General features: G+C 66.4%; 40 protein-coding genes and 5 pseudogenes (2 of these 45 running past the window's edge). 8 read left to right on the top strand and 37 right to left on the bottom strand.

Annotation, left to right across the window (positions count from 1 at the left end):
- A protein-coding gene (locus MRBLWS13_RS14835) for a LysR family transcriptional regulator (protein WP_349426103.1) crosses the window boundary here: on the top strand, positions 1–710 show its 3' portion. Its footprint begins 187 nt before the window's first position; only the last 710 of its 897 coding nucleotides appear in the window; its start codon lies off the left edge, out of view; the stop codon is at positions 708–710.
- 89 nt (positions 711–799) lie between these two features.
- On the opposite strand, the gene MRBLWS13_RS14830 is transcribed toward MRBLWS13_RS14835, so the two are convergent.
- From MRBLWS13_RS14830 to MRBLWS13_RS14815, 4 genes are all read right to left on the bottom strand, one after another.
- Complete coding sequence (locus tag MRBLWS13_RS14830) at positions 800–2,902, bottom strand: glycoside hydrolase family 36 protein (RefSeq protein WP_349426102.1); 2,103 nt, start codon at positions 2,900–2,902, stop codon at positions 800–802.
- 79 nt (positions 2,903–2,981) lie between these two features.
- A complete protein-coding gene (locus tag MRBLWS13_RS14825; RefSeq protein WP_349426101.1) occupies positions 2,982–4,586 on the bottom strand; it encodes an ABC transporter substrate-binding protein in 1,605 nt (534 codons plus the stop codon).
- Between the two features lie 134 nt (positions 4,587–4,720).
- Positions 4,721–5,680, bottom strand: a complete 960-nt coding sequence (locus MRBLWS13_RS14820) for a carbohydrate ABC transporter permease (protein WP_349426100.1) — start codon at positions 5,678–5,680, stop codon at positions 4,721–4,723.
- Positions 5,677–6,663, bottom strand: coding sequence for an ABC transporter permease subunit (locus MRBLWS13_RS14815; RefSeq protein WP_349426098.1), 987 nt, complete (start codon positions 6,661–6,663; stop codon positions 5,677–5,679). The genes MRBLWS13_RS14820 and MRBLWS13_RS14815 overlap by 4 nt, the downstream gene beginning before the upstream one ends.
- A gap of 269 nt (positions 6,664–6,932) precedes the next feature.
- On the opposite strand from MRBLWS13_RS14815, the gene MRBLWS13_RS14810 reads away from it, so the two are divergent.
- Entirely contained in the window at positions 6,933–7,691 is a 759-nt protein-coding gene (locus tag MRBLWS13_RS14810) for a FadR/GntR family transcriptional regulator (protein ID WP_349426097.1), read from the top strand.
- Here MRBLWS13_RS14810 and MRBLWS13_RS14805 read toward each other — a convergent pair.
- Positions 7,681–9,009, bottom strand: a complete 1,329-nt coding sequence (locus tag MRBLWS13_RS14805; RefSeq protein ID WP_349426096.1) for an enolase C-terminal domain-like protein — start codon at positions 9,007–9,009, stop codon at positions 7,681–7,683. The two genes, MRBLWS13_RS14810 and MRBLWS13_RS14805, sit on opposite strands and share 11 nt — an antisense overlap.
- A 281-nt stretch (positions 9,010–9,290) precedes the next feature.
- On the opposite strand from MRBLWS13_RS14805, the gene MRBLWS13_RS14800 reads away from it, so the two are divergent.
- A complete protein-coding gene (locus MRBLWS13_RS14800) occupies positions 9,291–11,384 on the top strand; it encodes a glycoside hydrolase family 2 TIM barrel-domain containing protein (RefSeq protein ID WP_349426095.1) in 2,094 nt (697 codons plus the stop codon).
- Between the two features lie 43 nt (positions 11,385–11,427).
- On the opposite strand, the gene MRBLWS13_RS14795 is transcribed toward MRBLWS13_RS14800, so the two are convergent.
- Positions 11,428–13,797: a glycoside hydrolase family 95-like protein gene (locus tag MRBLWS13_RS14795; RefSeq protein ID WP_349426094.1), complete on the bottom strand. Its 2,370-nt coding sequence runs from the start codon at positions 13,795–13,797 to the stop codon at positions 11,428–11,430.
- 1,104 nt (positions 13,798–14,901) lie between these two features.
- On the opposite strand from MRBLWS13_RS14795, the pseudogene MRBLWS13_RS14790 reads away from it, so the two are divergent.
- Positions 14,902–15,342, top strand: a pseudogene (locus MRBLWS13_RS14790) (hypothetical protein); the annotation flags it as partial.
- Between the two features lie 75 nt (positions 15,343–15,417).
- Here MRBLWS13_RS14790 and MRBLWS13_RS14785 read toward each other — a convergent pair.
- From MRBLWS13_RS14785 to MRBLWS13_RS14740, 10 genes are all read right to left on the bottom strand, one after another.
- Positions 15,418–16,695, bottom strand: a complete 1,278-nt coding sequence (locus MRBLWS13_RS14785; protein ID WP_349426093.1) for a D-arabinono-1,4-lactone oxidase — start codon at positions 16,693–16,695, stop codon at positions 15,418–15,420.
- Positions 16,692–17,708, bottom strand: a complete 1,017-nt coding sequence (locus tag MRBLWS13_RS14780) for a 3-hydroxyacyl-CoA dehydrogenase family protein (protein ID WP_349426092.1) — start codon at positions 17,706–17,708, stop codon at positions 16,692–16,694. The genes MRBLWS13_RS14785 and MRBLWS13_RS14780 overlap by 4 nt, the downstream gene beginning before the upstream one ends.
- A complete protein-coding gene (locus tag MRBLWS13_RS14775) occupies positions 17,705–18,226 on the bottom strand; it encodes a ribose-5-phosphate isomerase (protein WP_349426091.1) in 522 nt (173 codons plus the stop codon). Before MRBLWS13_RS14775 ends, MRBLWS13_RS14780 begins: the two co-directional genes overlap by 4 nt.
- A complete protein-coding gene (locus tag MRBLWS13_RS14770; protein ID WP_349426090.1) occupies positions 18,223–19,935 on the bottom strand; it encodes a dihydroxyacetone kinase family protein in 1,713 nt (570 codons plus the stop codon). Before MRBLWS13_RS14770 ends, MRBLWS13_RS14775 begins: the two co-directional genes overlap by 4 nt.
- Positions 19,932–20,918 (bottom strand): sugar phosphate isomerase/epimerase family protein, encoded by a 987-nt coding sequence (locus MRBLWS13_RS14765; protein WP_349426089.1) that lies wholly within the window; start codon positions 20,916–20,918, stop codon positions 19,932–19,934. The genes MRBLWS13_RS14770 and MRBLWS13_RS14765 overlap by 4 nt, the downstream gene beginning before the upstream one ends.
- The gene (locus MRBLWS13_RS14760; protein WP_349426088.1) at positions 20,915–23,254 is read right to left on the bottom strand and encodes a glycoside hydrolase family 3 N-terminal domain-containing protein; all 2,340 of its coding nucleotides are present in this window, start codon (positions 23,252–23,254) and stop codon (positions 20,915–20,917) included. Before MRBLWS13_RS14760 ends, MRBLWS13_RS14765 begins: the two co-directional genes overlap by 4 nt.
- Before the next feature lie 165 nt (positions 23,255–23,419).
- A complete protein-coding gene (locus tag MRBLWS13_RS14755) occupies positions 23,420–24,976 on the bottom strand; it encodes an alpha-L-arabinofuranosidase C-terminal domain-containing protein (RefSeq protein WP_349426086.1) in 1,557 nt (518 codons plus the stop codon).
- A 68-nt stretch (positions 24,977–25,044) separates the two neighbouring features.
- Positions 25,045–25,869, bottom strand: coding sequence for a carbohydrate ABC transporter permease (locus tag MRBLWS13_RS14750; protein WP_349426085.1), 825 nt, complete (start codon positions 25,867–25,869; stop codon positions 25,045–25,047).
- Positions 25,866–26,702, bottom strand: coding sequence for a sugar ABC transporter permease (locus MRBLWS13_RS14745; RefSeq protein WP_349426084.1), 837 nt, complete (start codon positions 26,700–26,702; stop codon positions 25,866–25,868). The genes MRBLWS13_RS14750 and MRBLWS13_RS14745 overlap by 4 nt, the downstream gene beginning before the upstream one ends.
- 169 nt (positions 26,703–26,871) lie before the next feature.
- On the bottom strand, positions 26,872–28,116 hold the full coding sequence (locus MRBLWS13_RS14740) for an ABC transporter substrate-binding protein (protein WP_349426083.1): 1,245 nt from the start codon (positions 28,114–28,116) through the stop codon (positions 26,872–26,874).
- 213 nt (positions 28,117–28,329) lie between these two features.
- On the opposite strand from MRBLWS13_RS14740, the gene MRBLWS13_RS14735 reads away from it, so the two are divergent.
- Positions 28,330–29,373, top strand: coding sequence for a LacI family DNA-binding transcriptional regulator (locus MRBLWS13_RS14735; RefSeq protein ID WP_349426082.1), 1,044 nt, complete (start codon positions 28,330–28,332; stop codon positions 29,371–29,373).
- A gap of 235 nt (positions 29,374–29,608) precedes the next feature.
- On the opposite strand, the pseudogene MRBLWS13_RS14730 reads toward MRBLWS13_RS14735, so the two are convergent.
- From MRBLWS13_RS14730 to MRBLWS13_RS14670, 13 genes and pseudogenes are all read right to left on the bottom strand, one after another.
- Positions 29,609–30,829 (bottom strand): annotated as a pseudogene (locus tag MRBLWS13_RS14730) (integrase core domain-containing protein).
- Positions 30,830–31,097: 268 nt separating this feature from the next.
- The gene (locus MRBLWS13_RS14725) at positions 31,098–32,168 is read right to left on the bottom strand and encodes a LacI family DNA-binding transcriptional regulator (protein ID WP_349426081.1); all 1,071 of its coding nucleotides are present in this window, start codon (positions 32,166–32,168) and stop codon (positions 31,098–31,100) included.
- Positions 32,158–32,706: a gluconokinase gene (locus MRBLWS13_RS14720; RefSeq protein WP_349426080.1), complete on the bottom strand. Its 549-nt coding sequence runs from the start codon at positions 32,704–32,706 to the stop codon at positions 32,158–32,160. Before MRBLWS13_RS14720 ends, MRBLWS13_RS14725 begins: the two co-directional genes overlap by 11 nt.
- Positions 32,703–33,941 carry a D-mannonate dehydratase ManD gene (manD, locus tag MRBLWS13_RS14715; RefSeq protein ID WP_349426079.1) on the bottom strand — a complete coding sequence of 413 codons (1,239 nt, stop codon included), beginning with the start codon at positions 33,939–33,941 and terminating at the stop codon, positions 32,703–32,705. The genes MRBLWS13_RS14720 and manD overlap by 4 nt, the downstream gene beginning before the upstream one ends.
- A gap of 9 nt (positions 33,942–33,950) precedes the next feature.
- On the bottom strand, positions 33,951–34,268 hold the full coding sequence (locus MRBLWS13_RS14710; protein WP_349429075.1) for a glycoside hydrolase family 2 TIM barrel-domain containing protein: 318 nt from the start codon (positions 34,266–34,268) through the stop codon (positions 33,951–33,953).
- Between the two features lie 160 nt (positions 34,269–34,428).
- A pseudogene (locus MRBLWS13_RS14705) lies at positions 34,429–35,200 on the bottom strand (glycoside hydrolase family 2 TIM barrel-domain containing protein); the annotation flags it as partial.
- 333 nt (positions 35,201–35,533) lie between these two features.
- Positions 35,534–36,928: an MFS transporter gene (locus MRBLWS13_RS14700; RefSeq protein ID WP_349426078.1), complete on the bottom strand. Its 1,395-nt coding sequence runs from the start codon at positions 36,926–36,928 to the stop codon at positions 35,534–35,536.
- Between the two features lie 48 nt (positions 36,929–36,976).
- A complete protein-coding gene (locus tag MRBLWS13_RS14695; RefSeq protein ID WP_349426077.1) occupies positions 36,977–38,389 on the bottom strand; it encodes a mannitol dehydrogenase family protein in 1,413 nt (470 codons plus the stop codon).
- Entirely contained in the window at positions 38,386–39,789 is a 1,404-nt protein-coding gene (gene uxaC / locus MRBLWS13_RS14690) for a glucuronate isomerase (RefSeq protein ID WP_349426076.1), read from the bottom strand. The genes MRBLWS13_RS14695 and uxaC overlap by 4 nt, the downstream gene beginning before the upstream one ends.
- Before the next feature lie 142 nt (positions 39,790–39,931).
- A complete protein-coding gene (locus MRBLWS13_RS14685) occupies positions 39,932–40,789 on the bottom strand; it encodes a sugar phosphate isomerase/epimerase (RefSeq protein ID WP_349426075.1) in 858 nt (285 codons plus the stop codon).
- On the bottom strand, positions 40,777–41,922 hold the full coding sequence (locus tag MRBLWS13_RS14680) for a Gfo/Idh/MocA family oxidoreductase (RefSeq protein WP_349426074.1): 1,146 nt from the start codon (positions 41,920–41,922) through the stop codon (positions 40,777–40,779). The genes MRBLWS13_RS14685 and MRBLWS13_RS14680 overlap by 13 nt, the downstream gene beginning before the upstream one ends.
- Positions 41,919–43,094, bottom strand: coding sequence for a Gfo/Idh/MocA family oxidoreductase (locus MRBLWS13_RS14675; RefSeq protein ID WP_349426073.1), 1,176 nt, complete (start codon positions 43,092–43,094; stop codon positions 41,919–41,921). The genes MRBLWS13_RS14680 and MRBLWS13_RS14675 overlap by 4 nt, the downstream gene beginning before the upstream one ends.
- Positions 43,095–43,156: 62 nt before the next feature.
- On the bottom strand, positions 43,157–44,005 hold the full coding sequence (locus MRBLWS13_RS14670) for a sugar phosphate isomerase/epimerase family protein (protein WP_349426072.1): 849 nt from the start codon (positions 44,003–44,005) through the stop codon (positions 43,157–43,159).
- 394 nt (positions 44,006–44,399) lie between these two features.
- Between MRBLWS13_RS14670 and MRBLWS13_RS14665 the strand changes: the two are divergent.
- Positions 44,400–45,055: pseudogene (locus tag MRBLWS13_RS14665) on the top strand (NAD(P)-binding domain-containing protein); the annotation flags it as partial.
- 189 nt (positions 45,056–45,244) lie between these two features.
- Here MRBLWS13_RS14665 and MRBLWS13_RS14660 read toward each other — a convergent pair.
- From MRBLWS13_RS14660 to MRBLWS13_RS14635, 6 genes are all read right to left on the bottom strand, one after another.
- The gene (locus tag MRBLWS13_RS14660; protein WP_349426071.1) at positions 45,245–48,424 is read right to left on the bottom strand and encodes a hypothetical protein; all 3,180 of its coding nucleotides are present in this window, start codon (positions 48,422–48,424) and stop codon (positions 45,245–45,247) included.
- A gap of 164 nt (positions 48,425–48,588) precedes the next feature.
- Positions 48,589–49,953: a sugar ABC transporter substrate-binding protein gene (locus MRBLWS13_RS14655; RefSeq protein WP_349426070.1), complete on the bottom strand. Its 1,365-nt coding sequence runs from the start codon at positions 49,951–49,953 to the stop codon at positions 48,589–48,591.
- A gap of 63 nt (positions 49,954–50,016) precedes the next feature.
- Complete coding sequence (locus MRBLWS13_RS14650) at positions 50,017–50,967, bottom strand: carbohydrate ABC transporter permease (RefSeq protein ID WP_349426069.1); 951 nt, start codon at positions 50,965–50,967, stop codon at positions 50,017–50,019.
- Between the two features lie 10 nt (positions 50,968–50,977).
- Complete coding sequence (locus MRBLWS13_RS14645; protein WP_349426068.1) at positions 50,978–51,883, bottom strand: sugar ABC transporter permease; 906 nt, start codon at positions 51,881–51,883, stop codon at positions 50,978–50,980.
- On the bottom strand, positions 51,880–54,156 hold the full coding sequence (locus MRBLWS13_RS14640) for an alpha-galactosidase (protein ID WP_349426067.1): 2,277 nt from the start codon (positions 54,154–54,156) through the stop codon (positions 51,880–51,882). The genes MRBLWS13_RS14645 and MRBLWS13_RS14640 overlap by 4 nt, the downstream gene beginning before the upstream one ends.
- Positions 54,157–54,208: 52 nt before the next feature.
- On the bottom strand, positions 54,209–55,249 hold the full coding sequence (locus MRBLWS13_RS14635) for a LacI family DNA-binding transcriptional regulator (protein WP_349426066.1): 1,041 nt from the start codon (positions 55,247–55,249) through the stop codon (positions 54,209–54,211).
- A gap of 282 nt (positions 55,250–55,531) precedes the next feature.
- Between MRBLWS13_RS14635 and MRBLWS13_RS14630 the strand changes: the two genes are divergently transcribed.
- Together MRBLWS13_RS14630 and MRBLWS13_RS14625 are read left to right on the top strand one after the other, a co-directional pair.
- Positions 55,532–55,960, top strand: a complete 429-nt coding sequence (locus tag MRBLWS13_RS14630; protein WP_349426065.1) for a sulfatase-like hydrolase/transferase — start codon at positions 55,532–55,534, stop codon at positions 55,958–55,960.
- A 267-nt stretch (positions 55,961–56,227) separates the two neighbouring features.
- Positions 56,228–56,400 (top strand): annotated as a pseudogene (locus MRBLWS13_RS14625) (SUMF1/EgtB/PvdO family nonheme iron enzyme); the annotation flags it as partial.
- Between the two features lie 200 nt (positions 56,401–56,600).
- On the opposite strand, the gene MRBLWS13_RS14620 reads toward MRBLWS13_RS14625, so the two are convergent.
- Together MRBLWS13_RS14620 and MRBLWS13_RS14615 are read right to left on the bottom strand one after the other, a co-directional pair.
- On the bottom strand, positions 56,601–57,434 hold the full coding sequence (locus tag MRBLWS13_RS14620; RefSeq protein ID WP_349426064.1) for a phosphosulfolactate synthase: 834 nt from the start codon (positions 57,432–57,434) through the stop codon (positions 56,601–56,603).
- 27 nt (positions 57,435–57,461) lie between these two features.
- A protein-coding gene (locus MRBLWS13_RS14615; protein ID WP_349426063.1) for a sulfatase-like hydrolase/transferase crosses the window boundary here: on the bottom strand, positions 57,462–57,671 show its end. 1,236 nt of this gene lie beyond the right edge of the window; only the last 210 of its 1,446 coding nucleotides appear in the window; its start codon lies beyond the right edge, outside the window — the gene reads right to left on this strand; its stop codon occupies positions 57,462–57,464.

Below are 57,671 nucleotides of genomic sequence, written 5' to 3'. Positions count from 1 at the left end.
CGCTGTTCCCTCATGCCCGCAATCTCCTCGCGGAGGCCAACGCCGGCCGGGACGCCGTCGCCGCGACGACGGCGGAATTCGCCGGCGCGTTGCGCGTCGGCGCCGAGCAGTGCCTCGGGTCGGTCAATGTGCCTGAGATCGTCGAGCGATTCCACCGCAGGCACCGTGAGGTGGAGATCAGCTTCACGCAGGCGGGCAGCGGCGATCTTCTCAAGCGGATGCGAAGCGGCGACATCGATCTCGCCTTCGTGGCGGGCACCTCCGAGACGACCGCCCCGCAACTTCGGCTCACGGGGCTGGACCATGTCACGCTCGCAACGGAGCCACTCGTACTGCTCACACCACCGGAGCATCCGCTCGCGTCACAGAAGTCCGTCGCGTGGAACGACCTCCAGGACCGCACCTTCATCGACCTCGACAGCACCTGGGCCATCAGGGTCGTCACCGACGAGATCTTCGCCAAACGAAGAATCCCGAGGCGAGTGGCCTTCACGGTCGGCGACATCCACGCTCTGGTCGACATGATCAACCGAGGCCTCGGTGTGGCGGTCGTTCCGCAGTCGGTGTCACGGAAGACGATCGCGGCGGACCTCCACACGCTGAGTCTTGAGCAGCGTGACCCCGTCTGGACGGTGAGCGCCGCCTACGCCCACTCCGAGAGGACGTCTCACCTCACCACCGAGTTCCTCGGCCTCCTCGAGCCGCGCTAGCAAGGCGTCCTGATCCAGCCGCCCATCGTGAGCGCGAGATCGATCGTGCGGTCCACCTGCATTGGACGACCGGCACGGAATCACTGACATCAGCTTTCTCCTCGCAGCCGCAGCGTGTGCGCCGCTGGCTCGTCGGGCAGTTCGAGCACGATCTCGCCGGCATCCGCATCCCATCGCACTCTCGTCGGGAGGCTGGTCGGGAAGACCGCTTCGACAACGAGCGGGCGCCCGGAGTGCCGGGCGAGGGGCACACGCACGGTGGTGGAGCCAGCCCGGCGCCAGACCGTGATCAGTTCGCCGTCGTCGTCGCGCACGCCCAGCGCCACGACGGGGTCATGCCACCCGGGCAATCCGAGAGGCCAGAAGGGCAGCGCGGTGCGAATACGGGTCCGCGTGGTGCGATAGGCGTCGATCGCCTCCTGCACGAGCCGCATCTGCGCCTCAGACAGCAGGTCTATCCGGCCTGCGAGATGCACCCGGCCGAGCAGCGCGCTCGCGAGCGAGAAGACGATCCGCTCGTCGGACCAGGAGGGATCGGGATACGCCCACACCGCACCCTGCTCAGGTGTGACGGCGGTCGGCGCGGCTGCGGCGATCGCGGCCGTGAGCAGCGGGTCCTGATTGTCGCTCGTGGACTGCACGGGATGCACTCGCAGCGTCGCGCCGTCCATCCGCTGTCCACCGCTCGCGCAGCTTTCGATCACCAGGCCGGGATGCCGGTCCATGAGCTCGCTCACCCACTCGAGCAGCGCGCGCTGGTGACCGAATGCTCCGTCACCGGGACTGTCGGCGTCGAGGTCAGTGCCCTGCGTGACGTCCATGTTGTAGTCGAACTTCAGATACCCCAGTCCGAGTTCGACGATCAGTCGCTCGACCGCCGCGTCGATGTGTGCGAGTGCGGCCGGATGGCGGAAGTCCAGCTGCAGTCGCCCCGATTCCACGACGCGCTGCCCATCGCGTTGGAAGAACGCCTCGGCCGGCAGCTGCTCGGCGATCGGGCTCGCGACCGACACGGCTTCCGGCTCGAGCCAGAGGCCGGCTACCATGCCCGCGTCGCGGATCCGGCGCGTCATCTGATCGAGGCCGCGGGGGAATCGTCGGGAGGATGGCTGCCACGAGCCGAGGTCGTTCCACCACGCCGGGCCGTCGGTGTACCAGCCTGAGTCGATGCAGTAGACCTCGGCTCCCGCGCGGGCCGCTGCGTCGATGTAGGGCGGCAGGTTCTCGGCATTCGGGTCGCCCATGAGCGCGTTCATGAAGTCGTTGACGATCACCGGCAGGTTCTCGTGGTCCACATGCGGGCGCCGCACCCGCCGCCGAGCCTCGGTCAGGGCACCGAAGATCTCGTCGTCGTCACCGCCCAGTACAAGCGTCGCGGGCACGGAGCTGAACCGCTCGCCTGGACCGAGCCGATGCGACCAAGCCGCGCCCTGGTCCGTCGGTCCGCTCGCCACCATATAGAGCGCGTCGTCCTGATCGCCGAGCTCCCACCGCCATGCACCGTTGTGCTCGATCTGCCATAGCAGCGACCGCCGTTCCACGCGGGATCTCAGGATGCCCATCGGCAGATGTCCGCCGGTCGACCAGCTGCCCCGCTGCCCCAGGGCGAACGACGCCCGCGAGCTGGGGATGCCCCATGTGCGCAGCCCGGTGTCGTCGAGCCCCAGTTCGGCGGGCGTCCGCCGCTGCCACATCAGCTCGCGGAACCATGTGTTGTGCGCGAAGCCGACTTCGTGATCGTGCCACCAGTGCGAGCCATCCGCTGAGATGCCGCCGATGGCGACGGACGAGACCGCGCGCAGGTGGACGGCCTCGTCGCCCGCGACGACTTCGGTCGCGCAGCGCACGACCCGAAGGTCGCGCCAGCTCGACCATCGTGCGATCACCAGGATGCCTGACATCGCGTCCCGCGCCGTCACCTCGAGGTGTGCCATGTCACCGTCGGTCCAGGTGCGGTGATCCACCGTGCGGAGACGGAGCCCGACTGCGCTCCCCATCAGCCGCTCGGAGGACGACGTGCCCGAGCCCTCGCCGCCGAGGTGAACCTCCGCGATGGGAATCGCAGCCGAAGGCGCGGCGGTGCGGCCGCCGCCGACCGCGGCGAGCCGCCGCACTTTCGGGGGGCCGTCGACGCCGAGGTCGAGGTCCAACTCCAACGCGCCCGGGCGCCATCTGATCGTCTGCGTATGCATGGCGGTGTTCCTCCGATGACCTGTGCGGCGTCGAGGCCCAGGGCGAGGCATCCGCCCCGCCCCGGGTCGATGTCGTCGGTCAGCTGGCGTCGTTCGCCGCCTGCCATATTTCGAGGTAGCGGTCGACGCCCAGGCCCTGGAGGCCGTCCAGGTAGCCGTTCCAATCACCGTCGTTGTTCGGGTCACGCACTCCGGTGACGAACTCCGCAGTCGCGGTGGCCACGTTGCTCTCGATGTTGGTCGTGAGCGTGGCCAGTTCGCTCGCCTCTTCCGCCGGCACCCAAAGGTTCCAGTACGGGAAATTGGCGTCGGACTCCTTGCCCTCATAGAGCTCGGTCGCCTGGAAGAGTCGGCGCTCGGCTCCTTCCTCCGTGTAGATGTCCAGCGGCTGCACCTGGCAATTGCGCCACTCGACGGTGTCGAACACCTGCGCCATCGGGCCCCAGTTGCCGTTGTAGTCCGCCTCGTTCTCCTCATCCAGCGGCAGGTCGACGAAGCAAGGCTCGAGCTCGGGATCAAGGGCGATGTCGCCTTCCTCAGGAGCCCGCCAGCCGATGTTCTCTTCGCCCATCTCGCCGAGAAGGTGACCCTCGGGGGTGAAGATGTAGTCCATCATCTCCATGATCACCTGCTGTTCCACCTCGTCGGCAGCCTTCGTGATGGCGAAGGTCGCACCGGGCACGCTCGGCAACTGATAGGTGGTGATCGGTCCCTCTACACCCTCGAGCGGCGGCAGCGGGTCGTATTGGGTGTCCCGCGCATCCTCCTGACCGATGCTCACGCCGATCCAGGGGTGGATGGCGGTGAAGCCGCCGACGAGGACGCCCTCGGCCGAGTTGCCGGTGGCCTGCATGGTGTCGCCGCCCTGCGAGAACGCCGCGGGGTCGATCAGTCCTGCCGCCCACAGCCTGTTCAGGAACTTCAGACCTTCTCGCCAACCGTCCTGCATGGTCTGCATCTGCACGGTGTCACCCTCGAGCCCCAGCGAGATGGGCTGACTGGCCGCGCCGGCGCCGGTGTTGAAGGAGTTCGCGATGAACGCGTTCATGATGTACGGCACGATCGACCACTGCGCGCTTCCCGTGATGGGGATCTCGTCCGCGACGCCGTTCCCGTTCGGGTCCTGCGTCTTGAAAGCTGTCATGACGTCGAAGAACTCGTCGGGTGTCGTCGGCATCGCGAGTCCGAGGTTCTCGAGCCAGACGGTGTTGATCCAGAACTTGTACGGGTAGGAGCAGTGGTAGCAGTCGTTCCACTGCGGGAGCCCCCAGATCGTCCCGTCGGGCGCGGTCGCAAGGGTCTCGAAGCCCTTTTCAGCGGCAAGGGCGTCGGCGATGTTGGGCGCGTGCTCTTCGATGAGGTCGTTCAGGGGCAGGACGACGCCTTGGTCTCCGTAGCGCTGCAGCTCGGCCTGCGTGAACTGCGATGCCCACGGAACGAGCATGTACGCCTCGGGCAGTTCGCCGCCGGCGAGGGAGATCTGCCGGGCCTCGGTCGCTGCGCCCGAGTCGTATCCCGTGGTCTGGAAGTCGATGTCGACGTCGAACTTGTCCTCCAGCAGCCTCGTGAAGGAGTTGGTGTTGAGGTCCATCTGGCCGCCCTGTTCGCCGAAGATGGTGATGACCTTCTGATCGTCTCCGGCGCTTGGGGTGCACCCGACGACTGCGGCGGTCAAAGCCGCCACTCCCGCGATGGCTGCGAGTGAGCGACGGCTGGGTCGCATCTTGTCCGACATATGTTGTCTCAACAAAGTCCTGCCTCTCTGTGATTGGGACGGGTGTGGTGCTGGATTCATGACGCGGTGCGACGTGCGGCGCGTCAGCCCTTGACGGCGCCTACGAGGATCCCCTTGTTGAAGAATCGGGCGACGAAGGGGTACACGAGCATCACCGGCACCGTGGAGATGACGATGAGCGAGTACTTGAGCAGGTCGGCGAGCTGCTGGCGTTCCAGCGCAGCGGCGGCGTCGAGACCGGGAGCGGCCTGGTTGAGGATCAGTACGTTGCGGAGCACAAGCTGCAGGGGGTACAGACTCGGGTCCCGCAGATAGAGCAGCGCGTCGAAGTACGAGTTCCATTGGAAGATCGCGTACATGAGCGCGATCACGGCGAGGAGCGGCTTGGAGAGCGGCAGGACCACTGTCCGGAGGAATCGAAGATCGCTGGCGCCGTCCAGCTGGGCCGCTTCGTAGAGCTCCTCGGGGATCGATGTGCGGAAGAACGCGACGGCGATGATGACCTGCCAGACGCCGATGGCCTGGGGGAGGATGAGCGCCCATCGCGTGTCGAGCAACCCGAGGTTCTGGACGACCAGGTAGGTCGGGATGATGCCGCCGGCGAAGAGCATCGTGAAGACCACGAAGAGCGTGATCCCGCGGCGACCCCACAGGTCGCTGCGGGAGAGCGGATACGCGATGGCGACCGTCAGGACAAGGCTGATCGCCGTGCCGGCCAGCGTGTAGATGAGCGAGTTGGTGAAGCCGGTGAGGATCGAGTTGTCGCTCAGCGCCCGCTGGTAGCCCTCGAGTGTGAAGTCGACGGGCCAGAACGTGACACGGCCCGATGACACCGCCAAGGGATCGCTGAAGGAGCTAGCGACGATGTACAGCAGCGGCAGCAGGACGCACAGCAGGAACGTCGTCAGCAGGATGTACACCCCGACCATGAAGATCCGGTCGGTCGGCGACTCTTTGATGCGCCGCGGGGCCTTGACCGGTCTCGGCTTGCGCACCGGCGGCTCGGCGTCGCTGCTTCGGCGTTCGTCCAGAGTCGTGGTCACCACAGTCCGTTTCCTGTCAGTCGTTTGACGAGAGCGTTCACGGCGAGGAGCAGCACGAGGTTGATGGCCCCGTTGAACAGGCCGATCGCTGCTGCCTGGCTGAAGTCGGCGCTCAGCAAGCCGACCTTGTAGGTGTAAGTCGGGATGATTTCGGACTGAGAGATGTTCAGGCTGTTCTGGAAGAGGAACGCCTTCTCGAATCCGATCGCCATGACGTTGCCGACACCGAGCACGAGGACGATCATCGCCGTGGGCATGAGACCCGGGATGTCCACGTGGCGGATCTTCTGCCAGCGGCTGGCCCCGTCCACCCTTGCCGCCTCGTACAGGGTCGGGTCGATCCCGGCGAGCGCGGCGAGGTAGATCACGGCGGAATAGCCCATCGTCTGCCAGATGTCGCTGAGCACGTAAATGTGACGGAAGTAGTCGGGATCACTCAGGAAGTCGATGGTGCCGAGGCCGAAGAACTGCGTGACGTGGGCCGCGAGGCCGACGCGGGGCGACAGGAACAGGATCGTCATCGATACGACCACGACCGTCGAGATGAAGTACGGCGCGTAGGTCACCATCTGCACGGTGTTCTTGAAGAACCTCAGACGCACTTCATTCAGCGCCAGGGCCAGGATGATCGGAATCGGGAAGCTTGCGAGCACCACGTACGCCGAGAGCACGAAAGTGTTGCGCAGCACAGGCCAGAAGATCGGGTTCGAGAAGAAGCGCTCGAAGTGCTTCACCCCGGCCCAGTCGCTGCCCCAAACACCGTCCACAACGTTGTAATCCTTGAACGCGATGATCGTGTTCGCCATCGGGATGTACTTGAACACGACGAAGTACGCGATCGGGATCAGGATGAGCAGGTACAGCTGCCAGTGACGCCGGAAACTGCGCCTCAGCCCGCGGAAGCCGCGTCCGCTCTCTCGGTCGCGGAGATCGCGGGTCACATCGCCGACATCGAGTCCGATGCCGCCGACCGGGGTCACCATGCGTGCTCCACCGGGCCCGCGTCACGCGGCACCTCACGATGGAACGTGCAGCGCGGTGGTCTGGGGGACATCATCAGGGTGTTCCTTTCTGCAACGTTGCAGTCACCGGACTCTCACGATAAACGTCTGATCATTGAGTGTCAATCAGCACCCTGGATAGGGCAATACGTGAGTGTCCTGGGTAATTGATTGAACCTTTACCGTCGGCGTTCGGCGCGTTCGCGTCGTGCGAGGCGTCGGTCGGGTCCTCGCATCGGTAGACTGCGTGCGTGGCAACCGGCGCCGATGACACCGCAACGGGCTCGGGCTCCCGTTCCGACCGCGTGATCGCGATCGTCAAGGAGATGATCGCGTCGGGTGAACTGCAGGCCGGCGACCGACTCCCGATCGAGAAGGAGCTCGCCGCACGGTGGGGAGTCTCGAGAGGATCTCTGCGGGAAGCCGTCCGTTCGCTCGCGGCGCTCGGTGTGCTCGAGACGAAGCAGGGTGACGGCACCTACGTCACGCAGCTCGACCCAGGTTCGCTGTTGCGCCCGCTGGAGTTCTGGGCGGGACTGCAGGAGGCGACGCAGTCTGTCGACCTGCTGGGCGTGCGCAGGGTGCTCGAGACCGAGTCCGCTGGACTCGCCGCCGTACGGCTCACCGACCGCGATCTCGACGAGCTCGAGCTGATCCTCACGGACATCGACGTCGGGTTGGCCTCCGGCGAACTCGGCCCCGAGTCATTCATCGATGCGGATGCGGCATTCCATCAGCGGATCGCTGCCGCCAGCGGCAACGCCGCCCTCGCCGCTCTGATCGATAGCCTCATGACCCGGACGCTCCGCGGCCGCTTATGGCGGGCGATCACCGAACGCGACTCGCTCGGTGCGGCACACGCGGAGCACCGGGCGATCCTCGCGGCGCTTCGCACGCGCGACGCCGAGCGGGCTCGCATCCGGATGGCGGCGCATCTCCTCGGCGTCGAGGTCTTCGCGGCCGAGCATCCCGTCGCTGGTGACTCGCGGGTCGAGCCGCTCAGCGAGTAGTCACCAGCAGGTCCTGCGCCTTTCGCTCGAGCCAGTACTGGCCGTCTGGGAATCGGTAGCGTTGCACACTCTCGTCGCGGAGCTCGGCGCTGTATCCCGGTCGCGAGGGCAGTGCGTAGTGGCCGTTGGAGACGATCACCGGGTCGACGAAGTGTTCGTGGAGGTGATCGACGTACTCGGTGAGGCGCTTGTCGAGTGATCCCGACACGGCGACGTAGTCGAAGATCGAAAGGTGCTGGACGAGCTCACACAGCCCGACTCCGCCGGCGTGCGGGCAGACCGGCACGCCGAACTTGTGTGCCATGAGGTACACCGACAGGATCTCGTTGACACTGGCAAGCCGGGCGGAGTCGAGCTGGCAGAAGTCGAGAGCCCCTGCCTGGAACATCTGCTTGAAGAGCACGCGGTTCATGCCGTGCTCGCCTGTGGCGACACCGATGGGCGCGACAGCCCTGCGTATCGCCGCGTGCCCCAACACGTCGTCGGGACTCGTGGGCTCCTCGATCCACATCGGCCGGAACTCGGCGAGTGCGTTGATCCATTCGATCGCCTGCGGCACATCCCACACCTGGTTGGCGTCGATCATGAGCTCGGCATCCCAGCCGATCTCTTCGCGGGCAATACGAAGCCGCCGGCGGTCGTCGTCCAGGTCTGCGCCGACCTTGAGCTTGAAGTGACGGTACCCGTCGGTCACCGCATCGCGAAGCAGTGTTCGAAGCTTTTCATCTGAGTAGCCGAGCCAGCCCGCACTGGTTGTGTAACAGGGAAATCCGCCGCGCGCCTTCAACTCCTCCAGGCGCTGGTGCCGGCCCGGGGCCGCCGAACGCAGCATCGCGATGGCTTCGTCGCGGGTCAGCGCATCGGATAGGTATCGCAGATCGGCGGCATCGACCAACTGCTCGGGACTCATCTCCACCAGGAGACGCCAGAGCGGAACGCCCGCTCGTCGCGCTGCCATGTCCCAGAGCGCGTTCATCACCGCCGCCATCGCGAGGTGGACCACGCCCTTCTCCGGACCGAGCCACCGCAGCTGAGTATCAGAAGCCAGCTCTCGGTAGGTTGCGCCCAGGTCGTCGAGCAATGTGTCGACATCCCGCCCGACCAGCGGCAGCGCTCGCTGCCGTGCAGCCTCGGCACAGAGATCGTTGCCGCGACCGATCGTGAATGTGAACCCATACCCGGACAACTCGGAGTCGGTCTCCAACGCCACATAGGCCGCCGAGTAGTCGCCGTCCTTGTTCATGGCGTCGGAACCGTCAGCGTCGAGCGAGGTGGGAAAGCGCACATCGTGGACGCGGACATTGGTGATGATCGGCATCAATCATCCCTTCGTGGCGGTGTTAGTAACTCCAGGTCATTTGATCTATCGGCCAGAATTGAGAAGCCGAGTTGGTCGCAGAGGTCACCGCGAGGCGACCTCAGTAGGACCGCATCGCGCCGAGGAAGCCCCGACAGGCCATACGATGCGCCGAGTCCTCGTGAAGACGCGGACGCATCGCTCGAAGAATGTGACTTCAACGGCCAGTTCTAAAGATCTGATCTTTACACATGCTAGCCGCGATGCTAGCGTGACGGCGAACCGAGAGGCAGCAGTTCCAGATGCAGCGAGTGCTCTTCCCCCACTCGTGGGAGTTCCGAGAGCGGTATTCCGCTGGTCATACCGAGTTCGAGTCGGTCGTGCTCCCGCATGATGCTGTGCTGGGTTCGAGCCGACTCGACGACCCGGCCCTCCAGGCCACCGGGTACTTCCCGGGCGGCGACTGGGTGTACCGCGCGAGGCTCCCGGCACCAGCGCACTGGCGGGACCGTCATGTGATGCTCGAATTCGAATCCGTCTACCGGTCGGCCGCCGTCTTCGTGAACGGCGACCTCGCGATTCGGCGACCGTCGGGAACCTCCACCATCACCGTTGAACTCGACCGGTACCTGCGTTACGGCGGCGACAACGAGATCATCGTCGAGGCGCGTGCCCACCGGGATGCGAGGTGGTACACCGGGGGCGGCATCGTCCGGCCGGTCCACCTGGCAATCGCGCCCCGCGTCCATGTCCCGCTCGATGGCATCGTCGTGACGACCCCCGAGCATGACGCCGAGGCGTCGGTCGTACAGGTCGTGACCACGGTGCGAAACCTCGAGACGATCCCGGCCGTGCGGCGGCTCGAGACGAGCATCGTGGATCCCTCAGGCGAGGTCGTCGGCGTCGATCGCACGAGGGTGAGCGTCCCGCCCGGCGGCAGCGCCCAAGTCAGCCAGCGCATCCTGGTAATGGCCCCACGGCGGTGGTCCGTCGAAACGCCCGACCTCTACCGCGTCGACTCGAGCCTCAGCTCGGGTACCGGTGACATCGACCCCGACCGGAGCGAGGTGCAGTTCGGGATCCGGACACTTCACCTCGATGCGGCCCGCGGCCTGCGCATCAACGGCGACTCGGTCGAGTTGCGCGGCGCTTGCGTGCACGCCGACAACGGGGTGATCGGCGCCGCGACCTTCGATCGCGCGGAGGCGCGCCGGGTCGCCCTGCTCAAGTCCGCCGGTTTCAATGCAATCCGCAGCGCTCATCAACCGATGAGTCGAGCGATGCTCGATGCCTGTGATCGTCTGGGAGTGCTCGTCATGGATGAGCTCACCGACGTCTGGACCAGATCGAAGTCGCCCGACGACGGCGCGGATCAGTTCACGGACTGGTGGCAGCGTGATCTCGAGGCGATGGTGACCAAGGACCGCAACCATCCGAGTGTCATCATCTACTCAATCGGCAACGAGATCCCGGAGGCGGCAACCCGGTCAGGCTCCGACCTATCGAGGAGCATGTCTGCCGAGGTCCGCCGCTTGGATCCGACCCGGTATGTCACGGCCGCCGTCAATGGCGCGCTGTTCGTGATGGATGCGGCCGTGGAGGTCGATCCGGAATTGCTGGGCGGGGCGCCGCTGCATCCGGTCGACGAGATCAACGCCCGCGAGTCGAGCCTCGAGGATCGGATGAGTGCGCTCGGCGTCACCGGCGCGGTGACCGCGCTCACTGAGGAGGCCCACGGTGCCCCCGATATCGCGGGAATGAACTATCTTGACTGCCGGTACGAACTGGACCGCGAGCTGCTTCCGAATCGCGTGATCGTCGGGTCTGAGACCTTCCCCACGCACATAGACCGACTCTGGGCACTTGTACGCGCCAACCCGCAGGTGATCGGCGACTTCACCTGGACGGGGTGGGACTATCTGGGTGAGCCGGGCCTCGGGCGCATGCACTACGCGGACGATCCACCGGGCGACGGCGCACTCGGCCCCTACCCCTTCTTGCTCGCGGGTTCTGGCGACATCGACATCACCGGCGAGCGTCGCCCTGCCTCGTACTACCGAGAGATCGTGTACGGCCTGAGACTGACAGCCGAACACGCGGCGCTCGCCGTCGATGGTCGAGATCTGGGCTACGTCGTGATCGAGATCGGGGATGCCGACGGTGTCAGGGCCACCGATGCAGACGTCGAAGTCGAACTTCGGATCGACGGTCCTGGATCACTCCAGGGATTCGGGAGCGCGGCGATGGTCACCGAGGAATCCTTCGCCGATGCGCAGCATCGACTCCACGACGGCCGCGCGCTGGCCGTGATCCGTCCGACCTCAGCCGGACGAATCACCGTGACGGCGTCGGCTTCCGGGTACGTATCGGCCTCGGTCGACCTCGAGGCACGCTGACCGCAACAGTGCCGGCGGAGCGAGCAGGGACGCTTGCTTGGCGTCATTCATCGTGCTGGACTCCAGAATCCGGTCGGGCCGCAATGGATCGGGGGAACTGGACGGTGACCGGCCCGGTGGAGAGATCGACCGATGCGTGTTCGCCATCCGGGCCGCGAACGTCGACGACGTCCCCGTCCCGGGCGGCCGCAGAGCCCCCGGCGGCACGCAGCGTGGACACCAGGACGTCCTCGTCCCAGCGGAGGTTCTCGACGACGACGCCGCCTCTCGCGCGGACGCCGCTGATCGATCCCCGGCTCCACGAATTCGGCAGTGCGGGTAGCAACGAGATCCGATTGGGCTGCGACTGCACGAGCATCTCGATGACGACGGCCGGCAGCCCACCGCTCGCGTCGACGTTGAAGATCGCGTCGCCGTCGTGCGTCGACACGGCGTTCGAGCGCCAGAAATCGTGCGCGAGCGACTCGACGCACTGTCGCGCGGCTTCGGCATCCCCGAGCCGAGCTGCCGCGAGGCCGAGGCCCACGAGGCCGAATGCCATCTCCATGCGACCGTCGCCGGCTGCCCACGGCTTCTCGTTGCGCCAGGCGAGCTTGCGCCTGATCGTCTCGAGCGCAGCCGCGCGGAGCTCGGGTGCGCTGGCTGCCTCGTCGTCCTCGTACCAGAACGGGTAGAGCTGCGAGACGTGCCGGTGCCCGATCTCCTCGGCGATCGTGGGATCGAGCCACTCAGCGAAGGTTCCTTCGTCGGTCACCCGGTACGGCGGCAGCCGATCGGCGAACGAACGCCAAGCGTCGCGGTCGGCTTCCTCGCCCAGGATGTCGGCGATCCTGATGGCGAGACGCGCGGCATCTCGGAACGCCGCGACGTCCATCGTGGCGTCGACTCCAATGGGACTGGCGCGGTTGCCAGGGGTGTTCTCGGGGGAATACGACGGAGCGAGATGTAGGAGGCCGTCATCGCCCGGCAGGGCGACCGCGAGCGTGAAGGCCATGACGTTGCTCGCGAGCGGCCAGGCGTATTCGCGCAGAATGTCCACATCACCGGTCGCGGTGAACTGATCCCATGCCAAACGCAGCACCCAGGCACCGCCTGCCATCCAGTACAGGTGGGGAAAGGCGGGGGCGAAGTGGTTGCTGTTGCCGTGCGAGTCGAAACGTGCAGGGAGCAGCCAGCCAGGAGCGCCGAAGATCCGCTGCGCGTTCGCAGCGTAGTCGTCCACGTGCCGGAAGATCGCCCGCAGGTACGACGTGAGCAGCTCAGGCGTGCCCGACGCGATGAGAGATGCAACACCGCCGTGCTGCACATTGCCGTTCTGCGTCCAGTCGCCCGACCACGCCGGCCGGCGAGTTCCCTGCCAGATGCCGACGAGCGTGGGAGGCAGGACTCCGGTCGACGAGATGATCGTGTGGCGCCCGGATGCGAACGCGAGTTCGACTGCTGCAAGCAACCCCTGCGGGTCACCGGCCCTCGCCCGCTGCAGCACGTCGTCGTAGGGCACGGCGTCGTCGACGCCGCTGCTCAAGTCGAGCGAGCACGCCTCGAACAGGGACGCGTGCGTGTCGGCCGCGGCGACCTCGGCCTCGGCGATGCCGCCGAACAATTCGACTCGGATGGGGAGTCGGACGGTCCGCCCGGCGGTCAGACGCAGACGCACGGCGCCCGATTCCGGCTCGGCGTCGATGCCGGCGGGCAGGTCGACGATCAGCCTCGCGTGCCTCGGCGGCCATGGGCTCGGCGGGTTCTCGCGCACGAACGGTGACAGATTGCCTTCGGCGACCTTGACATCGAGGGTCATGCGAGAGCCGTCGATGGTCGGGACGGCCGGTTCGAGGAAGACGCCGTAGTCCGTCGACGGATATTCACCGGGGTCGCGAGGCGCCTCACCGAAGTCCAGTGCCAGCACGCCGCTGTGGTCGTGATCGGACCAGAGCTCGATCGACATCCCGCCCGTTGCCCGGTCCGGGATCAGTGCGATGCCGCTGCCGACACCTGCGCCATCGGTCCACTCGACTTCAACCCTGCCGGTGGTGAAGTCCCCGATCCTCCGGTACTGCCCGTCCTCGACGGCAGTGTCGGGACTCCACGTGAGTTCGGCGACCGGCACGAACGGATCCGTCCAGATCATGGAGCCGTCGTAGCCGTCGTCGCGCGCGAGACGCTGGGTGATCGCGGTCGCAGTCTCGGCATCGCCGGCGAGGGCGGCCGCCCGCACCTCGGCGATCGCCGGTTCGATGCGCGGTGCCGCTTTCGCGGAGTTCACCGGCAGGAAGAACTCCTCGTGGCACACGTGGATCGAGTGGCGCGTCGGTGTGCCGGACAGCACCGCTCCGAGAGAACCCGTGCCCGCGATGAGTCCGTGCTCCCAGTCGATGCCGGCGGACGAACTCCAGAAGCCGGTTCGGATGGTCACGCTGACTCCGCTTCTCGATCGTTGGTCCCCGCCGTCGGGGCATTGGTCTTGCATCCGCCATCGTAGCGCCGAATCATCCAATGAATGGTCGCACTCTTACGAACGATCCGACCACTTGACCCGTCCATGCCGATCCTGCTGACGGTGACAGCCTGAACAGAGCGGATACTTCGTCCACAGGTCCCGTTCGCGGTAGGGTGTATTCATCTTACCTTTACGACTCCTCGGAGGATCTGCAGGATGGCCCGAGCCGCTCGCACGCGATTATCAAAATAGTTGAGGATAGATGATGACCACGCCGGAGTGGAACGACCCTGCAGCCTACGAATGGGGCACCGAGCCCACGCACGCCTCTCTCATGCCCTACGAGACGCTGGACGAGGCGATGCGCGCGGATCGCCGCGATTCGCCCTACCGTCTCAGCCTCGATGGGGAATGGAAGTTCCACTGGTCCTCGAATCCCGCGTCGCGTCTGCTCGATTTCGCCGGCGAAGACGTCGACGGTGGCGGACCCTCTCGACCGGCTGCCGTTGGAGACCGCGGGCCTGTCACATCTGACCGTTGCCGACAGCGCGACGTCCGTTCGCGTGGCCGGAGACCGATTCTCCGTTGAGATCTCCCGGATCACCGGCCGTCTGACGTCGCTGCAGTATGACGACCGGGAACTGCTGGTGAGTGAGTTGACGCCGAATTACTGGCGGACCCCGAACGATCCGGAACTGGCCATCCCCGACATCCGGGTGAATCGTCCCGAGCCGTCGCAGCCATGGCGGGGCGTCGGTGAGGACTGGGCCATTGAAGATGTCGAGATGAAGTCGATACCCGGTGGGGTGCGCGTCATCGTCCGAGGCACCGTCACCACAAAGGTGCCTTTCCGGCCGAGCTTTCAGATCACGACCTCATCACAGTCGATCACCTACACCGTCTACGGCAACGGCCAACTCGATGTGCTGTCGTCGACCTTTGCCCCCCGACACCGGAGCGCCCAACCCGCAGGTCATCGGCACGACTTTGACCCTCATCCCGGAGCTCAGTGCCATTTAGTGGTACGGGCGTGGGCCGCACGAATCGACAGCCGACCGTCGCACTTCTGCTTTCTTCGGCCGGTACGCCGGGTCGGTCGCCGATCAGGTCACGCGATACAGCCGCCCGCAGGACTCCGCGAACAAGGCCGACACTCGGTGGGCGGCCCTCGTCGACGACACCGGGAGCGGCGTGCTGTTCGTCGCCGGCGGCAGCATGTTCTTCAACGCTCAGCCTCACGCACCGGCAGAGCTCGCCGACCGACGGCACTGGCACGAGGTCCCCGAGTCCCGGGGAACGGTCGTCCGGGTCGACGCCGCTCAAGAGGGGATGCACGGCGGCAACTGGGATGTGGTCACCCGACCGGACAAGTACAGCAACACCCCTGCCAAGGGACCGTTCACCCATCTGTATCGCATCCTCCCCCTCCGCGGTGACCTGGCGCCAGCTGAGCTGGCGACGGCCTTCGTCGAGACCGACCTGCCCTATTCGCCGGCGGTTCCGAGACGCACAGGTGTGTGACTTCGCCTAGGGAACGTTCACGGACGGCCTCGCCCATCGGCCCCACATCACGGGGGGCCGACGGGGGCGCGAGGCTCAGAGCCCGAGCTGCGTCAGGTAGTCGTTTCGGAACACCCCGCGCGGATCGAGGCGCTCGCGCAGCGCGACGAAGTCATTCCAGCGCGGATAGAGCCGCGGCATCCGCTCCTCTGCACCATGGAGCGTGAACAGCTTGCCCCAGTGCGGGCGCGCGTCGAGCGGCTCGAGGGCCTGTTCGATGAGCGGCAGCAGTAGCTCGACGCCCGGCTGATCGGGCTTCCAGGTGAAGTGGATGCCGAGCACGTCGGTGCCGTACGCCGGCGACAGCCACAGGTCGTCGCGCGCGACGGTGCGCAGCTCACACACCTGCAGCAGCGGCGCCACGCGACCGGCGAGGTCGCGCATGGTCGCGATCGCCGCGACGGCGTTGCGCCGAGGCACGAGGAACTCCGACTGCAGTTCCTCGCCGTTGGACGGCGTGAACTCGAGCTTGAAGTGCGGCAGCCGGGCATACCACTCCCCCGGCTCGCCGAGCTGGTCGGTGCAGCTCTCGGCCGAGACGTCGGGGAGCGGATGCCTCTTGCCCGAGGCCTTCGCCGCACCCAGCACGCGCTCGGGCGGGCCGCCGGGCGCGTCTGCGCGACGCTTCACCCACAGCTGGTCGACGACCTCGGGATCGCGCCAGGTGTGGAACATCGACACGCTGTAGCCGAGGCCGGTGACGGCGTCGAGATCGTCGAGCACCGCATCCAGCGGCAGACGCTCGTACACCGTCTGCGTGACCTCGAAGGCGGGGACGAGATCGAGCTCGAGCGCGGTGACGATGCCGAGCGCCCCGAGCGAGACGATGACGCCCTCGAAGTCGGCGTCGCCGCGGCGGTACGTGCGCACCTCGCCATCCGCGGTCATGAGCTCCACGCCCGCGACGGCGGACGCGAGGGAGCCCACCGCATCGCCCGAGCCGTGGGTTCCGGTCGCGACCGCGCCGGCGAGCGAGATGTGCGGCAGCGATGCGAGGTTCGCCAGCGCCCACCCCTCACGGTGCAACGCGGGGGCGACATCGCCGTACCGCATCCCCGCCGACGCCCGGACGACGCGGCGCCCGCTGTCGATGCTCATCTCGGCGGGAAGGGCGCTCGAGACGATGTGCACGCCGTCGGTGTCGGCGATCGTATTGAAGCAGTGGCGGCTGCCGAGCGCCTTGACGCGCCCGGCCGAGCCCAGCACGTCGGCGAGCTCACCGAGAGAGCCGGGCGCGACGACGCTCGCCGCGCCGTAGACCACGTTGGAGGCCCAGTTGCGCGTCATGGCCGCCGTCGGCCCGGCGATGCTCATCGCGAAGGCTCCGCGACCGGCTCGGAAGCGGGCGCCGCGGCGGGTTCCTGGCCGGACGCCGCGGCCGGCGCGTCGAACGGCGAGGGACCGAGCTCGTCGAGGAGCTCCGTCATCTTGGCGTAGGCCCGGTTGCGGTAGGCGACCAGCTCGGGGACGCGTTTCGGGTCGATGGCGCGGAAGCCGCCGCCGGTCTTCGTGCCCAGTTCGCCGCGCTCGATGCGCTCCGAGAGGATGGCCGGGGTCGCGAAGCGCTCGGGGAAGTCGCCCTGCAGCGAGGCGTAGCAGAAGGCGTAGACGTCGAGCCCGGCCATGTCGGCGATCGCGAACGGGCCAAAGAACGGCAGGCGGAAGCCGAAGGTCGAACGCACGATCGCGTCGATGTCTTCCGGTGTCGCGACCCCTTCGTCGACGAGCTGCGTGGCTTCGTGGAAGAGCGCGTACTGCAGCCGGTTCAGCACGAATCCGGTCGCGTCCCTCACGCGGGCGCCGATCTTGCCGCTGCCGGCGACGAGTTCTTCGGTGGCGACGATCGCGCTCTCGGCGGTCGTGAGGTGCGGGATGAGCTCCACGCCGGGCACGAACGGCGCCGGATTCGAGAAATGCACGCCGAGGAAACGCTCGGGATTCTCGACGGCCTCGGCGAGCTTGGTGATCGAGATGGTCGAGGTGTTGCTGCCGATGACCGCAGTCGGATTCGCATGCGAGATGCGACGCAGCGTCGCGTGCTTGATCTCGATCCGCTCGGGCACCGCCTCTTCGATGAACTCGGCATCCGCCACCGCATCCTCGATGCTCTCCGCCGCCGAGATATTGGCAGTGATCAGCTCGGTCGCGCCCGCGGGAAAGAGTGCCTGCTCTTCGAACTCGGAGGTCTCGATACGGATGCGCTCCAGGTTGGAGGCGGCGATCTCGGCGGTGACGTCCGAGATCACGACATCGTGGCCGGCCAGCGCGAAGACCTGCGCCATGCCGCCACCCATGTAGCCACTGCCGACGACGGCGATCCGGGTCATGAGCTTGCCTCCGTGTTCTGGTCAGCGGTCTGCTGTTCCGCGGCGTTCTGGTCGGCTGCGCCGCGGTCGTACGACTCGATGGCGGCGACCTTCGACGCCGATGAAGACGCGGGGTCGAACCGGTAGCCGAGCCACTCCGAGACGAGCCGTTTGGCCAGCTCGAGGCCGATGACGCGCTGCCCCATCGTGAGCACCTGGGCGTTGTTGCTCAGCACCGAGCGCTCCACGGAGTAGCTGTCGTGCGCGGTGACGGCACGGATGCCGGGGACCTTGTTGGCCGAGATCGCCACCCCGAGCCCCGTGCCGCAGACGAGCAGCGCCCGGTCAGCGTCGCCCGCAGCCACACGTCGCGCGGCTTCGACGGCGACGTGCGGATAGTCGGTGTGCTCGTCGCCGCGGACCCCGACGTCGGAGACCGCAGCGACCCGCGGGTCGGCCTCCAGCAGGGCCTTCAGCGCCGTCTTGTACTCGTAGCCCGCATCGTCGCTTCCGACGACGATGCGCAGGGGGTCGGTCATCGAGCTTCCTTTCGCGTGGTTTCGGAGATCGCCGTGGCGATCAGCGCCAACGACGTGGCGCCGGCGTCGGGGTGTCCGAGGCTCTTCTCGGCCAGCGGACGGGCGCGGCCGAGGGCCGGCCGCAACGCAGAGGTGGCAGCGGCCGCGTCGGTCGCGGCGCGGGCGGCCGCGTCGAGCGCATCGGGGAGCGCATCGCCGGCGGCGAGGCGCTGGTCGAGGGTCCGGACGAAGGGATCGAGCGCGTCGACCATTGTCTTGTCGCCCACGCGCGCGCCGCCGCGCGAGGTCACCGCGTCGAGCGCGGCCCGCGCGGCATCGGCCACAGCGGTACACGGGTCGGCGCCCTCGCGGTCGAGAGCCCTCCCGACCGCGACGAGAATCGAGCCCCACAGCGCGCCGGAGGTGCCGCCCGCGCGCTCGCTCCATGCATCGCCGGCGGCGGCGAGCATCGCGCGCAACCCGGCGTCGGGGTCCGCCGCCTCGCCGGCCGCGTCGATGCCGGTGCGCATGCCGACGCCGTGGTCGCCGTCGCCCGCGATCGCGTCGATGCGGCCGAGCTCCGCCTCGTGCTCGTGGAGGGTCGCGCGTGCCGCGTCGAGGTATCCGAGCGCCAGGGTGGCCGCCGTTTTCGACCACTCCGACGCTTCGGGCAGCTGCTCGGCCTCGCCTGCCTCGAACACCTCGTCGCCGGCGTCCGTTGCGGCCGCGACCTCGACCGAGCCCTTGCGGTAGGCGGGCGTATACGCGGGCGCCGCCCACAGTGGCTCGAGCTCGTCGTCGAGCCAGAAGAGGGTGACGGATGCCCCGGCCATGTCGAGACTCGTCACGAGCTCGCCGACCTCGGGCTGCACGACGGTGACACCCGCGGCCTCGAGCAGTGCGGCGACATCGCCGTAGAGCACGAAGAGCTCCTCATACTTCACGGTGCCCAGGCCGTTGACGATCACAACGACGCGAGCGCCGCGCTGCTCGGGCACGTCGGCGAGGAGCGCGCCGACGAGCGTCGCGGCGAGCGTGGCGGAGTCGGTGCGCGGCACGTCGCGAATGCCGGGTTCGCCGTGGATGCCGAGGCCGATCGACATCATGCCGTCGGGGACGGTGAACAGCGGCTCGCCGGCTCCCGGGAAGGTGCAGCCGCCGAACGCGACGCCGAGGGTGCGCGTGCGGTGGTTCGCGAGCCGCGCGAGGCGTTCGACCTCGTCGATCGAGTCGCCGCGCTCGGCCGCAGCACCGGCGATCTTGAAGACGACGAAGTCGCCGGCGATGCCGCGGCGCCGATCGATCTCGTCGAGCGGTGCGCTCGCGATGTCGTCGGTGCACAGCACCGTGCGGGCATCGATGCCCTCGTCGCGCAGGCGCGCCTCGGCCTCGCCGAAGTGCAGCACGTCACCGGCGTAGTTGCCGAAGCTGAACAGCACTCCTCCGCCGCGATGCGCCGCCTTCGCGACTCGATACGCCTGCCCCGCCGACGGCGACGTGAAGATGTTGCCGCATACCGCCCCGGCAGCCATGCCGGCACCTACCACGCCGGCAAACGCCGGGTAGTGTCCCGAGCCGCCGCCAACGACGAGGGCGACCGACCCGCGGGCTGCGGGAACGGCACGCACCACGCCGCCATCCACGGCGCGAACGACATCGCCGTGTGCGGCGACGAATCCGGCGAGGGCCTGGGACACGAAATCGGCGGGGTCGTTCGCGATGCGGGTCATCGTGAACCGCCCTGCGCGTGGCGAGGCTGGCGCACCCTGCTGGTCCCGAGCGCGTAGCCCTCGCGCTTGGGCAGCACGTGCCGGCGGAGGTAATCGCGGTTGTCGGCGCACACGCTCAGCCCGTCGCCGCCGTAGTTCTCGACGCAGATGACGCCCTGGAACCCGTGCTCGATCGCGTACCGGAATGCGCGGCGGTAGTCGATCAGCCCGTACTGCATGGGCGCCGGCACCGCGAAGTACTCGCCGCGCGCGGTGTCTTCATCGCGCGCGTAGTTCTTCACGTGCCAGAAGTTGGCGTAGGGGAGCGTCTTCTCGACGAGCTGCCACCAGGGCTCGATCGGCTGGTGCAGTCGCACGAGATTGCCGATGTCGGGGTTCAGCCCGACATTGTCCAAGCCGATGCCTTCGACGAGGCGCACGGCCGAGTCGGCGGTGCCGAGGAACGTGTCCTCGTACATCTCGAGCGAGACCAGAATGCCGAGCTCGGCCGCGTGGCGGCCCAGCTCCTGCAGTCTGCTGACCGCGAGGTCCCAGTCGGCGGGGTCGTCGTGGTGGCCCTTGACCGTCCAGAACCACAGCTGCTCCTGCTGCTGCGGCGTCAGCGCCTGGTGCAGGCCGAACGACACGGTCTCGATGCCGAGGGCGGCCGCGGCATCCAGCGTCCTGTGGCTGTACGCGAGGTTCTCGGCGCCGTGGGCGTGGTCGATGACGCTGCAGCGGATCGCCGAGATCGAGGTCGGCACGACTCCCGCATCGGACGCGACGGCGGTGAGATCGCGCAGACCCGGTTCGTCCAGGTCGGCGACGCGCAGCCATGAGTCGGTGAGGTCGACGCGGTCGAAGCCCGCGTCGACGATCTCGGTCAGGGTGCGCTCCCATTCCTCGGGTCCGGCGGCCGCGATCGTGCGCCCGTCGGGCGTGCGGCCGGCGAACGGCAGGGCGGCGGCCGCGATCGGCCAGTCGTCGGCGGTGAGGCCGGTCACGCGGCATCCTCTCGTTCGATGCGGACCCCGGTCGCCAGCGCGGGATTCTGGACCGCGCGCTCCGGCCCCAGGATCATGAGGTCGGCCGACGCTGTCACGTCGGTGAGCGACAGTCCCGCCGTCAGTTGCACGACACCGGGCTCGACAATGCGGCGGCGCGCGACTCCCGTGAACGAGAAGCGATCGGCGTGCAGCTCGAACGAGACGGATGCCGAGTCCCCCGGCTCGAGCGGCACCCGGGCATAGCCCACCAGTTGCTGCACCGGACGCGTGACCTGCGCGACGGGGTCGGCGCTGTAGAGCTGCACGACGGTCGCGCCGGCGCGATCGCCCGTGTTGGTGACGGTCACCGAGGCCATGACGGTCCCGTCGTTCGGGATCTCATCCCGGTCGAGTCGGACGTCTCCGAGCTCGAACGTCGTGTACGACAGACCGTGCCCGAACGGGAAGGCAGGCGCGATCGACAGGTTGCTGATGCGATCGCCGTCCTGGCCGAGCGGCGGGGCGAGGTAGGTGTGCGGCAGCGCCCCGTTGGTGCGCGGGATCTGCACCGGCAGGTGCCCGCTGGGGTTGACCGCACCCGTGAGGACGCCCGCAATGGCCGCCGCACCCTCGACACCCGGCATGAACGACTGCACGATCGCCGCGGCCCGCTGGGTGTGCGCGCCGAGCGCGTACGGGCGACCCGACAGCACGAGCAGCACGAGGGGCTTCCCGGTCGCGAGGAGCGCGTCGACGAGGCGGCGCTGGTCGCCGGGCAGGTCGAGGGTCGGGGCGTCGGATCCCTCCCCCGACGTGCCCTTGCCGAACATCCCCGCGCGATCGCCCACGACAGCGACGACGACGTCGCTGGATGCTGCGGCCGCGACCGCGACCGCGATCTGCCGCTCATGCGCAGGCTCGATGAGCGGACACCCCTGCTCGACGACGACCTCAGCACCGGGAAGCGCCGCGCACAGTGCGTCGGGGATGGTCGTCGCGTCGATGCCGAGGCCCAGCTCGGGATGACGCGGCATCACGTGGATCGGGTAGGAGTACGCGCCCATCATCGCGCGAGGGTCGTCCGCGCACGGCCCGATCACGGCGATGCGCCGCGTGTCCTCGGCGAGGGGAAGGATGCCGCGGCGGTTGTCGAGGAGGACGATCGACTCCTCGGCGAGGCGGCGGGCGATCACCCTGTTGCGTGCGCTGTCGAGGTCCACGTCGGCGGGCTCCGCCGGAGTCCAGCCGTCGTCGAGCAGGCCGACCTCGATCTTCTGCCGCAGCACCCGCCGCACCGCGGTGTCGATGTCGTCCCGCGTGCGCGCCGGGTCGGGGTCGGCCTCGGCGAGGAGGCGGTAGGCCGCGATGTCGGGCAGTTCGACGTCGATGCCTGCGTGCAGCGCCAGGCGCCCGGCATCCGCCATCGTCCCGGCCACGCCGTGCTTGGACTTGAGGAACGCGACCGCCCAGTAATCCGACACGACAGTGCCGTCGAAGCCCCACTCGCCGCGCAGCAGGTCGGTGAGGAGCCACCGATCGGCCGCCGCGGGAACCCGGTCGAGCTCGGTGTACGAATTCATCACGCTCTTCGCGCCGCCCATGCGCACCGCCATCTCGAACGGCGGCAGCACCAGGTCGCGCAGCTCGCGCTCGCCCATCGACACCGGCGCATGGTTGCGACCGCCGCGCGAGGTGGCGTGGCCGGCGAAGTGCTTGAGGGTGGCGATGATGCCGGCGCCCTGGAGTCCCTCGACGTAGGCGGTCGCCAGCGTGCCCACGACGTACGGGTCTTCGCCAAGCGTCTCTTCGACGCGCCCCCAGCGGTAGTCCGTGACGACGTCGAGCACCGGCGAGAGACCGTGGTGCACGCCGACCGCGGCCATGTCGGAGCCGATCGCGTGGGCCATCTCGCGCACGAGCGGGGCATCGAACGTCGCCGCCCACGCCATCGAGGCCGGATACACCGTCGCCCCGAGCGTCGTGAAGCCGGTCAGGCACTCCTCGTGCACGATCGCCGGGATGCCGAGACGCGTGCTCGTGATGAGGTGCTGCTGCGACTCGTGCACCTTCGCCATACCGTCACGGGCGCTCACCGGCGTCGTGCCGAACACGCGCGTCAGATGACCGATGCCCTCGGCGCTCGCCTCGTCGAACGGCGGGCGGCCCTTCGAGAGCACGTCCTGCATGGGGGCGATGATCTGGGTCGATTCCCGCTTGTCGGCCCAGAAGCTTCCGAGTTGCGCGAGCTTCTCGGCATCCGTCATCTCCGCCAGCAGTGCCTCGACACGAGTGTCGATGTCGGTGGTGGGTTCTGCCCACACGCGTGCGGCCACGACGTCCGTCGGCTGTGTCATCCTCGACCTTCCGCGCATTTGTTCTCTATAACAACAATTCTGAATTTCAGAGTAGCGTCGTTGTACAACGTTGCCAAGTCCCGGCTCCTGGGCTCCGGGCGAGGTGCGATGGACGAAGCGGGAGACTGCATGAAGCCGGAGCTGGTGTCGAGCCAGAGCCTGTGGTCACCAACTTCCGGAATGGTCTCCTAGCGTGAGGCTGACCGTGACATAGGAGTGCGGCGGAACCTTGACCACAACCCGAGTACCGAAGTCCGACGTTCCAACTTCAAGGACGTGCTTCCGCACCGCCACCGCTTCGGGTTGCTCGAAAGTGTTGCGAGCGTGGGGCGAGTCCCCGGTGAGGATGGATGCCTCAGCGGATGCCACCTTACGTCCGCGCAGGTCGAGCTCGACGGTTGCGGGGGTTACGGCGTCAAGGTTGCTAAGCGAAACAAGTGCCTTCCCGTCCTTGGTCGATGCCGACGCCGAGATCGTCCGCAACTCTTTGTCCCCGACGATCCGACGAGCTGTGTCCGACTCCAAATGCACGCGGAGCGATGCCGCGTCGTGGTGGGCAACGTTCATAGCAAACACGTGATAGGTCGGGGTAAGAATCATCGAGTTCGTCTCAGGGTCAGTGAGCACCATCGCCTGCAAGACGTTCACAGTCTGTGCGATGTTCGCCATGACCAATCGCTCAGCGTTCGCGTGAAACCCATCGAAGTGAACACTCGCGACCAGAGCGTCGCGCATCGTGTTCTGCTGGTACAGGAAGCCCGGGTTCGTGCCTTCTTCTGTGCCGTGCCATGTTCCCCACTCGTCGAACACCAACCCAATGGTCTTGGCGGGGTCGTAGACGTCCATGACGGCGGAGTGTCGGCGAATGATCTCCTCAGCGCGCTGCGCCTCAACCATCGTGGAGTAGTACTCGTCAAGAGTGAAGTCGACGGCGCTTCCTACGGAATCCCGGGGCACGGGAATTGTGTAGAAGTGGAACGAGATCGCCTGGTAGGGACTGTTCGGGCCATCCCCGCAGCCGTTACAGCTGATCGATTTCATCAGCGTCTCCGTCCACGAGTAGTCGTCGTCACGTGCTCCGGCCGCAATCCTGTAGAGCTTGTTATCTCCGTGGTCTCGCAGGTACGTCGCGTACTGGCGTGCGAGGTCTGCGTAGTGTTCGTCACGCATGCGGCCGCCACATCCCCAGGCTTCATTTCCGATGCCCCAGAAGGGGATCCTCCATGCCTCGTCGCGCCCGTGGGAGCGCCGCAGGCTTGCCATGGGTGAGTCGTCATCGCGCGTCAGATACTCGACCCATTCGCTCATCTCGCGAACGGTTCCCGAGCCGACGTTGCCGTTGACGTAGGGCGCGGCGCCGAGCAGATCGCAGAGGTCAAGGAATTCGTGTGTACCGAACGAATTGTCCTCGACCACGTCACCCCAGTGGGAGTTGACCATTCGAGGTCGCTCCCCGCGAGGCCCGATGCCGTCCCTCCAGTGATATTCGTCCGCGAAACACCCTCCCGGCCAGCGCAGGTTGGGAATGCGAATCTGCTTGAGCGCCTCCACGATGTCGAGTCGGATGCCTCGAACGTTGGGGACCTCAGAGTCCTCGCCGACCCAGAATCCCCCGTAGATGCAGCGTCCGAGGTGCTCGGCGAAGTGGCCGTAGAGGTGGCGACTGATTGTCGGTCCGGTCACATCCAGGTCGATGACGGCGCGGGTGTGAGTAGTTGTCATGATCTTGTGTCCTTGCGGTCGTGATGTGCGGCGAGCTACGGTGAGGCGGTTCCGGTCGTGGGCGTCGATCAGCCCTTCGTCGAGCCGGCGAGTAGCCCGCTCACAATGTGGCGCTGAGCGAAGATGAAGAAGATCACCATCGGGATGAGGGCGATGACAGTAAGGGTCATGAACGACGGCCAATCCGTCGCGAACTCTCCCACTGACGAATAGATCTGCTGCACGATGGTCTGCTTGCTGGGGGAGGAGATGAAGACCGTCGGGAAGACGAAGTCGTTCCACACCCACATCGTTTGAAAAACGCCAACCGTCACGAGTATTGGTCGAATCAGCGGCAAGACGATCGACCAAAAGATGCGAGTAGGCCCCGCACCATCGATCCGCGCGGCCTCGATCACCTCAAAGGGAAGAGTTCGCATATAACCCTGAATGAGGAAGTAACAGAAGACCGAACCTGCGGTGTACATCGCCACGAGTCCATTGAGGTCATCGACGAGTCCAGCTCCGACGAGGATCCGGTAGAGCGGAATCAGCGTCGATTGGGCGGGAACGACAAACGCAAAGAGCAGTGCTGCTTCCAGAACTCGGTTGAACGTGGAGCGCCGCATGACCATGGCGTACGCGGCCATGGCCCCTATAAGTAGTTGCACGGTCACAGCGACTGCCGTGACATAAAGCGTGTTGCCGAAGCTCTGCGCAAGGGGAACTTCGCGGACAACGTCGATGTAATTGCCGAGGTAGAAGGACTGCGGCAATGCGAGTGGGTTCTCAACGACCTCGCGTTGCGTCTTGAAGGTGTTGACAAAGACGTAATACAGCGGAAACCCGACGATGCATGCCAACAACAGCATGATCACCGAACGAAGGATGCGGCGTTGTTTCTTGATCCTCACGACGCCCTCCTCTCCAGGTGGCGCATAAGGGCGAGTTGCGACATCGCGAGGATCGCGACAATCACGGTGAAGACAACCGCGAGAGCTGAAGCGAGACCATAGCGACCCTGCCCAACGCCGGTGATGATGATGGACTGGGTGATCGTGCGGGTAGCGAATCCGGGTCCCCCGCCAGTGAGCGCAAATGGAAGGTCAAAGATCTTGAGTCCATGCGTCAGAAGCAAGAACTGGCTGATCACGACCGCCGGAGTTAGCAGCGGAAGAGTGATCCCCCAGAACTGTTGCCAGCTGGTGGCCCCGTCGATCATGGAGACCTCGTAGTACTCGGCGGGGATCGATTGCAGGTACGCAAGGTACAGAACTGCATGCCAGCCAGCCAGCCCCCATATCCCGACCATAATGACCGAGAACTGGGCCAGCGCCGGGTCCGCGAGCCAAGGGAATGGCCCGACACCCGCGACCGTGTTGAGGATGCTGTTCAGGGCACCCGTGCCCAGTGGAGACAAGATGTACGTCCACACCAGACCCAAAACGAGCATGCTGGGCACTGCAGGGAAGAAGAACACAGAGCGCGCGAAATTGCGGCCGAAGAACGGACGATTGAGGGCAACAGCGAGCGGAATGGCAATAACAGTCACCCCGAGCGTAGTGCCGATCGCAAAGAGGAGCGTGAAACTCAATCCAGCCAGTAGGGATTGGTCGGTGAACAGAGTCATGTAGTTCGCCCAGCCGATGAACTCAGACTCGGTGGAGTATCCATTGAAGTCGGTGAAGCTCCAATAGACCGATTGAGCCAACGGCACAACGAACAGCACCATGAAGGCGATGATCATCGGCACAAGGAATGCCTGACTGATCGTGACCTGACGCCAACCGCCGCCTAACGACCGACGCCTTCTGGGAGCCGTGCTGGTGAGCCTCGGCGCACGCACCTGCGACATTGCGAACCTTTCCCCGGAATGACCGAGGGGTGCGAATCAATCCACACCCCTCGGCGACAAATCAAGAGCCGGCTGCCAGCCTGGCATCGAGTGCCTGGGTGAACTGCTGTGGGGTGATTGTCCCGGCGACCAGCAACTGCACCTGCGCGATGGCCTCTTGGTTGAGGGCATCTTCGTCGCGTTGCCACGCGATCTGCGGAAGGTAGAGGTTGCCGGCACGGATGTCAGGCACGACCGGGTCCAAGGCCGCATCGAGCGTTGGCTCGAAGTCAGCGGTCACGGTGATCTGGCCGCTGGCCTCCGAGAACACCTGAGCGCCCTCTGCCGACGCCAACCAAGTGAGGAAGACCTTCGCCGCATCAACGTGCTCCGATGCAGCGTTGATCGCAAAAGCGGGGCTTGCGGCCCCGGCCAGATAGGGCTCAAGTCCCGTGACCGCAGGAACCTTCACCACCTCGAAGTCCAGCTCAGGTCCACCGGCCTCTCGCGCCGCCGCCATGATCCACGGACGACCGATGGTCATCGCAACACGGCCAGCGTAGAACTCGTTCTGGGCCTCGTCACGCGACAGACCGACGACGTCGCGCGTTACCCCGCCTTCCGAGTACAAGCGCACATACTCTTCGACTATCGGAGTCCATTGCTCCTCAAAAGATGAACCGCCACCGAAGATCTCGTCATCCATCGCTCCATCGATCGACGCATTGTGTGCACCGAGCATTGCACCCAGAACAATCGGAAGTCCGTCGATGGCCTCGTAGAACGGGGTGATCCCCGCTGCCTGGAGCTCTTCACACAGAACGAGGAACTCGTCCCACGTGTCGGGCGGCCCGTCATACCCGACCTCGGCGAGTAGATCTTTGTTGTACATCACTCCTGCACCCCACGAGGCAAGCGACAGTCCGTACACCGCCCCATCACGTCCGTAGGTTGTCCGATTGAACTCGGGGACCTTTGCGGTGAACTCGTCGTCAGCCAGGTCGAGAGTGAAGCCACCGTCGATCAATTGGGTCTTGTTCTCTGCCGCCATCATGAACACGTCCGGCGCGGTTCCCGAAAGAAGTCGGGTCTGGAGTGCGGTGATGTACTCCTGCACCGGTGGCGCGTACGAGACCTCGACTGTGATTTCCGGATGCGCCTCCTCAAAAGCGGCAATGATCGGCGTCATGACCTCTTGGTTCTCCCATGACAGGTAACTGATCGTGGTCTGCGCCTCGTCCGTTCCCTCGGTGCTCGCGGTGCAGCCCGAGATCGCAAGCGTGCAGGCCACGATGGCAGCCGCGGCGACAACTGCTGTGTGTCTCATTCACTTCTCCTTTGATCGTGATGACAGGTGATGACTCTGCGCGTAGGCCACCCTTTCAAGATCCGATCAGCAGCGGACTCAACGAAGCAGAACCCGCAGGTCCACACCTCTATGACTTTCCGGAAATTTTCGTTTCTTGGCTTCCACAAGCTTGCTGGAAGTTGCGGTTGCTGTCAATCACTATTTCCCGAAATTTTCTGCTACTCTCGCTCTGTGTCCAGTACAGGAAACTCCCAGGCGATGGAATCTCCGCGAAAGACGATCCTGGATGTCGCACATGCGGCCGGCGTGTCGGTAGCGACCGTCTCGAAAGTACTCACCGGGCGGCACCGAGTCTCAGATGAGATCCGCGGTCGGGTCGAGGACGCGGTGCAACAGGTCGGCTACGTGCGGCGCACCACGCAGATGGCGGGTTCGCGCGACGAACTCATCCAGCTCGTTGTCAAGTCGCTGCGAAGCCCGTTCCTTCTCGGCCTCCTCGATGGGGTTCAGGCGAGCGCAAGCCGAGCGGGCGCCAGCTTGTTGGTGACCAACTCATCCGTTGGAGACCCGAATGCTTGGCGACGGATTCATCGCGACTACCCCGCGGCGCTTGTCGGCTCTATCGTTGTGTCCCCTGACGAGGCCGTGCATGAGGCAGTCATGAATGTCGGCTCGAGCCGACCCGTGGTGCTCATCGAACCACGTCTCCCGTCGCTCGACGGCTTCCCGACGGTCAGCACGGCGAACTGGAGCGGCGCACTCAAAGCAATGGAGCATCTTCTTGACCTCGGTCACCGTCGGATCGGAATGATCGCGGGTGGCGCCAATTCGCTCTTCAGCAAGGCGCGGCACGGTGCGTACCTGGCAGCACTGAACGCGGCGGGAATCGAGACGAATGCGACACTACAAGCGCACGGGGACTTCACCGTCACATCTGGTGAGCGGCTGGGTCGAGTCATGCTGGATCTACCCAAGCCACCCACCGCCATCTTCGCCGGGAACGACGAACAAGCGCTCGGGGTGTTGAAGGCAGCGCGGGAACGTGGAATCCAGGTGCCAGACGACCTGAGCGTCGTCGGATTCGATGACGTCCCCGAGTCAGTGTGGACATACCCAGCACTCACGACTGTTCGCCAGCCGCTCGCCGAGATGTCTCGCCTCGCGGTTCAAATGCTCTCTGCCACACGCAATGATGGCCGCCCCGCCAGAAGTGTCGAGGTCGCCACCGATCTGATCATCAGGCAATCGACCGCGCCCCCGGGTCATCGTCCATAGGTGCGGACACGTCACGGTGTCGTCAGTCCCCTCCGCGCAGAACGTCGTCACCGACCCGCGCGGCGCGTCGGTCGGCCACTGTGCGATCGCGAGACGGACACGGGGATCGACAGGCTCAGCGCGGCTCATCCCTCACAAATAGAGGAGAAGTGACGCCACCAACGAACCCCGAAGTGTCACCGATGTCCTGGTACAGGTTCGTGTGATGTCTCAGGACATCGGTGACAGTTCTGCATCAGGACATCGGTGACACTTCATGTCTCAGGACATCGGTGACAGTGGGAGGGTTCGAGGGCGTGGTCCGCGCGGGTTGCCGCTGCCGACGTACTCGGTCCCGGGTGTCGGCCATGCGTGCTCGATGATGAAGGTGCCGCGGGCGTCGAAGATCGTCAGCGTGTTGTCGTCGTAGATCACGTGCGCGAGCTGGCCGGCCAGCGCGCGGCTGGTCTGGAACTTGGTGCCGCGCGCGTAGATCGTGCCGTTGTCCCCGATGCGGGTGACGCGGATCTCGTCATCGACTCGATGGTGCGGGGCTGGTGCGGGTTGCCCCAGCAGCTGCAGGGCATGACGCTCGGCGTCCGGCTTGGGCCTGGGCGGAGTGGCCTTCGGCGTTGCGTTCCACGCCTGTTGCGGCGTGATCCGGCCGGGAAGTGCCTGGTGTGGTCGTTCGGTGTTGTAGATCACGTCGAACCGGTCGATCTGCTCCTGCAGTTGGGCGAGCGTGCCGGCGAGGGACTGCTTGTCGAGGTAGCGGAACAAGGTCTGGTGGAACCTCTCGTTCTTGCCTTGCGTGGTCGGCCGGTAGGGCTTGCCAGTGATCGGTTCGACACCGAGCGCGGTGACGTGCGCGACGAGCTGCCCGACCACGCCGCGACGCGACGGGTTGAACGCCAGGCCGTTATCGGTGAGCAGCCGTTGCGGCACCCCGTGCGCGGCCACGCCCTTGTCGAACACCACGATCGCGTCGCCGGAGTTCTCGCTCCAGGCGACGTGGGATGCGACCGCATAGCGGGCATGGTCGTCCGAGAGCTGGAAGATCACGCACCGCCGACCGCCGGCCAGGACATACTCTGCGGCGTCGAGCTGCCAGCACGCGTTCGGCGCCGGATATACGAACCGGCGGAACGCGGCCCGCGGCTTCTTCTTTGGCCTCTGCCCGCGCCACCCCGGTCTGGCGGAAGATCCGCGCCAGCGACGCGATCGAGGGCGCCTCCATCCCGAGCGCGAGCATCTTGTCGTGCACGCTGATCGGTCCGTGATCCAGACCCGACGACTCCAACGCAGCTCGCACCGCGAGCGCCTGGGTCTTTGCGTCGTCGGTGATCTGCGTCGGACTGTTCCTCGGGCACCGCGAGCGGGGCTCGAGCGCCGCGGCCTGCCCCTCCTCAACCGCCCGTTTGCGGATCGCATAGAACGTCTTCCGCGAGATCCCGTGCTCGACGCAGAACGTCGCCACCGACCCGCGCGGCGCGTCCGGCGGCCACTGCGCGATCGCCACACGGACACGAGGATCAACAGGCTCAACCGGGCTCATCCCTCACAGATAGAGCCGAGAACTGTCACCACCAACGACCGCCGAAGCGTCACCGATGTGTTGACCCACAACCGTTACCGATGTCCTGAGACATGACACGCCCATTCCGGGGCAGAGCGAAAGCCCCGCGATCCCAGTGTTTCCAACGGTTCGGGGGCTTCTAAGCTGGCGGTGACGGTGGTGTCGGGTTTCAGGACATCGTTGACAGCTGATCGCGCGGACCTGCGTCTCTCTTGAGCGCCGGGCTGCTCGCGGTCGAACCACGAACGACGAGTTGAGTCGACAACAACTCCTCCTCCACGCTCGCCTCGTCGCCACGCAGCTGCGCAAGAAGGTGCGACGTCGCACGCTTTCCCGCGAGCTCGAGCTGGCTGCGAACGGTGGTCAGGGCGGGGACGATCAGCTCGCTGCCGAAGATATCGTCGAATCCCGCGATGCTCAGTTCATCGGGAACCTGAATGCCGGCATCTGCAAGACCTTGCATCAGTCCGATCGCGATGAGGTCGTTGAACGCAACGACAGCGGTCGCGTTCGCCGCGCGCACCCGGCGGATCGCTGCGCGGCCGCCATCAATGGTCGGCGCGTTCGGTCCGATCTCGACAACCGCAATCCCCCGCTGCTCGGACTGCTCCAGCAGATGCTCCCAGCGCCGTGCGCTCACCCACGAGGTCGCGGGGCCTGAAAGATACGCGATGGATTGGTGGCCGAGGTCGAAGAGGTGATCCAAGAGAGCTGCGACTCCCTCCTTCACGTCCGGGAGGATGGCCGCGACACCGTCCACGGCGCGGTTGATGAGCACGAGCGGCTTCTGTCGCGCGAGCTCAGCGATGACGGGGTTCGCGAGGCGCGTCGTGGCGAGAATCACGCCGTCGACGCTCGGCAGGAGGCGCCGAACGGCTTCAGTCTCTGCCTCCCCAGACTCTTGCGACTCGGCGATGACAAGCGTGTATCCCCCCGCGCTGGCGGCCTGCTCGGCCCCGCGAACGATATCGAAGATCACGGGGTTGGTGATGTCGGCCACGACAAGCGCGAGCGTATGGGTTCTTCCGGTGTGCAACGCGCGGGCCACCGGGTTGATGCGGAAGTTCAGCTGCTCGGCGGCCGCGCGAATGCGCGTCTCGGTGGCGGCACTGATGCGCCCTGGTTTGCCGAGCGCACGTGACACCGTAGACGGACTCACCCCTGCCAGCTCGGCGACATCGTAGATCGTGGCCGCACCGCCTTTCCGGCTCGTACGGTCCGCCCCCACGTCACTCGCCATGCAACTCCATCCACCTGCGTGCCTTCTCGACAATACTGGGCACCGGCGCAGCGATGTCGATCTCGACGCCGGCCTCATCCGCCGCGAGCGGCTCTAGCAATGCGAGCTGCGACGCGAGCAGGGTCGCCGGCATGAAGTGACCGGTGCGGGCCTTGGCGCGGTCCACTAACAACTCGGGGGTTCCGGTGAGGTGCACGAAGACTGCGTGCGGCGCCTGTGAGCGAAGGCGATCGCGATACGCGCGGCGTAGCCCCGAGCACGCCACGATAATTCCGCCAGCGGCCGCGCCGAGCGCGAGTTCCTCTGCGACGCGGTCGAGCCAGGGCCACCGATCGTCGTCGGTGAGCGCGCGCCCCGATGCCATCTTCGCCACGTTCGCCGCCGGGTGAAGATCGTCCGCATCCAACCAGTCGATGCCGAGCGAGGTTGACAGACCGGCAGCGACGCTTGATTTGCCCGACGCGGACACTCCCATCACCACGATGGCGGGTGCCGTCGCGTCGCCATCTGGTGCGAGCATCCGGGTCTTTCCGCTCACCAGTCGTGCACGGTGCCGTCGAGCAGGCGGTTGTACGGCAGGTAGGCCTGCGCGTAGGGGTACTTGCCGGCTTCATCGACGTTGAGCTCGACACCGAGACCGGGGTTGTCGCCGGGGTGCAGGTAGCCGTCGGTCCAGGTGAACGACTGCTGGAACACCTGGTCGGTCTTGGCACCGTGCCTCATGTACTCCTGGATGCCGAAGTTGTGGATCGACAGCCCGAGGTGCATCGCCGCGGCCATTCCCACCGGCGAGATGTCGGTCGGCCCGTGCATGCCCGACTTGATCTGGTACATCGCGGCGTAGTCGAGCGTCTTCTTCAGCGACGTGATGCCGCCCATGTGGGTGACGGCCCCGCGGACGTAGTCGATGAGCTGGTCGCGGATGATGTCTTTGAAGTCCCAGATCGTGTTGAAGATCTCGCCGATCGCGAGCGGCGTCGTGGTGTGCTGGCGCACCAGGCGAAGAGCCTCCTGGTTCTCGGCCGGCGTGCAATCCTCCAGCCAGAACAGGTCGTACGGCTCCAGGTCCTTGCCGAGCCGCGCCGCCTGGATCGGCGTCATCCGGTGATGACCGTCGTGCAGCAGCGGGATGTCGGGGCCGAACTCATTGCGGACGGCCTCGAACACGCCCGGCAGGTGGTTGAGGTAGGCGCGGGTGTCCCAGTCCTCTTCGACGGGCTTCGCGCCGCGGCGCGCCGGCTCGTGGTCGTAGCGGACCGTCGCGTCACCGACGTCGGCGCCCTGCGCGGCGATGCCGTAGATCGCCTTCAGCGTCGGGACACCGGTCTGCACCCGGATGGCCTTGTAGCCCTGCTCCTGGTGGGAGCGGATCGAGTCGAACAGCTCGGGCAGCTCCTTGCCGGACGCGTGCCCGTACGCCATCAGGCCGTTGCGCGAAGCGCCGCCGAGCAGCTGGTACACCGGCATCCCGGCCGCCTTGCCCTTGATGTCCCAGAGCGCCATGTCGACCGAGGCGATCGCCGCCATCGTGACCGGGCCCCGCCGCCAGTACGCCGAGCGGTACAGGAACTGCCAAGTGTCCTCGATCCGCGACGCATCGGCACCGATCAGCAGCGGCACCACGTGCTCGGTCAGGTAGGTGACCACGGCCAGCTCACGACCATTCAGGGTCGCGTCGCCGAGCCCGGTGAATCCATCGTCGGTCGTGAGCTTGAGCGTGACGAAGTTGCGGTCGGGGCTGGTCACGATGACTTCTGCCTTTTCGATGATCATTTCTGTGCCTTACATTCCGAGTAGGGTCCAGCGGCGGCGGCGCACATGCGCCGCTGCCTTCGGTTTGCGGTCGCGTGTGAAGGCGCCCTTCTTGTTCCCGTCGACGCGCATGATGCCCACGGCGGTCTGGAAGTCGGCGAAGTTCCACACCTGCTCACCGACGAACGAGTCGATGCGGTCGAACACCCGGTGATTCATGTCGAGGTAGTCGACCTGGTATTCCTCGGTCCACGGCTGCCCGAAGACCGAGTGCTGTCCGGCGACCGTATCGGCGCCGTACTCCGTCATGATCATCGGCTTGCCGTACGTGGCCTCCCAACCGCGCAGCTCCGCCTCGAGGTGACTCTCGGCGGCCTCGAGGTCGCCGGTGTCGACATACCAGTCGCCTGCACATGCGCCCGTTTCGTCTCATCGTTGACGGTGTCGGGTCCGAAGGTCGGAACCACCGGATCCCCGAAGCCCCGATGACGGAATAGTTCAGCCCGACGGCCGCCGTCTCGTCGATGATGACGATGCCATGTCGGTCGGCGTACTCCAGAACCTCTTCCGCGTAGGGATAGTGAGACGTGCGGAACGAGTTGGCGCCGATCCACTTCATCAGCTCGAAGTCGTGGACGAGGTAGGCATCGTCGTGCCCCTTGCCGCACCGGGGTGTCTTCATGCTTACCGAAGCCGGTGAAGTAGAACGGTTCGCCGTTGACGAGGAACTGATTACCCTTCACCTCGACGGTGCGCACACCGATTGCGAGCGGGTACGTGTCGACGAGCTCGCCGCCCTCGACGATCTCGACGGTGAACTCATAGAGATACGTCGCGCCCGGCTGCCACAGCTTCACCTCGGGGATGCGAACCTCGCCTCGCGCACCTTCGGCCGCGCCGACCGCGTTGCCGGCGGCATCCCGGATCTGCACCCGCACGTCGGTGTCGGAGGTCGTGGCGACTTCGTAGGCCACCACGCCGTCGACTCCGTCGACACCGGTGACGACGGTGATGTCATCGACCCGCACTGCCGGGGCGCTGTACAGCCACACCGAGCGTGCGAGTCCGGCGTAGGTGTAGAAGTCGTGCAGGTACGTCTGCTTCTTGCGACCTCGGTCGTCTATCGTGACGGACCCCGGCGGGATCGTCACGTTCGACAGCTGGTTGTTGACTCTGACCGTGAGCCGGAACTCTTCACCGGGTCGCACGAACTCCGTGACGTCGGCCTCGAAGGGCGTGTATCCGCCGACGTGCTCGGCGAGGAGCTGGTCGTCCCACATAGACCCGGCCCTCGTGGGTCGCGGCATCCACTCGCACGAAGACGCGCTCCCCCGACCAGCCTCGAGGCACGCGCACCTGGCGCTGGTACCAGACCCAGCCGACGTGGTCGCGGATGGCGGCATCGACGAACAGATCGTTGTAGCCGGAGGGCACGGGCGCCTCCGCTTTGTGTCGTGCGTCGTGGTCCACGGGGTGTCGCCCACCGTCGTGTCGAGCGCGAAGCGCCACAGTCCGTCGAGACGGACGACCTCGCCTGTGGCAGCGGAACGGGGCTTCAGCATCGGAGTCCTCCTGGATCGTGTGTACTGATGTGTCGAGTGAGTGGAGTCGCTTCAGGCGCAGACGTCGGGTTCGCCTGACCCGACGGACGCGGGAGTCGCGGCGAGTTCCGCTTCCTCTTGCTCGTCGAGCGCACGCTGCGCCGCGGCATCCTTCGGGTAGATGCGGTACATGATCGTCCACAGCACGGCGTTGATGGCGTACGGAACCGAGATCAGCCAGAACATCAGCGCCTGCAGGCCGAGCGAGTCGGCGAGGAAGCCGAAAACAAGGCTGAACAGAGCGGCGAACAGACCCTGCACGAACGAGAAGATCAGTGCGTACGCGGTGGCGACCACGCTCTTGTGGACGACGGACCCCACGATCGGCAGCACGGCTCCCGGGTGGCCGAGCGAGCTGAGTAGGCCTGTCACGAACACCGCGACATACACGGCGACTCCCGTGCCCCAGTCGATCTGGAACAGCAGCGCGGTCGAGAGCGCGTACGCCACGAGATAGCCCTGCATCATCATGACGCGGCCCTTGTAGCCGAACCTCTTCTCGAACCAGTCGCCGAGGAGGCCGCCGGCAAAGCTACTGATGACTGCGCCGAGCATGTATGCCGACATCAGCAGAGCTGCGTCCGCAGTGGCCCATCCGCGCTCATCGACCCAGTAGACGATGAAGAAGGCGAACAGCACGAGACTCGTGGTGAGCATCACCTGGATCGCCATGAACCGGATGGTCCGGTTCTTGAGCAGACCTGCGGCGTCGCGCCAGTTGAACTTCATGGCGTCGGGGTCGATCGCGCCGACGGGCGTGTGCTTCTTCGGCTCGTGCACGAGCAGAAGGATCAGGATGCCGGACACGACGCTGATGCCGCCCATCGCGAACATCCCGTAGCGCCAGCCGTCTTCGACGTTCGCGAACTGGCCGATCAGAGGCGTCGCGAAGACGGATGCGAACACGGCGATCGTCCGAACGGTGCCGAACGCCCGGCCGCGCTCTTTGGAGCGGTACATGTCGACGATCAGGCCGTTGGTGATCGGCTCGCTCGCGACGGTGCCGATCACGCCGATCCCGTAGAGTATGAACAGCTGCGTCGAGTCTTGCGCGAACCCGGCGGCGATGGTCCACAGACCCCAGAGACCCGTCGCGATGAACAGGACCCGCTTGCGTCCGTACCTGTCGGCGAGCGCCGCCCAGATCGGGCCAAAAAGCATGCGGGCGAAGCGGCTCATCGCCGTCAGGATGCCGAGGGCACTTGTCTGCAGGCCGAGGGAGTCGCGGATCACCGGGAACAGCGTGTTGACGAGCCCGCCTTCGAAGCCGTCGACGATGCTCGCGAACGCGAGGGCGACAAGGCCGCCGCCACGGCCCTTCACCTTGTCGACGCGCGTCGTGCCGGTTTCGGTCCCGTAGGTGCGCTGCGCCTGCGTGGCGTCCAGCGGCTTGCTCGTCTCAGTCATTACGGACCGCCCGGCGGTCGGGTGTTGCACGCATGTGATCTCCTGTGGTCATGAGGACGCCGGGGCGCCGCTCAATGCGGTGGTGGGTTGGTCTGCCATGGCGACGAGTCCGAGGAACACGTCGTTGCTCGCGAGGCGGGGTGACGCGAGGTCGGTGAGAGCCGGAATGGGCGCGGAGCCGTCGAGAGCGCGCGCGATCTCGCCGTCGAAGGCGTCAGCGGGGACGACGCCGCGGCGCAGGCCCCCGATCCACGACGCGAGCGCGCGCGCCGACCCGGTCGGTGCACCGTCTCGTGCGAGAGTGCGCTCGGCCACGGCCGCGAAACGATAGCGGACCTTGGTCGTGGCATCCCCCGCGATCTGCGTGAGACGGTGCACGATCCGAGGGTTGGCGAAGCGGTCGAGCAGATCACGGCGGTAGTCGACGGTCTCGATCTCCTCGGAGAGCAGCTGCACCGCCTCGTCCCAGAACTCTTCGACGAGTGCTCGGCAGTCGGGGTCGGCGATCGCGGTCGAGACGGTCTCGTGACCGCGGACGAGACCGGAGAAGGCGAGGATGCTGTGGGCGCCGTTGAGGAGCCACAGTTTGCGGTTCTCCCAGGGCTCGAGGTCCTCGACGAAGCGCGCGCCGGCCGTCTCCCACGCGGGTCGCCCCGCGGGGAAGTCGCCGGAGAGGACCCAGTCCGAGAACGGTTCGGTCACGACGGGCGACCGATCGATCCAGCCGGCGGTTCGCACGGCGTCGACCTCCCCTTCGATGCGGGGGGTGATGCGGTCCACGGACGTGCCGACGAAGGACACGTGGGTGGCGATCCATTCGGCCAGCTCCGCCGATACCTCGGCGGCGAGTGCGCGGAGCCCTCGCCCGACGTAGGCGCCGTTGTTCGGGATGTTGTCGCACGGCACGATCGCGATCGGGGCACCACCTGCGCGCCGGCGGGCCTCGAGCCCGACCAGCAGGCGGGAGAGCGCCGCCTGGGGCGCCGCAGACGTCAGTCGTCCAGCCGCGAAGGTGCGGGCGAGCTCGGCGATGTCGTCGCGCGTGACGGGGTCGGAGCGGTCGAGGTCACCCGCACCCGTGAGGCGATAGCCGGCCTCGGTCACCGTCAGCGTGACGATCGAGACCGCGGGATCGGCGACAAATTCGACGAGCCGGTCAATACGGGACGCGTCGTGCGCCTCGAGGATGCTCGGCACCACTTCGACTTGATCGCCGTCATCGCCGCGCACGACGAGGCAGTAAAGCCCGTCCTGCCGCTGCAGCAGCTCGGCCTGGAGCGGCGAGCGCCCCGTGAAGGCGGCGATGCCCCAGTCCGCGGCATCCGTCGAATGAGCCGTGTACCAGGCCTGATGTGCGCGATGGAAGTTGCCGAGTCCGAGGTGCACGATGCGCACCCTGCCGGGGCGTGCCGGCCCGCCGCGCTGCACGAGGGAGCGGTCGTCGAGAGGCAGCGCGGTCACAGCTTGAACGCCTTTCGCGGAATGGCGTCGACGAGGTCGCGCGCGATGCGCCGAGCTGTCGGCAGGCTTGCGCGGCCTTCTCGCACGAGGCGCGCGAGGAAGGCGGAGTCGAGGCGCCGGGCCATGTCGTGGCGAGCCGGGATCGAGAGGAACGCGCGCGTATCGTCGATGAAGCCGCTGCCGCGATAGAGGCCCGCGGTTTCGGTAACGGCGCTGCGGAAGCGGAGGATCGCGTCGGGCGCATCGAGGAACCACCACGGCGCTCCGATGAAGACGCTCGGGTAGAAGCCCGCGAGGGGCGCCACCTCTCGCGAGTAGACCGTCTCGTCGACGGCGAACAGCACGACGTGGAAGCCGGGTGCCGTGCCGAACGCGTTCAGCAGCGGCCGGAGATTCTGGGTGTACTCGGTGCGCACTGGGATGTCGTGTCCGGTGTCGGGTCCGAATGCCGCGAAGGTCGGCTCGTGGTGGTTGCGGCTCACGCCGGGGTGGATCGTCATGACTAGGCCGTCGTTCACGCTCATCCGGGCCATCTGGAAGAGCATGTGGCCGCGGAACAGCCGCTGCTGACCCTCGTCGAGGCGACCCTCTCGGGCTCCGCGGAACAGACGCTCGGCGTCGTCGCTCGAGAGATCGGCGGTGAACGGCTCGAGCACGCCGTGGTCGGTCGAGACCGCACCGTTGGCGATGAAGTGCGCGCGACGGTCTTCCAGCGCGCGCAGGTAGCCGTCGAACGAACCGGGTCGGCCTGTTGCATCGAGCAGTCTCTGCACCCGGTCGGCGAAGCCGGCTCCGGCGGGGTCAAGATATGCGTCGGGGCGGAACGTCGGGATAACGCGCCCCGCGACCGCGTCCGAGGCTGCGAGCGCGCGGTGCGTCGCGAGATCGTCGAGGGGGTCGTCGGTCGTCGCGAGCACCTCGATGCCGAAGCGGTCGAAGAGGGCCCGCGGACGGAAGTCGGTCTCGCACAGCACCCCCGCGATGCGGATGTAGACCTCGTCGGCGTTGTCTGCCGACAGCTCCTCGTCCACGCCGAACAGGCTTGCGAGCTCACGCTGCAGCCAATACCCGCTCGCCGTACCGATGAACCGGTGCCAGTTCTCCGCCAGTCGGCGCCACACCGCCCGCGGATCCGCCGGGTGCGCGTCATCGAGACCCAGTTCGGCGAACGACACACCCGACGCGAACAGCAGCCGCGTGACGTAGTGATCGTGCCGGACGAGGAGGTTCGTCGGATCGGAGAAGGCCTCGTCGTCCAGCAGAAGCGCCGGGTCGACGTGTCCGTGGGGGGAGATGATCGGCGCCGCGACGACCTCCTGGTAGAGCTCCTCAGCGATCTCGCGTGTGCGCTCGTCAGCCGGCATGAGCGCGGCTGCCGTGATCTGGGTCGTCCGTGACATGACCTCAGCATGTCGGTGATCGGCCATCTTGTCAACCGATTGCCATCGCCATTTCTGCGCGCCGTTATGGGAAGAAACCGCCTCCTCTGAGATTCAGAGGAAGCGGTTGCTGCAAGCGATTGCTCGCATCCCGAGCGACGCTCTAGAACAGGTCGGAGAACCCCAGTGAGACGAGGTTGTCGTGCGATGTCTGCAGCGCCTCCCAGACGGTGCGGCCGTAGAGGTCGTCCTGCTCCACCAGCAGGTACTCAGCCCCGCTGGCGATCGATGCGGGGATGATCGAGGCGAAGTCGAGGTTGCCCTCCCCCACCTCACCGAATTGCACGACGCCGGCGAACGCCGTCATGAAACCCGCGATGTCGCCCTTCGCGAGCGCCTCGAAGGCGCTGTCGGGCAGCTTTCCGATGCGGTAGTCCTTCAGGTGCACCATCCGCACGCGCCCCGCGTACTGCTCGATGACCGATACAGGGTTCACCCCGCCGCGCTGCAGCCAATGCACGTCGAGCTCGAGGCCGACGTGCGGGGCGCGGTCGGCGATGATGTCGAGCATGAGGCGACCGTCGAACTTAGCGAACTCGACGTGGTGGTTGTGGTAATAGAGGCGGATGCCGGAATCGGCCAGCCGCTGGGCGTAGGCATCGGTGCGCTCGCAGAAGTCGAGCAGCAGCTCAAGCGACCCCATCGCCTCGAAGGGCAGCATCCCGATCCGCACCATTTCGGCGCCCAGGCGGTGACTGTCCGCCACGATCTTGTCGAGGTCCTCCTCGAGCGAGTCGTTTCCGCCTGGTTGCGGTGCGAGCCCTGCCGAGAGCGCGGCGATATCGATGCCGAGCTCATCCTTCGCGCGTTCCAGTTGGGCGATGTTCTCCTCCACCATCGGGATCTGCGAGACCTCGATCGCGCGGTATCCGATGTCACGCACACGGCGGAGCGTCTCGAACGCACCGATTTCTGCGACGCTCGCCTTGAGCATCATGGCCTGGACGCCTATGCGTGCCATGTCATCCTCCTGGTGTTCTTGTAGTCGATCTGTTCGTATTTGCCGTCCAGCACGTCCTCCACCCGCACCGGGTGCCCGAGCGCGCTGGAGACGTAGACGGCGATGATCACCGCGAGCGCCTGTACGGCGTCGCCGATCGATCCGGCGGGCTCGCGCCCGGCGCGGATCGCGTCGATGACGTCCTCGTACTGCCGCAGGTGGTCCTCGAAGAGGTCGGGCACGAGGCTCCCGCCGCCGGGGAGGTCTGCGGATCCGACCTCGCGCCCGGCTTGATTGCCGACTCGACCCCACCCGCGGGGCGAGCCGTCGTGGGCGTCGTCGGCGTGGAAGTACTCGAGAAGTCCGTCCTGCAGGTACGCGGAGCCGCGGGTGCCGTGCACCTGAATGCGCGTGGAGTTCTCGGGGAACGCGGCGGTGCTCGCCAGGAGGGTCGCGACGGCCCCGTTCTCGAACGTGATCACCGCGCCTGCGACGTCTTCGACCTCGAGGCGGTCGTGACCGACGGTCACCGCGGTCCCCACGACCGTCACCGGCCGCCCCATGAGCGAGAGCAGCACATCGACGGTGTGGATGCCCTGGTTCATGAGCGCGCCGCCGCCGTCGCTGGCCCAGGTGCCGCGCCAGGCGGCCGAGTCGTAATAGGCGTCGTCGCGCCACCAGGCGAGCGTCGCCGTGCCCGAGGTGACCGCGCCGAAGCGGCCGTCGAGCACCGCACGTGAGACGGCTTGCACCGCCGGGGCGAACCGGCGCTGCGTCATCACGCTGACGACACGGTCGGACCGCTCCGCGCGCGCGGCGAGCCTGCGCGCGCGGTCGAGGTCGATGTCGACAGGCTTCTCGATGATGACGTGACAGCCTGCGTCGAGCGCCTCTTCCGCGAGTTGCGCGTGGGTCCCGCTTGGGGTCGTGATCACGACGAGATCGAAGGATGCCGCTCTCAGAGCCTCTGCGAGCGACCCGAAAACAGCCGGCGTGCCGGCTGGTGGGGACGTCTCGGCGGCGAGGGCCTCGGCGGCGGGCAGCGTCGAGTCGATGACCGCCGCAAGCACGAGATCTTCGTGCGCGACGCCGATGCGGGCATGCGTGCGGGCGATCACGCCGGCACCGACCAGGGCGATTCGCAACGGGTTCATGCCGTCGCCTGACGGACGGGATAGAGGCCCTCGTCTGCGATGCGCTCGTTGAGCAGCTCCAGAAACTCGCCGTCGTCGAAGTCGATCGGAGCCTCCCGTCCGGTCCAGCTCGACAGATGGATGGCGTTGGCGAGGCGGACTCCGAGCATGCCGTCGGCGCCCGGCGCGATGAGCTCTGTCCCGTTGAGGATGCTCGCGGCGAAGTTCGCGAGCACGCCGACGTGCTGCTCACCCCACGCCGACGGGAACTCGATCGTCTCCTGCGTGTAGAGGGTCGAGGCATCGAGCTCGCCCATGAACAGGCGTCGCACGTCGTCCATGCCCATCCCGTCACTGAGTTCGCGCTCGGGACTGTTCAGGCGCGTCACGACGGCGATGCGACTGCCTTCGACGACGATCTTGCCGGCGTCGCCCTGGATCTCGAATCGATCCGTGCCGACGAGGTCGTGCGTGGCAGTGACGAAGACGCCTGTGGATCCCTGGCCGAAGTCGGCGAGCACCGTGACCTCATCCTCGACGGCAATGTCGCGCTGCAGTCCGTACGACACCTTTGCGAAGACGGATGCCGGCACCCCGCAGATCCATTGCCACAGGTCGAGCTGGTGCGGTGCCTGATTCACGAGCACTCCCCCACCCTCGCCACCCCACGTCGCGCGCCACGCGCTCTGCTCGTAGTAGCCCTGAGGCCGCCACCAGGTCGTGATGATCCAGTTGGAGCGGATGATGCGGCCGATCTCGCCGGCATCCACGATCTGCTTGATGCGCTGGTAGAGCGGGTTGTTGCGTTGGTTGAACATCACCGCGAAGCGAAGGTGAGGCTTGCCGGCCGCGACCTCGTTCATTCGGGAGACCTGGCCGGCGTAGACTCCGGCCGGCTTCTCCACCAGGACGTGGAGGTCACGCTCCAGCGCGTCGACCGCCATCTCGGGGTGCAGGAAGTGCGGGACGCACGTGATGACGGCGTCGGCGTCGCCGGAGTCCATCAGCGCGAGGTGGTCGGTGTAGGTGGGCACGTCGGGGTAGCGCGTACGTGCGACCTCCAGTGCGGCGGGGTCGGTGTCGGCGATCGCGCCGATCGTCATGCCGGGCACGCGGCCTTCAGCGATGAAGCCGGCATACATCGAGCCTTGAGCGCCGAGTCCGATGATGCCGAGGCGAACCGTGTCGCTCATGTGATGTGTCTCCTTGAATCCGTCTGAGTGAGTGAGTGGATGCGTCGCGTGGGACTGGCTGGCTAGCGCAGGGCGATGCCGGCGTCGTCCGCCATTCGGCGGAAGGCTCGCGCGGCCTCGCCGAACGCGAAGGCTCCCGAGAATCCGCCGAGGTCATGGGAGCTGGCGAGGTGGGGTTCGAGCGATGCGAAGCCGGTGTAGCCGTCCGCCGCCAGCGCCCGGATCGTATCGGCCACCTGTCCGTCGCCCTCGCCGGCGGGCACGACCTCGCCCGTCGCGGAGACCGCGTCCTTCACCTGCAGGTAGTCGAGGTAGGGGCGCAGCTGCGCGTAGCCCTCGTCGTGCGGACGAGTGACGCCGACCTGCACGAAGTTCGCGCTGTCCCACGCGACACGGAGTGCCGGCGACCCGACGGACTGGACGATGTCGAGCACCCGGTCGGGTGTGTCGCCGTAGATGCCCTTCTCGTTCTCGTGGAGCAGAGTCACGCCCGCATCGGCGGCTGCGGCAGCAAGCAGCGACATCCGCTCCAGCACCGCACTCCGGGCATCGTCGTGAGCCGCGCCCTCGAGGAAGAGTGAGAACACCCGGATGCTGGACGTGCCGAGCTCCTTCGCAACGCGGATGACGCGCAGCAGGCGACCGACCTCATCCTGAGGGTCACCGTCGAGGCCGACCTTGCCGATCGGCGATGCGATCGCCGACACCCCCATGCCGGATTTCCCGAGGATCGCCTTCAGCGCCGCAAGCTGTGCGTCGTCGAGGTCGACGACATTCACTCCCCAGGCGCTGCGCACTTCGATGAAGCGGGCGCCCAGCGCCTGTAACACTGCCACCTGCACTTCGGGGTTCGGATCGATCTCGTCGCCGAAGCCGGACAGATTCCACGCGATCGGTTGGGCATCGGTCATTCGTCGTGATCCTCTCTGATTCCTGGGCCTCGGCAGCCATCGCCGAGTGAACTTGTGGAGACTCTACCCAGCAGCAGGAGTTTGTGCAACCGATTGCCAGATTATCGCCTCATTCGCATACTGGGGTTATTCATTCGGAAATCCTGGATAGGAAACCGATTGCACATTCGTCCGCCGCATCCGCGCCGCGCGACGCCGCAGATTGAGAGACAGGACCACACGTGACGCACGCGCCCCTGAACATCTCGACCGATCGGGACGACACTCCCGGTTCTGCGCTGGAGCACGAGGGAAGGTCCGGCACCCGAGGACGTCCCCCGCCCGGCACCGACGCCCACCGGCCCCGACGTCGCAGCCGACGAGCGCGAACATCGGCGTCGTCGGGTTGGCGGTGATGGGCTCGAATCTGGCCCGCACCCTCGCCAGCCGCGAGGGAACACCGTCGCGATCTACAACCGCAGTCACGACAAGACCACCCACCTCGTCGCCGCCCACCCCGAAGCCGAGTTCGTCCCGGCCGCGACGTACGAGGAGTTCGCCGCCTCGTTGCAGAAGCCGCGGACGGCGATCATCATGGTCAAAGCCGGCGCGGGCACGGATGCCGTGGTCAACGCGCTGGTGGACGTGTTCGAGCCCGGCGACATCATCGTCGACGGCGGCAACGCGCTGTTCACCGACACGATCCGCCGTGAGAAGGCTGTGCGCGAGACCGGCATCAACTTCGTCGGCGCCGGCATCTCCGGCGGCGAGGAGGGCGCCCTCCTCGGCCCGTCGATCATGCCCGGCGGCTCGGATGAGTCGTGGATCACACTCGGCCCGATCCTGAAGTCGATCGCGGCGGTCGCCGAGGGCGAGCCGTGCGTCACGCACATCGGCCACGACGGCGCCGGGCACTTCGTCAAGATGGTGCACAACGGCATCGAGTACGCCGACATGCAGCTCATCGCCGAGGCCTACGACCTCATCCGGCGCGGCACCGGCAAGACCCCGGCCGAGATCGCCGACGTGTTCGCCGAGTGGAACCGCGGCGAGCTGGAGTCCTACCTCGTTCGGGACAATTTCAACGTCCCGGTCTGGAGCAGACTCTAGGCCAGTGGGTCGTGGGCGGGCTTCAGATGCGTGGTCTGAGTAAGTCGCAGACAAGCGACTGGAGATCCGCGAGATGTCCGTCGGCGTGGCTATCGCGCACAAGAAAAGCGCCCGACCTGTCGAACAGGTCGGGCGCTTCGCCAGCGAGCGTCAGTTGAGCGTGAAGGTGTACGTTTCGGTGTTGCCCGCGACGTCGAACACAATCAGCGTGTTCACACCCTGCGCAGCGCCGAATGTGGGCGGCTCGATGTAGTTCAGGTCCGACCATGCGTTGTCGGTCAGATCCTTCACCTTGCCGTTCAATTCGACCTTGTCGATCTTCCCGGCGTCACTGAGCTTGAACGAGATCAGATCGTAGGTGTCGCCGGTCTTCACCGTAAAGGATGTACCTTCCTTGATCGTCGCTTTCGGCTTCGTCGCATCGATCGTGACATCGAACGTCCCGGTCTTGGCGATGTTGCCCGCCAGATCGGCGGCGTTGTACTTGACCGAGTAGGTGCCGTCCGGCAGCGTCACCGTCGCCGTGTGCGTTGCCGCCTTGGCTCCGTTGGCCGCCGTCTGCGTGCTCTTGACCAGCTTGCCGTTGCTGTAGATGTTTGCCACCACGCGATCGAGGCCGCGGTCATCGGTGGCGTCGACCTGGACGTTCAGCTGGCTGAACGGGCCGGCCGTTGTCGGGGCCACGAGTGCGGCGACCGGCTTGACCTTGTCGGCGTCCGTCCTCTCGTTCACGACGGCGGCGACCAACGGTGCGATCTGAAAGGCGTCGATGTTCGGCGCATCACCGCTCGGGTTGCCGACGACGATGGCGCCCTCCGCGGTCGTGAGATCGATCGGTACGTTCTGCCACCAGAAGTTGAAATAGCTGTAGTTGTACCGGAAGTACCCCGTCGCGGTGTTCTCACCCCCGACCTCCGTGATGTTGGCAACTCGACTGATGCCGTCCGTGTTGTACGGGTGGGTGGTGTTGCGCGTGGCGTTGGCGAATCGAACCAGCAAGTTGTACTGGCCGGGTTCGGTTCCTGCAGCAGGGCGAGGGAGGGTCAACGTACGACCCGCCGAGATCCAGCCGACGTACTGGCCCTGCACGTTGGACCCATAGGTCGCCGCCGGCGTCTCCACCGTGGTCCCGGCGGAACGGACCACTGACGGGTCCTCCGCCTGGATGGTCGTGACGCGCGAGTCCGCTGACGAGTTTCGCACTAGCGTGACACCGCGAACCGTGACATCCGGTCCGGCGATGGTGAGCTCTTGGATCCCCTGGGCCAGGTGAACGGTCGCCTGCGTCCTCCAGCCTCCAGCTGCGTCTGCGCCGAGCCAGCCGATCGCGCGATCGTTGAGTTGCACGTCGAGCTGAGCGGCAGCGCCGGTGTCGTACTCGATCACCAGATCGTAGTATCCGTCGTTCGCCGCACCCAGGTAGAACGCCGCCTTGCCGTCGGCGCCGAGATTCACTCCTCCGCCGAAGTGGCCTTCGCCCCGGCTATGTACCGCTCCGCCGGACAAGCGCGCAAGCGATGCCGGGTACGACGAGGTTTCAGCGGCGTTCACCTCCGTGAGATCGAACCGGTCGAGCGCGACATTGCTGCCCGGAAGTGCCGCACTGCCGTCTTGGCTCGCGCGCAGCGACAGCGAGTGCATGCCCGCAGTGAGAGTAACGGGCACCTCGACGCGACCCTTATAGGTGTTGCTCAGCGTGGACGAGTACTGGACGAGTTCGCCGAGACCGCCGTCCACGAACAGTGCATGGCGGCCGGATTTCATGTTCGTGCCGTCCGGGCGATCGCTCGTGCCGTACTGGATGCCGAGCAGGTAGGCGCCGTCGCGCGGAACGTCCACCGACCAAGTCGCCGAGGCCGCAGCGTTGGTGAACCCGCGCACGTCCTTCTGGCCAGAGGTCGCCTGGGCGTTGGCCGCCAGGGTGGTGATGGTCGCGCCACCCGCCAGCGCCGTCGCTTCCGCCTCGATGCGCGTCTGCCATGCGGCATCGGGAGTGGGTGCGGACCCTGAGGCGGGCGTGATGATCACGCGGTACGCGTCCATCGGGTCCCCGTTCGGAACGGTGACGACCCCTCCGCCCGCACCGTCGAGCGCGATCCGTTCGGCCTTGATGACCGGCGGCTGCTCAGCGAACCCTTCCTGGCCGCTGAACTGCGTACGCTGGACCAGGATGTCCACCTGCGCGCCGAAGACGTCGCTGTCGAGCCCGCTGAACTCCAGCTCGGCGTCTGTCGTGCCACCACCGAACAGCACGGTCGCAGTCTTGTTCTCTTCGTCGACTGCAGCGGTGCCTTGCAGTGTGCCGGGTTGGTTCGGCGCTGGCGGCGTGAGCTGAACGGTGTCTCCTGTCAGGTCGGCGTACCACTTGAGAAGCCACCACGCGCCGTTACCGCCATTGACCTGAGCCACATGGTCATCGAGGTTGCCGGACTGGGACCAGTACGCCACCTGCGCGTCGACCTTCTCGCGCTCGAACATTGAGATCCACTGGATCATGCGTCCCGGCACACCGGTGTCGCGTCGCAGTGCGTACTCCGTGATGTTGACCGGGATGTCATCGATCCCGAGCTCATCTTCGATGGCGCGGTAGGTCGCCAGGTTGCCGGGGAAATACTGAAGCGAGCAATCGCAGAGCTCGTGCCAAGTGAACACATCCGGCAGCTGATCATTGGCCTTCGCGTACGTGAGGAAGTCGCGGGTCCGGTCGGCGTGCCAGTACGAGTCGCCCATCGCCGCTACGCGCACGCCCGGCATGATGCTCTGGATGAGATCGTAGGCGGCGGACCAGTCGGAGAGGAACTGGTCCTTCCGGGTCGACCAGTCCGCGTACCAGATCCAGTCGGGTTCGTTGAATGGAGTGAAGATGTATCGGTCGTAGTCTTCCGGGGCCGTGACGTCGGCGACCTTCTGGACCACGGTCTGGACGTGCGTCAGATACTCCACTTGTCCGGGATAGGTGTTTCCGGCGTAAGGCCACTGCGCGTAGTCATCCTGGATGTTGATGTATATCTCCTCGCCACCCGACGAGAAGAAGTCCGGCGAGTTGGTGAGCGCGCCCCCGTTGGGATGCTGTAGCCCGCCTTCCGGCATCTGAGTGACGTGGCGGACGCCGGCGCCGGCGACCACTGCGGTCGTGGGGACGCCCGGATCGCCGAGCCCGTACAGGTAGCCTGCTGCGCCACCGTGGACCTTGCCCGTCGAGTCGCCGAAGTCGACGGACAGCGTGTCGGCTGCCGCCGCGGCGGGAGAGGTCGCTGCGAGTGCCGCTGTTGCGGCCAAGGCCGTGACCAGCAGCAGCCCTCCTGCGCGTCTCTTCAATTGCGTTGACATTCGTTCCACTCCTTTGGGGTTCGTGCTGGCTGGCCGTAACGTCGGAGTCTCGGCGCTACGGATCGCGGTCCTGTCGGCCGCGCGTCTGCGGGGAGGACCACGAATCGACGACTCCGCGCGGAGTCGCCCTGGGGGCAGCCGGAGGTTCCGGCCGCCCCGCAGACTTACTGGAACAGCGCGTTGACGCTGTCGTTGGCTGTGGTGAAGACGGTGCTGTCGGCACTGCCCTGCAGGAACGACTCGACGGCGGCCGTCACGGTGTCGTTGATCTCGGACCAGTGGTCCGCGATCGGCAGGAGAGCCGTGGTTCCGTCGTCGACCTGAACGGTGAAGCCGGAGATGTCCCATCCCTTCTCAGCGAATGCCGCAGTGGCGATCTCTGTGGAGGTCTTGATCGCCGGGAACACCACCGCGTCCTTCGCGACCACGTCCTGACACGCCGTGGAGCCGAGGTACTTGACCCACTCCCAGGCTTCATCGGGCTGATCGGTTCCGGCCCAGATGGCGTCGGAGAGACCGTTGAAGACGCTGCCACGCTGTCCGCTCGGGCCGACGGGCGTGGGCGCAACCTGCGTGGGAACGTCCGACTGGCCGAGGTAGGAGCCGTTCATCCAGCTGCCATCGGTCACCAGCGCGTAGCGTCCGGCGAGGTAGCCGTTCAGCGGATCCGCCTCTGAGAGCGCGATGTCCACAGACGGCATGAAGCCACGTTCCTGCAGCGTTTTGTACCACTCGATCGTCTCGACGAACCGAGGATCGTCGAAGTTCCACTCCGTGGTCCATGGCGTGGTGTCTCCGAAGTACCAGTCGTTGCCCAGCGCGTACGGCGCCCATGTCTGCTGGCCCGAAGCGTTCAGGCCGTTCCCGCTCAGGGCGAGACCGTAGATATCGACATTCCTCGGGTCGAAGCCTGGCTCATTGCCGTGCACGCCGTTGGCGTCAACCGTGAGCGCAGCGATCAGCTCCTCGAAGGCACCCGAGCCGTCCGGGCTCCATGCCAGTCCCGAGAGCTGCTCGGGAGTGAAGCCCGCGTCGGCGACCATCGACTCGTTGTAGAACATCGCAACGGTGTCGAAGTCCTTCGGCAGACCGTACCGGCCGCCTTCCTGGTCGACCCAGAGCTCGGCGAGGCCGTCCTGGTAGATCGACAGGTCGACATCGTCTTCCTCGACGCGGTCCGAGATATCCAACAGCTGACCTTGCGAGACGAACTCGGGATAGTACGACAGGTGGTCGGCGAAGACATCCGGAGCAGTCCCGGAGGCGAAGCCGGTGGTCAGGCCCTGCCAGTAGTCCGCCCAACCATATTGCTCGATCTTGACCGAGATCCCCGACTCGGCCTCGAAGTCATCCGCGCACTGCTGGTACGCGGGCTGCTGGTTCGAGTCCCACAGCCAATACGTAATCGACGTGTCCTCGGCGGCCGGGTCTGGACCCGAGCCGGAGCAGGATGCGAGCAACAGCGCGGGCACGGCCGCGACTGTTATGCCGAGTGCGAGTCGGCGGGTGACAGGGGTGGAGTGCGACATTGCAGTTCGTTCCTTCAGATGAGTTGGTGCGGGTTGATGGCTTCGCGCGCCCCTCGCGCGCGCCTACTTGATGCCGGAATAACCGAGGTTGTCGACGAACCTCCGTCCGAAGATCAAGAAGAGGACGAGCACGGGCAACGCGGCGATGAGCGTCCCCGCCATGAGACCCGCCCAATCGGGGCCCGTCTGCGGCGTCTGCGCGCGGAAGATCCCGAGCGCCACGGTCAGCACGCGGGCCTCTTCGGCCCTTCCGACCAGGAGGGGCCAGAAGTACTCGCCCCACGCCGTGATGTAGGTCAGCAACGACAAGGTGACCAGCGGCGTCGCGGACATCGGCAGCAGGACGCGGAAGAACAGGCGGGCGTGCCCCGCGCCGTCGATCATCGCGGCCTCCTCGACCTCCCGCGGAATGCCGAGGAAGAACTGACGCATGAAGAAGATGGCGAACGGGGTCATGAAGAAGAAAGGGAGGATGATCCCGGCCAAGGTGTTCAGCAGGCCGAGGTCGCGGATCAGGATGAAGTTCGGCAACTGCACGAAGATCGGCGGGATCATCATCGCGGTGAGGAAGGCGAAGAAGACCGCGTCGCGGCCCTTCCACGTCAGTCGCGCGAACGCGTACGCCGCCATCGATGAGAACAGCACTTGGCCGACGGTGATGACAGTGGCCACGATGACCGAGTTGCGCAGGTACAACCAGAAGTTGATGGATCCGGTCGTGCCTCCCTCCGCGGCGGCCTCCTCGGGAGTAGAAAGTCCGAGAACCCGCCGAAACCCGCCTAGCGAGGGATCTGCCGGCAAGAGGTTGCCCGGGTCCAGATAGAGGGCGTTGTTGTTGGAGAGCGCGGTGCGCAGCATCCAGTAGAACGGAAACAGCGTGATCAGCATGACCACGGCCAGGCTGACCCAGGCTGCGATGCGCCCCCATCTGTTGCGGCGAGGCCGGCGGCGGGGGGTGGCCGGCGCCACGACAGTTTCGGGGTCGATGTCGACACGATCTGTGGTGAGAGTCATCGAGGGTTCCTCAAGCCAGATCCGAGCGGTTGGACCGCATGATCTTCAGTTGGAAGTAGGCGATCGCCGACAGGATCACCACGAGGAACACCGAGAGTGCGCTCGCGTAGCCGAGGTCGAAGCGCTCGAACGCCTGCTGGTAGATGTAGTAGTAGATCACCCGTGTCGCGTTCACGGGGCCGCCTTCTGTTGTGACGGCTACGGTGTCGAAGATCTGGAAGCTGCCGACGACCGTGATGACCATCACCAGTGCGAGGACGGGGCGCAGCAGAGGAAGTGTGATCGTCCAGAACATCCGCCACTCGGACGCGCCGTCCAGTGAGGCGGCTTCGTAGTACTGGCCCGGGATCATCTGCAGCCCTGCGAACAGCAGCAGCGCCGTGTATCCCACGAACCGCCACACGTTGATGAGGGCAATGGTCGGTATCGCCGTCGCCGGGTCTCCGAAGAATGCGATCCGATCCCATCCCAGCGCATCGAGCGCGACGTTGATGATGCCAGTCGAATAGTCCGCCATCCAGAACCAGACGATGGCCACGACCACGTTGGCGACAAGGTAGGGCAGCAGTATCAGACCGCGGATGGTGACGGAGCGCGTGAGCCTGTGCAGCAGTACGGCCAGCAGCAGGGCCAAGACGGTCTGGACGCCGATGTTGATCACGACGTACTCGACGGTGACCCACAGCGAGTTCCAGAACAGCGGGTCGGAGATCATGCGGGTGTAGTTTTCGACCCCGGTGAACGTTCCCGCTCCGATCAGATTCTGATCGGTGAAGCTGAACCACAGCCCGCGCAGTGCGGGCACGAGGTAGAAGGCCACGAGGCCGAGGGACGCCGGGGCGATGAACCACAACGCCACGCGAAGGTCGGAGCGCGGCCGCCGACGCGTCGTCGTCGGAGTGCGTGGCAGGCTCACGGGTGCTGCTCCACGAGAATGTGGATCGCCTGGTCTGGGTTCAGAGCCGGAATCTGGATGCCGACCTCTCCCAGCACAGCACCGGTGGCGAAGAACCCGTCACGCCACCACTGGGGATGGGTGCGCGGATCCAGGGCGCCGCTCGCTTCCGGCCCCGCCGCCCGGACGTGATACCGGCGCGCTGGAGCCAGCCCGTCCAGTCGGACGGCGCCCACCGGCCAGCTGATATGGCGCTCTCGCAAGACGACCTGATACAGCGCGCGGGACTGATCCTGGGCGACAGCCGCTGTCAGCCATACGTCCCCGCGCTCGAGCGACCGTCGCAGCACCCTGCCGGTGTGCACGAGGTCCCGCACCTCCTTGTAGAAGGCGATCCACGCGGTGAGCTCCTCGAGTTCGTCCTCGCCCGCTACGGAGAGGTCCCATTCCACACCGAGGCTGCCGAAGACGGATGTCGCCGCGCGGAACCCGAGGTCGTTCTTTCGACCGGTGGTGTGAGCCCGCTCGGATCCGATGTGGCTGCCGACCAGTTCGGGCGGCAGCAGCTGAGCGGTCCACCGCTGGATCTGCTGACGCTCGTGCGGATCGATGCAGTCGGATGCCCACACTCGGTCGGTTCGTTCAAGAATGCCCAGGTCGATGCGTGCTCCGCCCGACGAGCACGACTCGATCTCCAGGCCGGGACAGGCAACGCGGATTTCATCGAGAAGCTGGTAGGTCGCGAGAGTCTGGGCGTGCACGCCCGCACGCCCAGTACGAGTGGAGCCGGCATCCACGAGGTCGCGGTTGTGATCCCACTTGATGAAGTCGATGCCATACCGGTGCACAAGACGGACGATGCTGTCCCGGACGTGGTCGAAGGCTCCGGGATGGGTGAGATCGAGCACATGCTGATGCCGTGCCTCCACCGGCAGGCGCCCCGGAACCTGAAGCAGCCACTCCGGGTGCGCACGCGCCAAGTCCGAGTCGAGATTCGCCATCTCGGGCTCGAACCACAGCCCGAACTCCATCCCGCGCTGTTTCACCGCCTGCACCAGTTGTTCGAAGCGCCCCGCGCCCCACACATCGGACGCGACGACCCAATCGCCGAGCCCGCTACCGTCGTCGCGTCGCGATCCGAACCATCCGTCGTCAAGCACGAAGCGCTCCACCCCGACCCGCCCGGCCAAGTCCACCAAGGGAATTATGCGAGTGAGGTCGTGCTCGAAGTACACCGCCTCCCATACGTTCATCACCACAGGGCGCGCGGTCCTTGGGTGGTGCGGACGTGACCGGAGGTAGTCGTGGAAGCGGGCAGCCAATTCGTCCAGGCCACGACCGAAAGCCCCGTAAACCCACGGGGTGCTGTATACCTGGCCAGGTTCCAGTTCGATCTCACCCGGGAGCAGCAACTCACCGCCGTAGAGCAGTCGCTCACCCGTGAAGGCGCGCTCGGCGATGCTGCGGTGATTGCCGCTGAAGCCGACATGCACACCCCACGCATCGCCGCGGTCGAAGTCGATGCCATCCTCGGCTGCGACGAGAACGGTCGGCGCGTCCGCCCCGGTGCGTCCGTGACGCCCCTCACGCAGGTGGGCCCCGACGGTGAACGGACGCCGCTGCGGCACTCGCTCCTTCGCCCAGCGGCCGGCGAGGTCGAGGATCTCGTCCGCGCGCGTGGGGACCGGCAACGCCAGCTGGAGGGCATCCACGGTGTATCCGGTGGAGCCGAGGTTCTCCACCTCGGCCCTCAGCCGGACGAGCCCGGAGGCAAGCATTTCGATGTCGAGCGACATCCCGACCTGGATGTGCTCGTCCGTGGCGCGGACGCCGATGCGGCCCCCGGCATTCTCTTTCATGTCGACGACAACCGAGGTGGGGTGGAATTGCGGCGACCAGTCCTCTCCTCGGCGGTGCCCTGAGAGACCGGGCGTGCCGGTCCAGCCGGTCCATCCCTCGGGGAGCAGCGAAACCGGGCGTGGTGCGTCGACGCCGTTGGTCGCCAGCGCCGGGCGGGTGACCGCGGCTATCGTCGTAAGTTCCTCGCCGTCGAGCGTGCCAGGGTCAGCGCCCCAGTGGACGATCACCGGAAGCGAGTCCGGGGGGAGGTCGACGATCATCGCGACGCCCGCCGCCGCGAGACGGACGCGGGGCGGGGTCTCGACCGCGCCACCTTCCGGAGTGTCGACATTGACCAGTGCTGTACTCAACCGAAGACCATGCTCTCTGCTCGCCACGACGCGCGCTCTGCAAACGTTGGTCAAAAAGTTACAGCGAATGACGGGGATCTGCAAACGTTGGTCAGAAACTGCAGACGAACCCGGCGGCGACGAGCCACGCAACCTGTCAGTGTGAGGGCGGAGCAGTGCTGTCCCGCACGACGAGAGTCGGGGCGACAGATGAGTCCGCGGGAGGAGTCCCCGTGTTCAGCCACTCCTCCAGCAGGCGAAAGGTCCTGCGCCCGAGATCGGCGAAATCCTGCGCGACCGTGGTGAGCGCGGGAACCCACATCTGCGCGAATGGCTGATCGTCGAACCCCACCAGGCTGACATCCGCCGGGACGCGAACCCCGCGTTCCTGAAGTGCGCGCGCGGCGCCGATCGCGAGCTCGTCGTTCCCACACAGGATCGCAGTGACATCGGAGCGCCCGATCAACGACTGAACCGCGAAATAGCCGGATGTGGGCGAGTAATCGGCCTGCGTGATCGCCGGGACAGGCGCTCCGGCCTGACGGAGCGCCTGGCGCCACCCCTCGGTGCGGCCGCTGCGCGCCCTCGTCCTGGGTATCGCCAGGTGGTGCACAGTGCGATGCCCCAGAGAGAGGAGGTACTCGGTCGCCACCCTGCCACCTTCGGCATCGTCGAGGAACGCGTGGGGACGGGCACCCCGCCGCCTGCGCGCACCAGCGGCAGCGACGACCGGAATCGATTCCGGGAACGCTTCGAGGGTGCTGGTGCCCACGGCGTCGAACTCGATCACGATCACGCCCGCAAGAGGTTGGCCCATCACCAGGTCGACGGTCCGGTGAATCTCCGCCGCATCACCCGTCTCGACGACGGCGATGTTCACCACCATGCCGGCCGCCCGGGCAGCCTCCTCGATCCCGTGCAGGGTGGCTGCATATCCGAACCGGAAGGTGTTGCGCGCGACGACGGCGACCGTGGAACGCCGGCCACTCACCAACGCCTGCGCGGCCGCATTGGGCCGATACCCGAGCTCCGCGACCGCGTCCATCACGCGCGCCCGCAAGGCTGGGCTGACCGGCGTCCTGCCCGTCAACACCCGGGACACCGTCGAGACGCTGACTCCCGCGCGCGCGGCGACATCGGACAGGACCGGCAACGCACCCCCGGGCCGAGACGACGCAATCCCCGCACCAACGACCATCCTGGAAGGCTACCGCGATCACACGTCCGGGCTTTGACCAGGTGAATGGTAACGACTGCGACCGGGTCGAGAGCTTCGTCCGCGCGTCGTACCTGCAGCCTCACACCCCCGTGGTCGTTCCGGAGCCGTCGGCGAGCAGATACGAGGACGTCGACTTCGGTGAGGCCGTACCGCTGCCCCATGCGGAGAGTTCCTTCGAGCGGCGGTTCTCCGAGATCACCCGCGGCCCGGACATGCCCGCCGAGGAGGTGCACCGCGCGCGGGGTGCTGTATCACGGCGCCGTGGCGTGGTTGGATACTGAGGCAGGGAGGATCACGGCCGCCATCTCCGGCACCGAGAGCCTCGGCCGGTTGACCATGCTCCTCACTGCCGATCACGGCGCGCATCTCGACGAGGACGGATCCTTCGGCAAGCACACGTTCGCCCCGGCGAGCGCCCGCGTGCCCCTGATCGTCTGGTCGAGCGACGAGACCCAGCCGGGCTCGCGGCGGATGGATCTCGCGTCCAACGCAGACGTGGACCGCACACTGCTAGCCGCCGCGGATGTGGATACCCCGGCCGACATCGGAGGCGGGGATCTGCGCACTGACGATCCATACCCGCTCCACATCAGCGGCATCGGGTACGGAGCGGCGGCGAGCCGAGCTTTTCCGAATCACGGCAAGGGGACGCTGGAAAACGGTTCGGGTGGCCGCAGCGCATCTGCGTGAGGACCGACCGCTATCGACTTGATCTCACCACCCGCCTCCAAGGACAGCGGACGGCCGACGACGACGCCGACCTCTTCCTCGCGGACCCCGTGGCCGATCCGACCGAGAGGCGGAACTTTGCTCCCGATCCCGCGTACCGCACCGTTCGCGATGAACTCGCCTGTGCCGCCCGTGAGGTCGCTGCGAATGGGCTCCGGCCATCCGATGAACGCGTGTACGCATGCTTCACCGTTCCCGGAGGAGGCCGCGCGTGACGTCCGATTGCGCGGCGGCAGGAACTCCGGCCTCGACGGACGGGATGACCACCCGGTCGTCCACGTGTCGCACAACGATGCGCTCGCCTACTGTGAGTGGGCAGGAAGACGCCTGCCGACCGAGGCGGAGTGGGAGTACGCGTCCCGGGGCGGCCTCGAGGGGAGGAAGCATCCTGGGGTGATGAGAAGCCGGACGCCGGAGGCGCCTGGCGCGCGAACAACTAGCAGGGCCACTTCGCCACCGAGAACCTCGATGGGCAACGCCGGATTCCGAACCGTCGGGCGATAGTCTCGATCCTCAGAGTTCCGTGAAGTGTTGAGCCGGCCCCGTTGAAAGTCCCTGGAATCTTCGGCCACGCGCCCCCTCAACCGGCGCTGCAGTTGCTTCAGCGCCGCAGGCGCACCCTCGCAGCGGGGCTCTCGCTCAGCAGGCCGTGCATATTGGGCCCGATGCGGCGCCGGATCGTCTCGAGTTTCATCACGTCCCTCGAGTCGACGTTCGCAATATTCGCCTCGGTTCCCACGTGCGTGACTAGCCAGACCATCGTCTCGTAGACCTGGTAGTTGTGCACGTTCGAAATCCAGCTCCCCGGCAGCTCGACCCACAGGCTGCTCGCATCGACGCGCTGCGCCAGGCCGTCCCACAGCTCCCTGTCGAATGCTCCGTCAGCGGCGATGAACTCCCGCGCCTCGACGAGGACCTTCCATGCCCCGGCGTCGAGGAAGTCCCTCGCCTCTGCGGCCATCGCCTCAGCCCCCACATGGCCGGTCTTGCCACCGACCTCGCCGAGGACCTCTAGGCCGCGAGCGCGTGCAGCGGCGACCAGAGCACGGCGACCATCGGGCCCCGCGTCGGTGATGTTCTGGGAGATCTCGACGAGGGGGAAGCCCACCTCGACGCAGGCATCCAGGTAGGCCTCGACGGTTCCGACGCTGAACGCGTACTCGGCGAACATCCCGCCGGGGAAGGGCTTCACACCTGCCTCACGATAGGCCGAGATCTTCGCGCGCAGCAGGTCGCCGTCGATGAGCCCTGCGGTCGTCGTCAGGATCTTCGCCGCATCCACGTGCTGACCGAACAGGTCGAGGAGTCCGCGCTGCTCGGGGAGCGAGATGCCGGAGTCCATGAACATGGTGAGGCCGTTCTCGCGAGGCTTGCCCGCCCGAGGCGGGAGGCCGGCGGGGGCGAACGGTTCGGAGAGACCGGTGTTCGGGTCCATGGGGAGTTTCCTCTCGTTGGTTGACTGTCACGCGTGTGCCGCGGGCGGTGGCGGACTGAAGTCCAGGGTGCGCTCCCCGCGCAGCGCGTCCACCCCGCCCGCGGCGTCGATGAGCGCCGACTGTTGCGTGCGGACGATCTCGTCCGTACGCTCGGGGTCGAGACGTGCGCGAAGGCTCGTCTCCATGTCGGCAAGCCGCTCGGCCTGCGCCTCGTCGCTAGCGAGATCGTTCAGCTC

Source organism: Microbacterium sp. LWS13-1.2, assembly GCF_040144835.1.
GTDB lineage: Bacteria > Actinomycetota > Actinomycetes > Actinomycetales > Microbacteriaceae > Microbacterium.
Note: the sequence above shows the minus strand (reverse complement) of the source record. Positions and strands in the feature narration are given on the sequence as shown.

Bases quoted from the DNA above. Each gene is read 5' to 3' on its own strand.
- MRBLWS13_RS14830 (WP_349426102.1), bottom strand. From the start codon at position 2,902: ATGCATACGCAGACGATCAGATGGCGCCCGGGCGCGTTGGAGTTGGAC.
- MRBLWS13_RS14815 (WP_349426098.1), bottom strand. From the start codon at position 6,663: ATGGTGACCCCGGTCGGCGGCATCGGACTCGATGTCGGCGATGTGACC.
- MRBLWS13_RS14805 (WP_349426096.1), bottom strand. From the start codon at position 9,009: ATGCCGATCATCACCAATGTCCGCGTCCACGATGTGCGCTTTCCCACC.
- MRBLWS13_RS14800 (WP_349426095.1), top strand. From the start codon at position 9,291: ATGCAGCGAGTGCTCTTCCCCCACTCGTGGGAGTTCCGAGAGCGGTAT.
- MRBLWS13_RS14785 (WP_349426093.1), bottom strand. From the start codon at position 16,695: ATGAGCATCGCCGGGCCGACGGCGGCCATGACGCGCAACTGGGCCTCC.
- MRBLWS13_RS14780 (WP_349426092.1), bottom strand. From the start codon at position 17,708: ATGACCCGGATCGCCGTCGTCGGCAGTGGCTACATGGGTGGCGGCATG.
- MRBLWS13_RS14775 (WP_349426091.1), bottom strand. From the start codon at position 18,226: ATGACCGACCCCCTGCGCATCGTCGTCGGAAGCGACGATGCGGGCTAC.
- MRBLWS13_RS14770 (WP_349426090.1), bottom strand. From the start codon at position 19,935: ATGACCCGCATCGCGAACGACCCCGCCGATTTCGTGTCCCAGGCCCTC.
- MRBLWS13_RS14760 (WP_349426088.1), bottom strand. From the start codon at position 23,254: ATGACACAGCCGACGGACGTCGTGGCCGCACGCGTGTGGGCAGAACCC.
- MRBLWS13_RS14755 (WP_349426086.1), bottom strand. From the start codon at position 24,976: ATGACAACTACTCACACCCGCGCCGTCATCGACCTGGATGTGACCGGA.
- MRBLWS13_RS14745 (WP_349426084.1), bottom strand. From the start codon at position 26,702: ATGATCATCGCCTTCATGGTGCTGTTCGTTGTGCCGTTGGCTCAATCG.
- MRBLWS13_RS14740 (WP_349426083.1), bottom strand. From the start codon at position 28,116: ATGAGACACACAGCAGTTGTCGCCGCGGCTGCCATCGTGGCCTGCACG.
- MRBLWS13_RS14725 (WP_349426081.1), bottom strand. From the start codon at position 32,168: ATGGCGAGTGACGTGGGGGCGGACCGTACGAGCCGGAAAGGCGGTGCG.
- manD (WP_349426079.1), bottom strand. From the start codon at position 33,941: ATGATCATCGAAAAGGCAGAAGTCATCGTGACCAGCCCCGACCGCAAC.
- MRBLWS13_RS14700 (WP_349426078.1), bottom strand. From the start codon at position 36,928: ATGACTGAGACGAGCAAGCCGCTGGACGCCACGCAGGCGCAGCGCACC.
- uxaC (WP_349426076.1), bottom strand. From the start codon at position 39,789: ATGTCACGGACGACCCAGATCACGGCAGCCGCGCTCATGCCGGCTGAC.
- MRBLWS13_RS14685 (WP_349426075.1), bottom strand. From the start codon at position 40,789: ATGGCACGCATAGGCGTCCAGGCCATGATGCTCAAGGCGAGCGTCGCA.
- MRBLWS13_RS14680 (WP_349426074.1), bottom strand. From the start codon at position 41,922: ATGAACCCGTTGCGAATCGCCCTGGTCGGTGCCGGCGTGATCGCCCGC.
- MRBLWS13_RS14675 (WP_349426073.1), bottom strand. From the start codon at position 43,094: ATGAGCGACACGGTTCGCCTCGGCATCATCGGACTCGGCGCTCAAGGC.
- MRBLWS13_RS14670 (WP_349426072.1), bottom strand. From the start codon at position 44,005: ATGACCGATGCCCAACCGATCGCGTGGAATCTGTCCGGCTTCGGCGAC.
- MRBLWS13_RS14660 (WP_349426071.1), bottom strand. From the start codon at position 48,424: ATGTCAACGCAATTGAAGAGACGCGCAGGAGGGCTGCTGCTGGTCACG.
- MRBLWS13_RS14655 (WP_349426070.1), bottom strand. From the start codon at position 49,953: ATGTCGCACTCCACCCCTGTCACCCGCCGACTCGCACTCGGCATAACA.
- MRBLWS13_RS14650 (WP_349426069.1), bottom strand. From the start codon at position 50,967: ATGACTCTCACCACAGATCGTGTCGACATCGACCCCGAAACTGTCGTG.
- MRBLWS13_RS14635 (WP_349426066.1), bottom strand. From the start codon at position 55,249: ATGGTCGTTGGTGCGGGGATTGCGTCGTCTCGGCCCGGGGGTGCGTTG.
- MRBLWS13_RS14620 (WP_349426064.1), bottom strand. From the start codon at position 57,434: ATGGACCCGAACACCGGTCTCTCCGAACCGTTCGCCCCCGCCGGCCTC.